This window comes from Deltaproteobacteria bacterium HGW-Deltaproteobacteria-18 (assembly GCA_002841885.1).
Classification (GTDB): Bacteria; Desulfobacterota; Desulfovibrionia; order Desulfovibrionales; family Desulfomicrobiaceae; genus Desulfomicrobium.
The window spans coordinates 1-55,785 of the sequence record PHBE01000022.1 but is presented as its reverse complement, the minus strand read 5'-3'; the positions used below and the strand labels follow the sequence as shown (position 1 = coordinate 55,785).

The following is a 55,785-nucleotide window of genomic DNA, read 5'->3' as shown; positions in this document are numbered from 1 at the left end:
GGGAAGAAGGGCGGCCACGCAGGGCCGCCCCTACGTATTGTGTCGTTCATGTGATGATTTGATTCCAGGATGAATGTAGGGGCGAAAAATTTTTCGCCCCTACACGGCCCCAATACCGTCCGCCCACACCGACACCGTACCAACGTAGGGGCAGACCTACGTGTCTGCCCAATCTCGGTGTAAGGCGAGACAATCACGCAGGCCGCAGGGAAGAAGGGCGGCCACGCAGGGCCGCCCCTACGTATTGTGTTGTTCATGTGATGATTTAATTCCAGGATGGATGTAGGGGCGAAAAATTTTTCGCCCCAATACCGCTACGGAGGATAGGCGTGGACAGTGTTTTTTGGCAGGTTTTTGCGGTGGGGGTGGCCGTGGCTGTGGCGCCGGGGCCGGATTTTTTCATGGTTTTGCGCAACAGCCTTTCCCGTGGCCGTCTGGCCGGGGTCATGACGGCCCTGGGCATCGGTTCCGCCCTGGTCGTGCATGTGGTCTATTCCGTGCTCGGCCTGGCGCTGGTCATCGCTTCCAGTCCGGCCGTTTTCGGGCTGATCCGCATCTGCGGCGCGCTGTACCTGATCTATATCGCCGTGCGCTGCCTGTTCGGCAAAAAGGTGGACATGCCTGACGCCTGCGCTCAGGCGGGAGTGACGGACGGCAAGGACTCGCCTCTGCGCGGCTGGCGCGAGGGATTCTGGTGCAATCTCCTGAATCCCAAGGCCGCCCTCTTTTTTCTGAGCATCTTCTCCCAGTTCATGACCCCCGCCACGCCCAGCATTTTGCGCTGGGTCTACGGAGCCGAGGTCATCGTCATTGTCACGGCCTGGTTCGTGCTCCTTGCGCTCTTTTTGTCCACGGGCCGCATGCGCGGCATGTACGCGGGCCTTGCACGCTGGATCGATGGCGGCGTGGGCGTGATTTTCGGCGCAGTCGGGTGTTCGATTCTGGTGCAGGAGGCGAGACGGGTGTTGTAACGACACGATTGTTCAAAGGGAAAAAAATGGGCCCGCCAGGATGCTGATATCCTGGCGGGCCCATTTGCATTGCCTTGTGCTCGGGATGCCGGTGTCATCCTCTTTGTTTCTTGAGCTGCCTCCTCCTGGCGTGCAGGATCGGTTCCGTATAGCCGTTTGGCTGCTCGCGGCCCTTGAAGATCAGGTCGCAGGCGGCCTGAAAGGCCACGCTCGCATCGAAATTCGGAGCCATGGGCCGATAGAGGGGATCGCCTTCGTTCTGGCGATCCACCACCGCAGCCATGCGCTCCAGGGTGGTTCGGACCTGTTCCAGGCTGCACAGCCCGTGATGCAGCCAGTTGGCGATGTACTGGCTCGAGATGCGCAGGGTGGCGCGGTCTTCCATCAGGCCCACGTCGGTTATGTCAGGCACCTTGGAGCAGCCGATGCCCTGGTCGACCCAGCGCACCACGTAGCCCAGGATGCCCTGGCAGTTGTTGTCCAGTTCGCGCTGGATCTCATCCCCGGAGAGCGTGTGGTCCAGCAGGGGCAGGGTCAAAAGTTCGTGCAGGCTGGCCCTCTTCTTTCCCTGTAGTTCGGCCTGGCGGGCAAAGACATCCACTTCATGGTAATGCATGGCGTGCAGGGTCGCGGCAGTGGGGGATGGCACCCAGGCGCAGTTAGCCCCGGCCAGGGGGTGCCCCTGCTTGGTCTCGACCATCTGCTTCATGCGGTCCGGCATGGCCCACATGCCCTTGCCGATCTGGGCCTTGCCGGAGAATCCGCAGGCCAGGCCCGTGTCCACGTTCCAGTCTTCATAGGACAGAATCCAGCTGGAGTTCTTCATGGCCGCCTTGGGGACCATGGGCCCGGCTTCCATGCTAGTGTGAATTTCATCGCCCGTGCGATCGAGGAAACCGGTGTTGATGAAGATGACCCGGTCCTTGGCCGCGCGGATGCATTCGGCCAGATTGACCGACGTCCTGCGTTCCTCGTCCATTATTCCGATCTTCATGGTGTGGCGGGGCATGTGCAGCGCGTCCTCCACACGGTCGAACAGGTCGCAGGCGAAGGCGACTTCTTCGGGGCCATGCATCTTGGGCTTGACGATGTAGACGCTGTCCGCGCGGCTGTTGCGCAGGGAGCCGAGTCCCTTGAGGTCGTGCAGCGCGACAAGGCCGGTGACCATGGCGTCGAGGATGCCTTCCTGGACTTCGTCGGAACCGAGCAGGACCGCGTCCGTAGTCATGAGGTGCCCCACGTTGCGCACCAGCAGAAGGCTGCGTCCGGGCAGGGTCAGGGGCTTGCCGTCGGGCGCGGTGTACGTGCGATCAGGGTTCAGGTTGCGGCTTACGGTTTTGCCGCCCTTGGGAAAGGAGGCTTGCAGGTCGCCGCGCAGCAGGCCCAGCCAGTTGGCGTATGTCTGGGCTTTGTCCTCCCCGTCGACGGCGGCGATGGAGTCCTCGAAATCGACGATGGTGGTCATGGCCGCTTCCAGAACCACATCCTTGAGGCCCGCGGGATGGGCCTTGCCCACCGGATGATCGCGGTCGAAATGCAGCTCGATGTGCAGGCCGTTGTTACTGAAGAGCAGGACTCCGGGTGAAAATCCGGCGAAAGCCTGTGGAGTCCGGAGCGATGTCTTGCCATCCGGCAGCGTCATCTCGACTTCCCAGGCGGAGTTTTTTTGCGTGAGCCGGTATTCCTGAACATCGGCGTGACTACCTTCGCTCAGGGGCAGTGCCTTGTCCAGGAAGCGGCTCGCAAATTCGACGACCCTGGCTCCGCGCACGGGATTGTATGCTCCGGAGCGTGTCGCTCCATCGTCCTCGCTGAGTACGTCCGTGCCGTACAGGGCATCGTAGAGGCTCCCCCAGCGGGCGTTGGCCGCGTTCAGGGCGTAGCGGGCATTGGTGGCCGGCACAACCAGCTGCGGTCCGGCGATGGAGGATATTTCGGGATCGACGCCGCAGGTCCCGATGGAAAAGGGCAGACCCTCCGGCACTATGTAGCCGATCTCGCGCAGGAGCTGCTCGTAAGCGACGGCGTCGTGGGTTTCGTCCTTGTGCCGCTTGTGCCACGAGTCGATGGTGTCCTGCAGATACTGGCGTTTGGCCAGCAGCTCGCGGTTGCGAGGGGACAGGTCGTGCAGGATGCTCTCCAGGGCGGCCCAGAATTCAGTGTCCGTCACGCCGGTTCCGGGCGCGGCTTTTTTGCGTATCAGGTCATGAAGGGGCTTTGCGACGTTCAATCCGCCGACAGGAATGTAAGTCATGGGCTGCTCCTTGGTTTAATGGAAATTGGTCCTACCAATATCAGGCCACAGGCTTTGGGTCAACGTCGGACACGCCGGAGAGCTGGTCGTCAAGCCGTGAAAGTGAGGCTCATTTTTGAAAGGGCAGGTCGAAACGATGTGTGCGGAATGATGGGCGCTTCGGACTGGCGCTGTGCGGAATTTTGCATGGACCGCCCTTGAATCGGGAGCGCATGGCGACTACCTGTCGATCATGCACAGTCAAACACAACCGAAATGAACGGAGGACTCATGAAAAGCTTTCGCAAGGAACTCTGGTTCCAGGTGCCGACCCGGCGGGCCTTTATCAACATCACGGGTGATGTCGAACAATGCCTGGCTGAAAGCGGGATCAGGGAAGGGCTTGTGCTTGTCAACGCCATGCACATAACCGCCTCGGTCTTCATCAACGATGACGAGTCCGGCCTGCATCACGATTATGAAAAATGGCTGGAAAAGCTGGCTCCCCACGAACCCGTTTCCCAGTACCGTCACAACGTGGGCGAGGACAATGCCGACGCGCACATGAAAAGGCAGATCATGGGCCGCGAGGTGGTCGTGGCCGTGACCGGGGGGCGGCTCGATTTCGGGACCTGGGAGCGGATATTCTACGGGGAGTTTGATGGACGCAGGAAAAAGCGGGTGCTGGTCAAGATTATCGGCGAATAAGGCTAAAATGGAGCACGAACAGCAAAAAACGCCCTCTGCAGTCGTGATGCGGAAGGCGTTTTGCCGTTTGCGAAAGGGGAAAATCAACCCAGGTTTTTGGCCGCGAACTCCCAGTTGATCAGTTTTTCAAGCACAGCCTTGACGTAGTCGGCACGGCGGTTCTGGTAGTCCAGGTAATAGGCGTGTTCCCAGACGTCGATGGTCAGGAGGGGCTTGAAACCGCTGGTCAATGGCGTGTCCGCGTTCATGGTGTTCATGACCTTGAGCGTGTCGCCGTCTGCCACCAGCCAGGCCCACCCGCTGGCGAAACGTCCGACTGCCGCAGCGCTGAGTTCCTTCATGCATGTGTCCAGATCTCCGAAGGAATCGTTGATCCTGTTTTTCAGATCGGCGGGCGGGGTCCCTCCGCCCTTGGGGGTGAGGCTCTGCCAGTAAAAGGTGTGGTTCCAGGTCTGGGCGGCATTGTTGAAGATGGCGGTCTTGTCCGCCTTGCCGCTGGTTTCGAGAACTATTTTCTCCAGGGGCATGTCGGCAAATTCGCTGCCCGCAATGAGCTTGTTCAGGTTGTTGAAGTAACCCTGGTGGTGCTTGCCGTAATGAAAGCCGATGGTCTTGGCCGAAATGACGGGTTCCAGGGCATTGTCCGCGTAGGGCAGGGCCGGGAGTTCGAGGGGGGCGGCCCAGGCGAGGCCGCGCAGGCCTCCAAGGGCGAAAAGGAGTGCGGCGCTGGAAGTGGCTGCCAGAAATTTTCGGCGGCTCAGACCGCACGATGGTGTCGGAAGGTTTTTGTTCATGGCTGTACCTCGGATGTGGTGACGTTTTCGGACAAATTGCGTGAACCTCGGATGCCGCGGGAAGCAATGCCGTCATCTCTGCCGGCGTCTCTTCCGGGTGTGAATTTACGGGAGACCTGTCATTGTCCGTATCGCGTTTTGTCGGCTCAAGGCAAGCGTGATTGAAATTCTTGTCCGCAAGAAACCGGCGGGATGGGTCTTGAAATGCCAATGGCCGCGTGAGGCGGCCATTGAGGAGGGATGACAGGGGCGCGGAGGCTAGAAGAAAATCAGACCCTGTATAAGTCCGATCATGGCGCCCAGCACTGCGCCCACCACTTCGATGAACCTGAATTCCTTGGACATGATGGACATGAGCAGGGCTTCGAGCCGATCCATGGAGAGGTTTTCGATCTTGTCCTGGATGAGTTTTCTGACATCGAGGGAAGTCTCCAGCTCGCTGGTTGCGGTCTCGAGCAGGCCCGGCACGATGCGGTCCAGTTCCTTGTCCAACAGTTCCTTGATCTTTTCCATCATGGGGCCGTCCAGAAACATGGCGATCATGGGATTCAGTGTCCCCAGACGCTTGGACAGAAACTCGGCGAATCCGTCCTGGATCCTGTCTTTGAGCTTGGCCGCGAATTCGGGGCGGCGCATGACGTTCTGGATGTCGTCGTGGGAGAGGAGCTCGCCTTCGATGACGGCGGCCAGGTTCATGGCCAGCGCTTTTTGTCTCTTGGGGAAGATGCCCTGCACCGTCAGACTGCCGATCTGCACCGGACGGCGAGGGTGGAAGAGCATCTTGATGGCGATGAAGTTGGTGATCCAGCCGATAAAGGCGCAGATCAGGGTCGAAAAGCACAGTTTCAAAAGCATGGAAATCTCCGGATCGCGAATTCAGGCCCAGGCGGGACGGGTGATGTTTCTATTCGGCGCTGGGCGGGACTTGCTGATCCATGGTGCGGGGGATGTCGTTTCTCAGCGTACTCTTGATCTGGGCGGTGAAGGCCGCAAGGCCCTGGATCTGGATGCCATCGAGCATCTGCTCCTCGGATTCGATTTCGGAGCAGGCCTTGGCGCTGGACCAGATCAGGTGGATGCCCGCAGTCTGTTTCACGCCTTTGGCGTTGGCCAGTTCGATGACTGCCATGGCGTTGGAGCGGCGAACCTGCTTCTTGACCTGGGCGGGCAGGGCCGGGACCTTGAGCAGATCGTTCTTGGTCAGGAACATGTAGGTCAGGCTCATGCTTGGGCTGGACATGGCCTGGTTGCGAAAGCCCGCGTCCACTCCCACGCCCTGTTCCTGGGCTGATTTGATCATGTGGAACAGGTCGCCTGCGATGCTCTGGGCATAGTTTTTTTCTGTCATGGTAACCTCGTGTTGATGGTGCCGGGACTTCATCCGTCCCGGCCCCGGCTCCTTTACACGAGGCTTCGGCGTCAGGCAAGATGCCGGGTCAGGCGAAGGTGCGTCCGTCCCAGGCCCATTTGCCGGGGTCCGCATCTCTGAAGACGATGTAGATTCGCTGGCTTTCAACGCCCGCCTGCGTCTGTATCAACTCCGTCAATTCCCCGGCCAGCTTGCGGATCAGGTCGTCTTTGAGCCCGAGTGCGCTCAGGGACACATGCGCCACGGGTTCCTCGTTGCCTCCGAAAAACATGGGCACTTCATCGTTGATGATGACCATCATGTAGGTTTCGGCCTTGCAGAGCCCAGTGCAGACACAGTCGGAAAGAGAGCGCATGAGCGAGCTCTTGTCCTGAACGCGGATATTTGTGGTGAGTTCAAGGCAGGGCATGTTTCCTTCTCCTTAAGAAATTATTGTACCACCCATACGGTGCAGTCCTTGGCGAGATGCGTGACTTTTGTGGTCACACTGCCGAACAGAAATTCCTCGGCGCGGGACACTCCCCGGCGGCCGATGACCAGAGTGCCGAAATCACCTTGTTGCTGGACCTGCAGGATGTCGCGGGCAATGGACGTTCCAATGCTGCACTGCTGTGCGGTGGGGTTCACCGGTGACTGGCAATGCGGAACATAGGAGATGGTCACCGCGTCCGGCGATATGCCCCTGCCGGTCAGGTTGGACTTGGCCTGTTGCAGGAATGTGCGGATGCGCAGCTCCTGGGCCTGGCTGGCTTCGACCCAGGTTGCATCGTCCTCATACAGGTCGCGATTGGGCGGTCGTTCAATATAAAGGACCGTGATCAAAAAGCCCGTGCTGCCTCCGAGCAGTTCGGCAACATAGGTCACGGCGCGGGCCGCGTTGTCCGAAGTGTCTACGGCAATGAGAATTTTCTTGGGGTCCATGTTCCCTCCTTAACGGTTGATTCCCCCGCGGCGGATTTCTTCGATGCAGGGCTCAAGGTCTTCAAGCATTTCGCCAATGTTGAAATAGAACACTTCGGAGGCTGAGGAAAAGTGCATGAGCACGTTGTTCAGGGCATGGGGCACGTAGGGATAGACCTTGCGCAGGTTGGCCAGGCGGTTCTTGAAAAGCAGGGAAAAGTCCGCCGCTTCGAGCGAGATGTCCGTCTTGCCGTCAAAATCCGGGCGAGGGATGTTGAAGGTGGTGCAGAATTTCTTGCCGACCAGAAACAGGAGCAGATTGCCCAGGCCGAAGATGTCCAGACCGAAGGGGTTTTCCTGGAATTCGTAGGTGTAGTCGAAATCAATCCACACATAGTTGCCCGTGCCGTACTCCAGCCACAGGTGGTCGCGGCGGATGTCGCCATGGTTCTCGCCGTGCTTGTGCAGGAATTCGATGGCCCGGCAGGCTTCGACGAACTTGGCAAGAATGTCGGGCAGCAGCTCGAAGAAGTAGGTCTTGTGATCAGCTTCCAGGCGGTCGATGTGCAGGGCAAGAAGCTCCCCCTTGACCACATCAAGGACGCGCACGTTGTTTCCGGCCGTGTCGTCGTGGGAGTAGCCCTGCATGAAGCGCATGTCTCCCTTGACCAGATCGAGGATGCGCGCTTCCTTGCGGGGGCTGCGAAAGCATTCGATCTGCATGCTGCCCATGGACACGGGAAAGCGCTCGTAAAAGACCAGCTTCAGGATTTTTCGTTCTCCCGTGGATAACTCCCGGCAACGCTTGACCCAGTATTTGGGGTCTTCCACGCCGAAACTGCGTTCCTTTTCGTCTCGTAGCACCAGAAAATATTTTCCATTAAGATCGATCACGTCACCGTAGCCGATGTTCATGAATTCCGAGGTGTCGGTGAGCAGTTGCCCGGCCCGCTTGCGTGGGAATTCCGGGTCGAAACGGCTGATAATCTCGTAGGCATTGGTCATGCGCGTCTCCTGCGTCTCGCTCTAGGCGTGGTTGCGCAACTTGAGTTCGAGGGGGTGGGGTCGCAGATATGTCTGGTCCTGAAGATAGAACTCCTCGTATTTGAGCACATAGTGATTGAGCAGGGTCACGGGCACGATGAGAGGCAGGAAGCCGCGGGCGTACTGGTTGATCAGTTCGAGCAGTTCCTGCTTTTCATCCGGCAGCAGCTCGTTCTTGAAGTAGCCCATGATGTGCTGCAGCACGTTTCTGTGCTTGGGCGGCGTGGCCTTCATGCGCATGGCGGTCATGAGGTGCTCGTGATAGCTCTTGAAGAGTTGCTCCTTGGGCATGGATTTGCCCCCTGCCACGAGTCTGCCCATGGCCCGGTAGATTTCAGGGCTGTGTGCCAGAAGCTGGAGCTTGTGTCGCGTGTGAAAGGTGATCAGATTGTTCAAGGTCTGGCCGGATTTGATCATGTCGCGGTAGCGGCGCAGAACGAAGATGCGGTCGATGAAGTTTTCGCGCAGGTGCACGTCGTGCAGGCGTCCCTCCTCTTCGACCGGGAGCAGCGGAAAATGCTGCATTAACATGCGCGCGAAGATGCCTACGGACTGCCCGGCGAGATTGCCCGATTCCGAATAGACCTTGACCCGCTCCATGCCGCTGGACGGGGATTTGCTCTTGAAGATGAAGCCGCACAGGTTTTCGGATTCCAGTTCGGCCAGACGGCCGGTGGCCCATTCCTGCATGCGCCCGGTGTGGTCGATGCGGGTCTTCTGGGTCAGAAGGCGCGGGGATTCCGGGTCGCCCACCAGGCGCATGGCCTCACGCGGAATGGGCAGGCCGCATTCCACCTCCGGGCAGACCGGAACGTATTCCACATATTCACCCAGGGTCTTGGTCAAAAAAGGGTCAAGCTTGTGCCCCCCGTCGTAGCGGACCTTCTCCCCGAGCAGGCATCGGCTGACACCCAGCCGGATGGGTCGGTTCATGATATTCTCCTTGCCGGCCGGCAAATCCGCATCGGCATGCCTCGGCTCCGGTTTGTTTTTTTGAAATATTCCCCAATTGTCACCTTGCTGTCCAGGATCACGGAGTGGTTTTCATAATCGTCATCCAAGACCGATGCGAGTCTGCTTTTGAAAGTTGTTGACCAGGGAGTAGCTGTCCACCTTGAGTTCCATGACCGCGCTGTCGGACGCGGCCGCGAAGGCACTCAGTTCCGGATGCCTTTTTGAAAAGAGTGTCACCGCCCTGTGCCTGCGTTCTCCGTCGAGTTCGGTGGCAAAGGCCGTCACCGTCACGGCCTGGGCGCTGGCGGGATCGGACGGATCGTTGCGGGCCGTGCTGATCAGGAAAGAGACGTTGGGATTTGCGCTCATGTTGTCGTATTTTGCGGTTTGCCGCGGCGTGACGAGGATCAGGGTCCGCAGGTCATGTGCCGCCACGAAGGCCATCTGGCTGCACAGCGGTATGTCCATGAAGGAGGTCGCCAGAACTCCGGAGCGTTGTTGGCCAAGGATGCTCTCCAGGGTTTCGCGGATCCCCGGTTCGGCGATGGTGGTCTCCACAAAGTTCGGTTGTGTCATCAGAGTCGGCATTGCGAGCCCTCCTTGGGTGGGGTGATGGGGCCGAAAAGAATTTTTCCTCCGGTCTTGCGGGCCAGCGCCGTGAGCATGCCCCGAAAGAGCGGTCCATGTACGGGCATGAGCAGGTACCAGTAGAGGATGCCCATCAAGCCTCTGGGCAGGAAGCGGGCGCGCAGGGTTACTCTGGTGCGGCCTGAACCTTCTTCATCGATATCGAACTGGAGCAGGGCTTCGCCCGGCAGTTTCATTTCGGCCAGCAGGCGCAGGCGCCGATTTTCGTCGACCACCAGCACCCGCCAGAAGTCCAGGGCGTCACCGACGCGCAGCGTATCCGGGTCACGCCGTCCGCGACGCAGGCCCGGACCGCCGATAAGTTTGTCGCTGATGCCCCGGAGTTTCCACATCCAGTCCCCATACAGCCAGCCCTCGTTCCCGCCGAGGCGGACGATGGCCTTCCAGACCTGGGACGGGGTGGCGGCCAGGGTCAGGGTATGCGCCGACTCCAGTACCGTCCCCCCGGCGTAGGGCGCATCGCCGCAGTCAATCCATTCCGGCACGCGCTGCATGCCCGCGTCGGACCAGCAGGTTTCCACCTCGTGCCGGACCGTGCGGTCGAGGGCTCGTCTGATGGCCTCTTCGCATGTGAGCAGGCGGGCCGGAACAAGCTCCCTGATGCTGTTTTCCCGGCACACGACCTTGTTGCGCAGTCCTTCGGCCAGGGGGCGCGAAAGGCTGGACGGGACCGGCGTCACCATCTGAATCCAGTAGGAGGAGAGTTTCGGGGTCAGGACGGGGATCGGTATGATGAGGCGCGGCCGCAGCCCGGCCACGCGTGCGTAAATGTCGAAAAGGTCGCGGTAGCTCAGGATGTCAGGCCCGCCGATGTCCATGGTGCGCCCGGCCGTCTCGGGATGTTCGAGACAGCCTGCCAGATATTCGAGCACGTTGCTCACGGCGATGGGCTGGCACAGGGACTTGACCCAGGCCGGAGTGATCATGACCGGCAGGCGGTCCACCAGATAGCGCAGAATCTCGAAGGATGCGCTGCCCGAACCAATGATCATGGCCGCCCGCAGCCAGGTCAGGGGGACCGGCCCGCTGCCCAGAATCTCACCTACCTCCATACGCGATTTGAGATGCTCGCTCAAATCCTTGTCCATGTCGCCGAGGCCCCCCAGATAAATGATCCTTTCAAGACCGGCCTCTTTGGCCGCGTCGCGCATGATGATGGCAGCGCGCTTGTCGCGGTCCTCGAAATTCTTCACTCCCGGATACATGGAATGGACCAGGTAGTAGGCCGCGTGACATCCGCGCAGTGCCTCGGTCAGCGCAGATTGATCCAGGGCGTCGGCCTGGGCCAGTTCCACGTTCTCGTGGGTGGCGAAGGGCCTGCATCGCAGCTTCTCCGGATTGCGCCCCACTGCGCGCACTTTCCAGCCTCGTTCGAGCAGGGCAGCGACCAGGCGGCCTCCGATGTAGCCCGTGGCGCCAAGCACGGCGACGGTCCGGTTGTTTTCCATTCCTCAACTCCTGATAATGTTTGAGGTTACAGATAGTTCCTGCGCGGCATCTGGCAACCGTCTTTACTCTCGTTCTCAAGCAATCTATTGTTTTTGAATGTCCTTGAATATTTACCACTGACGAGGTTACCATGAATATAGATGTATTTCTGGATGGTGGCGAGTTGAAAGATGCCGTGCTGCTTATGTTTCGATCCGAAGGAGCGGATTGGAGCGAGGCGGACCTGGAGCTTGCACGGCCTTTCGGCCTTGACCCGTCCATATCTTTTTCAGGCAAGGCCGGGCGGACCCGCCTTTGCTCCACGCCTGGCGGATCCTGTCTGCTGGTGGGCCTCGGCAAGGCCAGCGATCTAGATCTGGACGGATTTCGCGCTGCAGTGGGCACGGCTGTGCGCGTCGCCGCCAGCCAGGAGCTTTCCTCCCTGGCCGTGGCTTCCGAGCATCTGGACCGGTTGGAACTGATCGACGACCTGACCCTTGAGTGCGTCGTGGCTACGCGCCTGGCCGGGTATCGCTTTGTCGCCTTCAAGTCCGACCCCGGCGACGAGGATTGCCCCGCTTCCCTTGCCGTCTTGAGTCAGGACACGGATATGCAGGAAAAAGTGGCCCGGGCGCTGGCCGTGGCGGAGGGCGTGATTCTGGCCCGCGATCTGGTCAATACACCGGCCAACGTGGCCACGCCCGAACATCTGGCCGGGGTTGCCCGCGATCTGGGCGCCCGGTTCGGGTTTGGCGTGCAGGTTTTTGGCCCTGAGGAAATAGTGGGGATGGGCATGGGCTCCTTTGCCTCGGTTTTTCGCGGCAGCGACACTCCGGCCAGGTTCATAGTGCTCGATTCGGCGCCGGGCAGCGACGCGCACCCCCTAGTCTTCGTGGGCAAGGGCGTGACCTTCGACACCGGCGGCATCTCGCTCAAACCGTCCGCGAAGATGCATGAGATGAAAGGGGATATGGCCGGAGCCGCAGCCATTCTGGGATTGTTCAGGGCCCTGGGACAGGCGGGAGGCAGCGTGCGGCGAGTGGTGGGGCTTTTGCCCTGCACGGAAAACGTGCCCGGCAGCAAGGCCACCAAGCCCGGCGACGTGGTCACGGCCATGAACGGCAAGACCATCGAAATCCTGAACACCGATGCCGAGGGCCGCCTCATCCTGGCCGATGCCCTGGCCTACAGCGCACGCTTCAAGCCCGAGATCCTGGTCGATCTGGCGACCTTGACCGGAGCCTGCCTCGTGGCGCTGGGCACCAAGGTTGCGGCAGTCTTCGCCACGACCGCGGAGCTCGACCAGCGCATTCGCGAGGGCGGCAGCCGTGTGGGCGAGAGATTCTGGCCCATGCCGCTTTGGAAGGAGTACGGAGAGCCTCTGAAGGGCGATGTGGCGGATCTGAAGAATATCGCCACACGGGAAGGGGGGGCGATCTACGCGGCCATGTTCCTGAAGAACTTCGTGCCCGAAGGCGTCGACTGGGCCCATCTGGACATTGCGGGACCGGCCTGGACCGACGAGAACGCGTCCATCTTCAGGCCCGGCGGGACCGGGTTCGGCGTGCGGACGTTGTGGGAGCTGGTTGGTGCGTATGATGGGCGCGAGGGGGAGATGGCGCTGTAGGTGTAGGTAGGCGGATTGGAAGGAGCTTGGTCGGGAGTCGCGTGGGAGAGGATCTGACCGGGAGATGGAGCTTGGACAGTGGACGCGTGAACGGGTCGGGCCGGGAGATTGTGCTTGATCGGTGAACGCGTGAGCGGGCCTGGTCGGAGTCGGAGCGTCGAAACTCCCTCCGCCGGCCTCGTAATGTTTCCCCGCTGCGTGCAGGCCCCCTCGGCTTGCGCCGGAGACGATAGAGCAGCGGGGAAACAAACGATGCCAGGCTCGGTCAGACAGTCGACGCCCCGACTCCGGCCAGGCCCACTCACGCTTGGCGACAGGGCGGTAAGGAGCATGAAAGAGAGTGGTCATGTCCTCCGTTTGCGGGTTCCTGAAGCCCTGTCGCCGCTCTGCCGCCCCCGTCATTGCGAGGAGTCTTCGCGCATAGCCCGACTTTCGACGCGGCAATCCATGCCTTTTCGGCGAAATTACCACAACCAGACAAGGTGGAAAGACATGCGTCTCTTCATAGGCATTCCCCTTCCCGGCGAGTACGCGCAAATCATTCGCAAGATTCAGGACGACTGGAAAAAACGGCTGACCTCGAAGGTGTCCTGGGTGCGTCCGGAACTGGTTCATGTGACGCTCAAGTTTCTTGGAGAGGTGGAAGATGACAGGATTGAAGCCATTGCCCAGGCGATGCGGGTGGCGGCTCGGGGAAGTTTCGCCGCGCAGGGGGGACCGGGCGGTCTGTTTCCTGCCAGAGGCGCGCCGCGCGTGGTCTGGATTGGCTTGCGCCAGGGGGGTGAAGACTGCGCGGCGAATTTTGAGATGCTTGAGAGGCAACTGGATAAAGCCGGATTTCCGGCCGAATCGAAACCCTTCTCCCCGCACCTGACCGTGGCGCGGGTCAAGGCAGCTGCCCGAAACGACGACTGGTCCGGCCTGCTCGCGGACCTGGACAGGGATTGGCCCGTGTTCACGGTGGATCGCTTCGTGCTCTGGCAAAGCATCCTCAAATCCTCCGGGCCGGAGTATCGCAGGGTGGCGGAAGCGGAACTGGCAGGCAAGAGTTAGCGCCGCTTAAAGATCACCACTCCCACCCGGTCGATATGTTCGAGCAGTTGGGCTTCCGTGATGGCATCGTAATTAATGACATCAAAAAAATAGGGCATGGGCGATTCTTCATTAAGAAGGCTGGCCAGCCGGATTGCGGATTCGTAAGCAAGGTTGTTTCCCTTGATGGCCAGGTCAACATCCGAACCGTGTTTGTGAGTTCCTTTGGCCCTTGAACCAAAAAGAATGACTTTGTCTATTTCGGGGATTTGTCCCGCAGCCTTGGCGATCAGCGCCAGGTCGCCCTCCAGCAGTCCAATGCCGGAATATGCGTTCACGGCTGCTGTCCGATCCTGTCACGGAAAATTGCATGCAGGGCTTTGAGCAGGGGAAAGTAGGCGTTGCGGATTTTTTGTTCTACGAGGTTGGCCGTCTGCTCGTTGTACGTGTGCGTGGTCAGGTTGCGGTCTTCCAGGGCGCTTATCCAGGCATGGCCGTCGGTGACAAGGCCGGATTGAAAGCCCTGCTTGATGGCCTGGCGCGGGCTCGTGATCGTAAATCCTTCAGCCTCCTGGTAATCCTTGAGCAGCTTCCAGCTTTGCTCGAAAGCCATTTCAAAGAACTGGATGAGTCCCGCCCGTTCGATGACGGTCATTTTTTCGATAGTCATTGCCGATTCAAGTAATGCGAATGATTTATCGAACTGGTCGAATCTTTGCCGCCAGCGTACATCGTGGGTATCCATGCACTGACCCTCGTTCAGGGGCCGGAGCGTTTGCTCCGGCCGGGTAATTGTTTCTAATCCTTTTGCTCTGAACGCCCCATCCCGTTTATGGCCCTGGCATAGGCCAGACGCAACTCCTCGAGATACTTTGGATCGGCTTGGCCTTTCCAGGTGCTGACTTCCAGAAAGCGTTTGGGAATCTTTACGCCAAGGGGGTCGAAGCCGCCCGCAATCCTGGCCTGCCAGCGCAACTTCTGGATGGAGCCTCCCGCTTCGTCGAGGTTGTCGGCCAGGTTCCTGCCTCCGAGCACGGTCAGACACTGGCGCAGGGTTTCGGGGTCATAGACCTTGCGGGCAAAGAGACAGGCCACCATGGAGGTCAGGATCGCTCGCTCGCGTTCATCCTCCAGCAGGAAGGCCAGGGCCTTGTCCACGTCCTTGGGCGCGTTCGACTGGTCGTAGCTGTAGGCCCCGGTGTCCAGGTGCGAATGCCGAAGGCCCAGGGACTGGGCCACGTAGAAGACCTCGCCCGTGGCGTACCCGGCCATCTCCTGGCCCAGCACGCAGGCGAAATCTTCGCCCCCGTAATGCTTGGCCGCGACCATGGTCCCGGCAGCGAGGAGTTTCCAGAACTCGTTTGCCGCTCCGGCCAGCAGGTGCACGGCTTTGAGATACCCCTGGACTTCGCCGAAGCGCAGTTCGATCCCGGTCTGCTCCGCCGTGACCACGCCCTTTTCCAGCGCCTCCGTAGCCCAGGCCAGGGCCACTCCTCCGCTCATGACGTCAAGGCCTGCCTTTTCAACCTCATCCATGACCGTGAGGACGTCCGGGGCGTGGGTCAGGCCGAGCATGGATCCCGTTGCGAAGATGGGCTCGTAGTCGTATCCTACCTGTCGGTAGAGGTACTGGTTGTCCTTGTCGAATTTCTCGCGCACGAAGCCGATATGGATGCAGCCCACCGGGCAACCCGAGCAGGCGGCATTGCGCAGCAGGGTGTCGTCGGCAAAACGTTCGCCCGTGATGCCCTCGATGCCCGGGTCCGAGGTGGCCTGCAGGTTGCGCCAGGGCAGGGCTTTGAGTTCATTGAGCGCCTCCAGGTTCGAGGCGGTGCCCAGATTATGGTACTTGCGCATCATGTCCGTGTCCGTGAGCTTGCGGAAGATGTCGGCGTACAGCGCTCCGTATTCCTTGCCCTCGGGCAGGTCCTGGGAGCCGTTGCCCTCGATGGCGATGGCCTTGACGTTCTTGGCGCCCATGACCGCCCCTCCGCCGAGGCGCCCGAAGTGGCGATAGGTGTCGACATTTATGCAGGCCATGGCCGACTTGTTCTCTCCGGCCGGTCCGATGCGCATGATGGTCCGGTGTCCCGAGCCCTTGAGAATGCGGCGCAGGAGTTTGCCGGTGGTCAGGGCGTCCTTGCCCCACAGGTAGCCCGCATCCATGAGTTCAATGATGTTGGCGCCCAGATGAAGGACCGTGGGCCGCTCGGCGCGGCCGATGACGACCAGGGCGTCCAGTCCTGCGAAACGCAGGGCCAGGGCGCTGCGGCCGCCTGCATGGGATTCGGCGTACTGGCCGTGCAGGGGCGAGGTGAAGGCGCAGACGGTCTTGCTCATGAGCGGAAAAAATCCGGTCAGGGGGCCGATGCAGAAAATCAGGGGTTGTTGTGGATCATCCCAGGCCATGCCGGGCTTTGCGTAATCGAGGTGAAGTTTTGCGGCCAGACCCGATCCGCCGATGTAGGTATCCACGCCGGACATGGCGCGGATGGTGGACCGGCCTGTGGACAGGTTGACTTCCAGGATCTTGAAGGTTTCAGCTATCATGATTCCACCTCCTGCATTTCCAGACAGTCATGCGGGCAGAACTCCACGCAGTTGCCGCAGTGGATGCAGACATAGGGCCTGCCCTGGCGATCCTGGGCGATGGCGTCCACCGGGCAGGCGGCGACGCATTTGCCGCACTGGATGCAGAGTTTTTTCTGCTGGGTGACTCCGCCGCCCTTGCGCTGCTTCAGGCTGCCCGTGGGACAGGCCTTCGCGCAGGGGGCAGGGTTGCAGGCCAGGCAGACCTTGGCCAGAAAGCCTGTGGACAGGCCGCCGGATGACAGGATGCGGATGCCGGCGTTTTCCCAGGACAGACATTTGTGGACCACGCGGGCGCATGCCAGAGAGCATGAATGGCAGCCGATGCATCGGTCCATGCGGGTCGCGACGAGTTGTTTCATGAGTGCTTTCCTGTGGATTTGATTCTAAAAGGTAAGGGTATGTGTCTTTGGCCCGATTGTGAAGGGGCGAGCGAGTGGTTTACAAGCCGGGGCAAACGTGAAAGCGAGAAACGGCACAGGAGGTGAACGTGGCGGAACGTGTTTTTTCCATCGTGACCAGACCGGATACGGGACTGGAACTTTTCGAGATCATTGAGGATCATGTCCGCGAGCTGCATGGACGCGGCATGGCCAGGACAGTGGGCTACGAGGTCATGAGCAACGGCCGGGTCATCCTCTTGAAGGTCCGGGGCCCGGAGGAAGATGTCATGCCTTCTGACGAAACCCTTGAGTCCGTTTTGGACGACACTTTCGTGGCCCGGCTCGAAGCCCTGGCCCAGGAGCTGGTTGACGGGTTTTATGTGCCGTCTTTTGCCCATTGCGCTTCGGAATTGGGTGAGGATTGAAGGCGGGGGTGAGCCCCCCAGGTCTTGAAGAAAAAGATGATTTTTCGAACAGATTTGGACGGCTCTGATTAGAGCCGTCCAATTTTTTTGAGTTGAATTTCAAGGCAGGACAAGGCTGCGGGCGTGATTCCGGAAATGCGTCCGGCCTGTCCGAGGGTGCGTGGCTGGATGCGGGTCAGCTTTTCCGTGACCTCGCGCGAGAGACCGGGAATCCCGGTGTAGTTCATATCCTCGGGCAGCGTCGTCTGTTCCATCTTCTCAAAGCGGTCCACCAGCTCCTGCTGACGGCGCAGATAGCCTTCGTATTTGGTCTTGATCTCGGCTTCTTCCAGCGCTTCCTCATCATACTCGTCAAGCTTCGGCCACAACGGTGCAATGCTCGCGATGGTCAATTCCGGCTGGCGCAGCAGTTCCTTGAGGCTGACCGCCTTTTGCGGGATCTTTCCGCCCATGGCCTCGACCATGTCTTTGGTTGCGGCATCGGGCCGGATGCGGATGCCTTCCAGTCCGGCCATGATTTCGTTTACGGCCGCATGCTTGAGGGTGAAGCGCTGCCAGCGGCTGTCGTCGACGAGGCCCAGATCGCGCCCGATGGCGGTCAGACGCTCGTCGGCATTGTCCTCGCGCAGCAGGAGCCTGTGCTCGGCCCGGGAGGTGAACATGCGGTAGGGCTCAAGCGTGCCCTTGGTGACCAGGTCGTCCACGAGCACGGCGATGTAGGCTTGGCTGCGGGTCAGGATCAGTTCGGATTCGCCGCGCAAGGAGAGGACCGCGTTGATGGCCGCCCACAGCCCCTGTCCGGCCGCTTCCTCGTAGCCCGAAGTGCCGTTGATCTGCCCGGCCATGTAAAGGCCGCGCACTAGCTTGGTCTCCAGGGTGGGCTTGAGCTGGGTCGGGGGAACATAATCGTATTCGATGGCGTAGCCGGGCCGGATGATCTGGGCTTTCTCGAGTCCCGGAATGGACGCCACCAGAGCCTTCTGGATGTCCAGCGGCAGACTCGTGGGGATGCCGTTGGGGTAGACCTCGTGACTGGTCAGGCCTTCGGGTTCGACAAATATCTGGTGCCGGTCCTTCTCGGGAAAACGGGCGATCTTGTCCTCGATGGATGGGCAGTAGCGCGCTCCGGTGCCCTTGATGACCCCGGTGAACATGGGCGAGCGGTCGAATCCGGTGCGGATTATTTCGTGGGTGCGTTCCGTGGTGTAGGTCACGTAGCAGGGCAGCTGCCTGAGCCTTATGCCGGGACTGTCAAAGCTGAAGGGCCTGGGCGGGTTGTCTCCGGCCTGTTCCTCCATGACGGAATAATCGATGGACGATTTGAGCAGTCGGGGCACGGTGCCGGTTTTCAGGCGTCCAAGCTCAAAGCCCAGTTCGTTCAAGCGGGGCGAGAGGCCGTGGCTTGCCGGGTCGCCCTGGCGGCCGCCGCTGAAATTGTCGAGACCGACATGAATGAGGCCCTGCAGGAAAGTGCCCGTGGTCAAAAGCGCCGCACGGCAGGCAATGGCCTCGCCAAGGGTGGTGACGACGCCTGTGACGCGTCCTTCCTCCACGGTCAGTGATGCGACCGTCTCTTGGCGGACGAAGAGGTTCGGGCAGGTGAAAATGTCCTGTTGCACGACCCGCACGTATTCGGTGCGGTCGATCTGGGCGCGGCTGGAGCGTACGGCAGGCCCCTTGCGGGTGTTCAGGATGCGGAACTGGATTCCGGCCTGATCGGCCCATTTGCCCATCATTCCACCCAGCGCGTCGATCTCCTTGACCATGTGCCCTTTGGCCAGGCCGCCGATGGCCGGATTGCAGGACAGGTGTCCGATGCGGTCGGCGTTGATGGTCAAAAGGAGTGTCTGCATGCCCATGTGCGCCGCCGCCATGGCCGCTTCGCAACCGGCATGGCCTGCGCCCACGACAATGACGTCAAAGATGTCGGGCACGGTCGGGATGGTCATGTGCTTATGCCTGATCATCGAAAAGGAGATGGGCAAACACCCGGGCGTCGGCGATGGTTGCCGTCATGGAGGAGTGCTCGTTGGGCTGGTGCGCAGTGTGCATGAGGGTGGACCAGCAGATGGCGGGAAGACCTCGCTTGCGGAACGCTGCCGCCACTGTGCCGCCGCCAATTCCGATGACACGCGCTTCAAGTCCGCGGGCCTTCTGCAGTGCTGCAGTCACCCGCGAGACGGTCTCGCAGTCGACCGGCGTCGCCGGCGCCGCCTGTTCTCTGACCACGGGCGTAAAGGTGATGCCCACGCCCCGCTCAAGCTCCACCGTGTCGCAAATGGCCCGCACTTCCCGCTCGATATCTTCCAGAGGGTAGGTGGGCAGCACGCGGCAGTCGAGATGAAAGACGTCCTGGCCGGGGATGGTGTTCACGTTGGGGACGTTGGCTTCCATCTTCGTCGGCGCAAAGGTCGATACGGGCGGATCAAAAAGGGGGTCGCAAGCGTCAAAGACCGTGTGCAGGCGGTCAAGAGCCAGGATCAGCGCCGAGGCCCCGACCAGGGAATTCACACCGGCTTCCGGGGTGGAAGCGTGGCACTGTTTGCCGCGGATCGTGAACCTGAGCCAGAGCACGCTTTTTTCGGCGACCTCGATGGCCTGTCCGTCAGGAGTGCCGAAATCCGGGATTACTATCAGGTCGTCCGGGGCAAAGACATGCGGGTGATGGCGCATGATGTATTCGATGCCGTAGGTGTTGCCCGTCTCCTCGTCGGCCGCGAGCAGAATGCCAAGGGAGAGATCCGTGTGCGCGTCCGCGAGTTCCAGGGCACGCAGCAGGAGAAGCGCGCTGACCATGCCCTGATGGTTGTCTTCCACCCCCCGGCCGTAGATGAGGTCTCCCTCCTGGCGCAGGACGAAAGGATCACCCTGCCACAGGGAAAGGTCCCCTGTTGGCACCACGTCGGTGTGCGCGATGAGCCACAGCGTGCGCGGGTTCCTGCCTGGCCGCTTGATGATCAGGTTCGGGCGGTAGCCGCAGTCGACGCTTTCGTCGGGGGCCTTGATCATTTCCGCCTGCACGCCTGCAAACCGGGCAACATGGCTTGCCAGGTACTCGGCTTTCATTTTCTCACCCTGCCCCCCGTTGGTCGGGCCAAGGGCAGGGATGGCCACAAGGTCCGCCTGCAGTCGCAGCAATTCAGCGCGGCTGTTTTCCAGGAGTTCAAGCACGGTGCTCAGCATGGTGGCTTCCTCTGGGGTTGTGGATGACTTCAAGAGTCACCTTTGCCCGGAATTTTGAAGAAAAAAAAGGCAGGAAAAACCTGCCTTGTACGAAGTCCGTGATGAAAGGCTTAACGACCTTTGGCTGCGCGCTTGGATGCCTTGAGCGGGTTGACCTTGGCCTTGCCCTTGCCGGGTGCGGTCTTGGTGTGGGTCGAGAAATTGCAGGTGCCCAGTCTCCACTTCGCTGCAGGCTGGGGATATGTACCGCAAAATTTGGCGCTTTCGAATTCTCTGATCCGCTCGCAGCCTTCACACTGTTCCACAATCGGGTGCATTACAACGCCGTTGACCTGAACGCCTTCGTCGGTCTTGACGGCATTACTGAAATCTACTGCCATGAGGCTCCTCCATAATTTTGTCCTGAAATGCTGCCGCGTCTTCGGCCGGTGAAAATAGCGGCTTTACGCTGATCACCGGAAACTCGCTTTATTTTTCGAATCAAACATAAAAGTCAAGCTTTTTTTCCTCCGCCAGGAGGCGCTTTTCTTCTCCAGCCCAGGCTTCAAGCCCCTTTTCAGGTCTGGAGGATTATTTGTGCTCTCATTTTAAGGCGAGCATCCGACAGGCTTCTGAAATCAGGCATAAAGAAACCAGGGCCTGCAGGAGACCCTGGTTCTTGAATTCGTGTGGCTGCTCCCGGGCCGTGAGTCAGCTAGGGCTTTTTGGGATCTTCAAGGCTCAGGAAGGACAACTCGTCGTCGCTTGATTTGCCGGAAGAACTTTCCGAAGAATCGTTTCCGAAATCAAGGAGAATCTCTGTCTCCTGGGAGAATGAAGGTTTTTTGGCAGCGGCGGATTTGGAGCGGGGCTCTTCGTCCAGCGGGGCGAGCATTTCTTCGAGTTCCGGGATGAAAAGGTCTTCGCGTTTGGGCTTGCTCGGGGCCGGTGTCTGCGGGGCGGCCGGAGCGTCGAAGGAGGAGCTGAAGTCAAGCTCGACAATCTCTTCGGCGGGAAGTGTTTCCAGAAACAGGTCCTCTTCCGGTTTTTGCGCCTGCGGTTTTGGCGCGGGAGCCGCTTCCCTGACCGGGGCTTCGGTCATGGTGAAGTCCAGATCCGGAAAATTCGAGACGTCGATTTCGGTATTTTTCGTGGCTGCCGTGGCGGCTGGTGCCGCGGGCGCGGACAGATAGTCGTCAGAGGAGCCGCTTGTGTCGATGGAATGCGCATGGGCCTCGGTTTTCTGCATCGCCTGGGCAGACTCGGTCGCAGGCCTTGGTGCGGCGGAGTCTTGTTGCAGCCAGTTGACCCCCGAAGCGGAAAGCCAGTTCAGATATAGGGCCTTGCGGGATTCTTCCCAGTCTGCTCCGCACTTGGGGCATGCGCTGACGTGATCGAAGGAATGGAATTTACATTTTTTACAGTACATGGGGTGTCCTGAATTGGCGTTAGTTTATGTTTTCGCATAACCCTGTACACTGAAATGCTTCTCTTATGCAAGCAGCCCGGGCATTGATGAAAAATGAAAAAGCGTCTTCTGGAACGCGCACGGCGAAGGTCTGTATTTCGTGGAGCGTGTGCACGTCGGCTGGGGCAAGGATTTCCCGTGGCGGTTTCAGAAAAAGAAGGAGGCGGGAGACTTTTGTTTCCCGCCTCGCATAAAACCGAGATGACTAAAAACCAAATGCGATGTGATTCCGGTCCGTTCGCCTGGCCTGTTCTGGGCCGGCGGTTGGCATCCATGTTGTCATTGTGACTGGAATAAACGCCTCTACAGTCTGTTACCTGTGTTACCTTGGGAGTTTCCTTCCAACGCGCCTTTCAACCAACAATTTGTTTTTGGTTTCTGACCAACGCGCCTCTTTCTTCAAATCGAAAGATGTTCCCTAGGGATGTTTACAGCCGACACGCCTGTGATAGAGGTTTTTTCCTGATTTCTTTCCAACACGCCTCTGCAGTACAGATTTGGTTGTCGGTTTCTTTTGAACGTCACCTTCAGACATTGGAACCATTTTGATCCGCATGCGGCAGGTTCTTGACTCCACTTAGTACTGCAAAGCCAACGAAAGTCAAGGTCTATTTCTTGCGCATTCTGTCGGCCATGATCTTGGTTACCGCGGCGAAGATGCCGCAGATGATGCCCATGAAAAAGGCCTTGGTCGGCTCGTAGCCGAACCAGCTGGCGATCATCCCGATGGAGCCGCCGATGATGACCCCGCGCATGACGGCATGGCTTGGGGTGTTTTCATTTGATCTGTCGCTCATTTTGCCTCGTATGCGGGCCTGTTTCAGGCCTTGTTTTTTGCATCCATCATTGCGTGAAGCTGGTTCAGGATGCGTTTTTTGTAGAATTGAACCACGTCTTCCTTGTTCATGATCATGTCCAACTGCCTGGTATGGATGAGTATGTGCCCAAGAATCTCCAGATGATTTTCGATGAATTGCTGATCGCAGTCGTCCAGTCGGGCGAAGAGCGCGTCTTCGCGTACTCTGGTCCGGAAGTTGAATTCGTCAAGTATTTCCCCGACGAATTTTGCTCTGCGAACCTTGCGCTGGTGATCCGCGGCTCCGCCCTTGAACTGGAAGCGGATGTAGTTCTCACGGGGCCTTGGCCCGGCCAGGGCCTCCACGGAGGTGAAGTGGTAGCCGAACCGCGACTGCAGGTTGCAGAAGTGTTTCGAGATCATGAAATAATTTTTTTCCGAAAACTGGGAAGCCATGGCCGGTTCCAGGTTCCTGTTGGTCGCGGACTGGAAGAGTACCGACATGAAGCCCTTGCAGTCGATGCAGGGAGGGCCTTCCCAAGGATAGGCCACTATGCCGCGCCATAGCGCGAGCATGGGAACGGAGGTGATCTTATCCAGCGGGATCATCTTGTCGCCGGTATCGCTTACAAATCCGTCCTCAAGGTTGATGATCCACCATTGCATGGGAACTATGGTCTTGAGCTGCTTGCTCGATCGGGGTGAAAAATTGTGGTCGCGGCCGAAGCTGAACATCTCCTGTACGGATTTTTCATGGCAGAAGCGGGTGATGTCGTGCAGCGTCTTGCAGTTGGCCGGAGTGAAGTCGAGCCCGTCGGGGTCGAGAAGGTTCAGGGGAATGATGTAGCGGTTCACGCGTTGCAGCGTCTGGAAGACCGGGCTTCCTGCCATCATGTTCGGCCGCTGTGGCTTACGGTCCAGGAGGCTTTCCTGAAGTCCGGCGTAGACCGCGCAGTTGTCTGCGTCGAGGGTGATTTCCTGTCCGGCTTGAAGGAGGCTTGTGGCTGAAGGGACGCCGAACAGGCCTGGGACCTTGAATTCCCGGGCCACGTTGGCCAGGTGCCCGGCGACACTGCCTTGTTCGGTGATGACGCCCTGGCAGCGGTTCAGGACGGCGGCCCACTTTGGAGCAGCTTCCACGCAGACCAGGATCGCGTTGTCAGGCAGCATGAGGATGTCCACATCCTTGCGTACGATATGCACCACGCCGTGGGCGGTGCCTGCACTGGCGGTCTGGCCTTCATGAACCAGGGGAGTCACCCCTGGGAGCAGTTCCGATGCGGACTGGTCCTGGCGAACTTCCAGCGGTCGTGTCTGCAGGAGGACGAGCCTTCCCTCCGGGGAATAGGCCCATTCGATATCCTGGGGGATGTCGTAGTGTTTTTCTATGCGGACAGCCATGGTCGCGAGGTCCATGATCTGAGGGTCGCTCAGGGTCGGTTGCTCGCAGAGCGCCGGATCGACCGAAACGCGGCAGACGCCTTCAGCGGCCGAACAGACCAGCGACGATTCCTTGCGTGGCACCTTTCTTTCAATGATTCGCGGCTGAGGTTCCTTTTCCACGATGAACTCGTCGGTGGTCGCAGTGCCGTCGACCACGCCTTTGGCAACTCCCCAGGCGGAGGTGATGCGGACATGGGTGCCCACGCCGTTCAGCGGGTTGGCCGTGTAGGCGACGCCTCCGGCCTGCGAGGTGACCATGCCCAGACACCCGACGCACATCAGCACGTCATCGTCCCGGATGCCGAGCATGTAGCGGTAGGTCATGGCGTGAGCGGAGTATTTGCTGGCAACGATTTCCTTGTAGCCGTCGACAAGGCTGTCCCGGTCAAGGTTCAGAAGGGACCTGTGCTGGCCGGCAAAGGAAGCTCCGGCGCTGTCCTCGCCCAGGGCGCTCGAGCGGAGTGCCACGCGGACATTGGATCCCTCGCGTTCACAGAGCCTGTCGTAGGCTGTGAGAATAGCGCTTTCGAGTTCGGGCGGGATTTCGGCGGCAAGGATCATGCCTCGGATCTTGGCGCACAATTCCAGCAGGGCTATGGGCTGGTCCGTCTGCGGTTCTTCGTCCGGATCTGGCGCTTGGGCGGTCCCGGCCGCGAAATGGGATGCCATGGGGTGCCCGAGTACGAGGCAGTTGATTTCGTCCCAGAGGCCTGAGTGCTGCATGAAGGTCATGTAAGCTCGGCCGGTTATGGCGAATCCGTCAGGGACCGGCACCTGCAGGGCATTGCGGAGTTCACCCAGGTTGGCCATCTTGCCGCCCACGTCGTCGATGTCGCGAGCCGTGATGCGGTCCAGGTCGAGAATCAGGTCTTTGCGGCGGGCGGTCTGGCGCAGGGAGAGTTCCTGTTGGATACTCTCCTGAATGGAACGCATGGCGTCACGCAGGCCAAGATATTTGCCTGGGGCGAGGAACAGAAGGTTTTCAACAATGGAAAAGACTTTGGCCGTGGCTCCGGTGACCCGCGACCTGAGGAAGTGCATGCCGAAATGTCGATGCCCCAGGGCCGCGCTTTCGAGGTCGGTCATGGTGTCCAGGGCCGAGTTGTTGGCCGAGAGGAGCCTTCGAAAGGCCTGATATCTGGCCTTGAACTCGTCATCCTGTCCGCTGTCTTCCTCTTGCGCGGGCGGGCCAGGGGAAAAAAAGTTTCGGACGCGCTGCATCAAACTCATTCGTGCTCCATGCCGGGGTTCCCGGTGGCTGTATACCGATTGCAGGGAACGTTCGGTCAATCCCGTTGTCTTCTGACACAAAAGAAGCCCGGCCTGCAACGTTCACGGACAGCCAGTCCCGCCGGGGAACCGGGAAGGGATGCGTTCAGCGTCGAGGGAAGGAGTGGCTGCCCTTGAAGAATTCATCGACTTTTCGGGAGACTTCCTCGTCGTCGTCGAGACGCAGGTCGAGGCTGCGGATTGAAGCCAAAAGTCGTCCAAGGGTGGTCAGCCGGTCCAGAAAACGGCTTTCGTCATATTTGCGGATTTCCGCCTTGAGCGCGTCGCCGTTCTGGCTGACTCGGAATCCGAGCCGACGCAGGATGCCGGCCAGGAGCGTGGCGCGGCGAACGCGTTGAACGTATTCGGCGGCGCCGCCCTTGAAGGAGAAGGTGATGTAGTTGTCGTTGATGAGCGGTCCGGCATAAGAGTCTATCGTGGCGAAGTGGTTGCCGAGCCGTCCGCTGAAATTCACGTAATTCCTTGATACGACGGCGTAACTCGCAGCTTCCGGGTTGGCGTCGGCCTGGTCGCCGGCCACTTCGGGATGCGTCATTCCGGTCAGGATTGCCTTCAGCGGTTCGCAGAGGAGTTCTTCCGGGCCAACTGTTGGGGCGTGTTCGCGCGACACGACTCCATCGCCCAGGTCGTACAGGAAAATCCTGAAAGGCAACCCGGTGCGCAGTTCATGGGCAGGGCTTTTTGCTGACGGGAGTTCGTCCGAAAGCCGGAACATCTCGCTCATGGCCACTTCATGGCAGAAGCGGATGATGTCGTGCAGGGTTTGGCATCCTCCGGGCGCGAAGTTCGGCATGAGCGGATCGACCAGATTCAGAGGGATGATGAACTTCAGCGCTTCCTGCAAGGACTTGTAGACGGGGCTGCCCTTCATGAGGTTGACGGGCCTGCGTTCCGAAAGGATTTCCTGGACCCGGCCTGCGTAGACCACCCCGTTGGTGGCGTCGAGGGTGATTTCCGTGCCGTGGGCAAGAAGATGGGTGGCGCGACCCACGTCCACGAGGGTCGGAATGCCGAATTCGCGAGCCACGGAGGCCATGTGTCCCGTAGTGCTGCCGATGTCCGTGATGATGCCGGCGACCTTGCCCATGGCGGCCACATAGGCCGGCGATGTCTGTCTTGCCACCAGAATGGCGCCTTTGGGGATGTCATCAAGGGCGTGGTCGGACTGGACGGAATAGACCACGCCCGAAGCTACCCCAAGGGCCGCCGGCTGGCCGCCGCACAGGAGAGGGGTTCGGCCGGGCACGAATTCGCAGCATTCGGCCCGTTCGGTTCCCTCGGCACGCACCAGCGGCCTGGACTGCAGTACGAAGAGGCGGTCTTCATGGTCGAGGGACCACTCCACGTCCTGGGGCATGCCGTAGTGTGTTTCGAGCCGCAGGCCGTATTCGACCAGGGTCCGAACTTGATCGTCCGACAGACAGGATCGTTTCCGGTCTTCGTCGGGCACGGGCCTGGAGACGATACCTCCCTGGGGCAGAATGGTGAAGGCCGAGGCTTTGTCTGCGGTCTCGGCAGTGACGGTTGTGCGGTCAGCGCGCCGGATGCGCCAGAAGTCAACATGCGAGGAGCCGTCGACCACGCTCACTCCAAGTCCCCAGGCTGCGGAGAGAAGCACATCGTCGCTGTGGGCGGAGTTTGGGTCTATGGTGTAGAGCACGCCGCTGGCCTTGGCCTGGACCATGTTCAGGACCAGAACGCTCATCATCACGTCCTGCTCCGAATAGCCCTTGGAACGGCGGTAGAAAACGGCCCGGGCGGTGAAGGCGCTGGCTACCACGGCGCTCCATGCTCGCGGAAGGGCGAAGGGGGTGGCGCCAAGAACGGTCGCGTGCTGGCCGGCGAAAGAAGCATCGGAATCCTCGCAGACTGCAGATGAGCGCACGGCAAGGCGCACGTTGGGGCCGAACCGGGACACCATGCCGCGAGCCTGCTCCTGCAGTGCCTTGTCCAGACCCGGGGGCAGGGGGGCGATCATGATCCTTTCGCTGGCTTTGGCGCAGATACGCTCAAGGGCGCCTATGTTCGTGATGTCGATTCCGGCAAGTTGGTGCCGGAAGGTTTCGAGAAGTTCGGTATGACGAAGGAAAAGGGCTGCGGCCGAAGCCGTTACGGCGAAGCCCGACGGCGTGGGCAGGCCGACACGGTTGCGGACCTCGCCGAGGTTCGCGGCCTTGCCGCCCACTTCGTCCAGGTTTTCAAGAGAGATTGCATCAAGCGGCAGGACGAGGTCCTGGCCATCGAATGTCCGTTCGCGCAGGATGGCGCTCAGGGCCGCTCCGCCTAGATGCTGCAAGCGCCCGAAGAGTGTTGTGAATCTCCCCTTGGCCAGTGCGTTCATGTCTTCAATCAGGGAACAGCCGTGCTCGAGCAGCCCGCGCATGTGCAGCAACGCATCTTCCTGGGTGAAGGAGCGGCCTTCGTAGATCATGCGCTCGAGCCCGGCCATTTCCTCCAGGATGTGGTTGTTGCTGGCCAGCAGACTTTTGAAGAAACGATACTTTCGTTTCATCTCCGGGTGGGCGTCGGGAGCTGCGAGGTTCCTGCCGGTCGTCGTCTTCACGGCAACGACCTTCGAAAGAGCCGAAGGCGCTCGGCCAACCGGATCGGTTGCAGGGGTATTTGTCTGCGCATGTTCCTGCAGCATGAGGCATGCGCCAGATTTCCAGAGCGGATTATCATTGCGTTCTCGTCAGCTGATGAGCGGTCGTGCTTCAAGGGGAAGTTCGATTGTTATGGTAGCGCCCTGCCCGGCCGTGCTGTCAACGGAAATCCTTCCGCCGATACGCTGCAGGATGCCATGGGAAATGGATAACCCGAGGCCTGCGCCCTTGCCGGGTGGCTTGGTGGTGAAGAAGGGATCGAAGATCTTGTCGAGGTTCTCCCGGGGGATGCCGAAACCCGTGTCACGAACTTGCAAACGGACGCCGCCTCCTTCCGACGGGGCGGTGGAAATGGTGATGGATCCGCCTTCGGGCATGGCGTCCATGGAGTTGTTGATCAGGTTGATAAGCAACTGGCGCAGGAGGGCGGGTTCGCTGAGAACGACGGGCAGCAGCGGGGCGAGCTCCTCCCGGATTTCAATACTCCGCTGCGACGCTTCGCGGCGTCTCAAGGTAGCGACATCAGCGACGAGAGTGTTCATTTCCACGTCGCGAATCGTGCCGTCGGTCTTGCCGCCAAAACTGAGGAGTTTGTGAGTGATTTCCCGGCTACGGGCCGTTTGAGTCACGATCTGGCGCAGGGATTCCCTGAGTTCTCCGGCGTCGGGATGGTCTTTGAAGGAGTCGCGCCGGAGCAGATCCTGCATCCAGCCCGCCTCCTCTCCGATGATGGCCAGGGGGTTGTTGACTTCGTGGGCGATGCCCACTCCCAGTTGGCTGATGGCGTCGAGCTTCTGAATCTGCAGTTCGCACTCCCGCAGACGGCCCGCGTCCGTTTCCATTTCTTCCTGGACCTTCATGAATTTTTTTGCCGCCCGCAGGGACGCCGCGCCCAGGACAAGCAGGCAGATGACGGCCAAGGCAGCGAAGCGTGTCATGGTGCTGTGCAGGGTCTCGGAAATCTCCCTGCTGTCGTGCTGGGCAACGAGCAGCCAGCCGGGAAGGTTGTTCAGTGGCAGCGCGACATAAAGAAGAGTGGTATCGGACCATTCGCGCCGGGCAATCTTCGCGATACCGGCGTCATTTGCGACCAGTGTCCCGTCGACACGGTCTAGGATACCGCCATGCAGGACGGACCTGGTCTGCAGGGTTCCCGCATCGTTTACGAGGAACGTTTCGCCAGTACGTCCGAGGCGCTCCCGATCGAGTAGGGTGCTGAAGAGATGCGCGTTGACGGAGAGTCTTGCTGTTGCCGAAGCCAGGTCCGGCCCCTCCCCGATGGCGATGAAAAAGCGCGGCGTCCCGTCATGGGCGGCCTGGACTTCGGTGACGAGAAGTCCTTCTTTGTTCCGCAAGGCCGGCGGCAGTTGCTGCGGCAAGGGCTGGCCGACTGCGTACCTGCTGCCACTGCGAGGATCCGTCACGTCCAAGCCATCAATCCAGATCATTGAACGCTTGAGGGATGTGAAGGCGAGCTGCAGTTCTCCTGTGGACATCTCACCGGGACGTTGAGACAGCATCTCCAGGAAAGCTCCGGCAGAATCCATGCTGTGCTCGACTCTGGCCCTGCCTGCTTCCGCAACGACGGCGAGTTGCGTTTCAGCGGAACGGATATGTTCGATGTCAACGCTTTTGAGCGCGTAGAACAGAACACATAAGGCGACGAGAAAGGCCGGAGCCACGGTGAACAGGACAATGGCGTTTTTGAGGCGTTTTCTATGCATTTCAAGACGTTGAGGAGTCATCTGCTCACCGTGCCGCTTGGCTGTTTGGGTTGGTGCTAAGGTGTGCCGGTCGTGTTTGAATCCATGACGCTACCGTGCTGCAGCTTTCCCAAGCAGGCGGTTTTCGCCTGCTCCATCCAGAGTCGCACTCCCGGCCAGGACCTGCGCTTCACGCAAGAGATGCGGAGCAGCCTGAGGTCCCTGGGCCATCCGAACAGCCGGAAGGCAAGGGTTCAAAGCGTTCAAAAAAACGAAAATTCGTTGCCTGCTGCCGGGGGAGCAGGCTGTAAACATGGAATTGCTGGGCACTAAACTGTCGGCCCTCTGGGCTGCGGCAGCAGAACACAAAAGCCGCTGATCAAGCTTAATTGCCAAAGAAACGGTCCCAGAGCGAGATCGCCAGATTCAAAGCGAAGAGTCCCGCCAGGCTCGCCGGCCAAAACCACCACTTTTTGAGTATCGGAGGGTTCCAGGCTTTACCCCGGGGCAGATGATGCAGCGGCTTGTGGTCGGTATTTCCGGGATTCGGGGGCGATTGCCGAGAACTGGCTTGGCTTACTTGTTCTTCTTCGTTGAAACTGAAATTTTCCTGCATTTGAACCTCTTTGCAAAGGGAACGCCGTTTTCCCGCGGTAAGCGACCCGGAGGGAAAACGACGGGTAATTCCAGCCCTGGTAGGAACTAGATACGCAGGCTCTTGTGCATCCTGTCGAGGATGGCCTTTTCCTCCGCCCTGCGCAGACGTTCGTCCCGATCTTTTTTGATCTTGAAGGCTTCCTGAATTTTCACCACGAGATACTCGTACTCGCATGGTTTCATGAGATAATCGTAGGCTCCCAACCGCATTCCTTCCACGGCCGAGGACACGTCGCCGTGACCGGTGAGCATGATGACTTCCACGCCGATGTGTCTTCCTCGAATCTCCGACAGTGTTTCAATGCCGCTCAGACCCGGCATCTGGATGTCAAGAATAACCATGTCGAACTTTTCCGCCGCCAGTCGGTCCAATGCTTCCATGCCGCTGGCCGCACCGCTGACTTCGTAGCCTGTTTCCTGCAGCCGTTTGGCAAGGGTGTCTCGAAATTTTTCTTCATCATCAACCAGAAGCAATTTGGGTAAAATATCCATTATATCCTCCTCGTGGAAGTAACACTGCATTGATTCGAGTATGCGCATTGTTTGTGAATACCGTAGCAATGTTTTCATTTCAAGAAATTCCCAACGGTTCTCTGCGAGGTTTAATTGCCTGAATTAATATGGTGAGAGTATGTAAAACGTATTGACGCGTGCAGCGATCTTCCGGTGTGCTCGACCTTCGGAAGCCTTCCTTGCACTTCTGGCTTGGAAGGGGAGCGTTGAAAAAGGTTGAGCCGGGGGGAGTCATTCCCCCCGGCATGGCTGTCTGGACCGTGTCCTTGTGCTGTCAGCATCGGGGCTCGATACAGTTCATCAAAACTAGACCCATCTTTTCTGCAGCTTGTCCAGCAGGGCCTTTTCTTCGGCCCGCCGCAACCGTTCGTCACGGTCTTTCTTGATCTTGTAGGCTTCCTGGATCTTGACCACGAGGTATTCATATTCGCAGGGTTTCATCAGATAATCGTAGGCTCCGAGGCGCATGCCTTCGACAGCCGAGGATACATCACCATGGCCTGTCAGCATGATGACCTCCACGCCGAGGTGTCTGGCGCGAATTTCGGCCAGGGTTTCGATGCCACTCAAACCGGGCATCTGGATGTCGAGTATCGCGACGTCGAATTTGTTGGTGGCCAGGCTGTCCAGAGCCTCGGTGCCGTTGGAGGCTGTGCTCACAGTGTATCCGGTCTCCGACAGGCGTTTGGACAGTGTCTCGCGAAACCTTTCCTCATCGTCGATAAGCAGCAGTTTTGGCAGATTTTCCATTCTATCCCCCTTATCCCGTCCAGGAAGTTGCGGACGGGCAGGCATTAGTCGTTGGTGAATAAATTTAATCAGTTATAATATTCATTCTGAACCGTTGGATCAAAATCATGGAGGAGGGGCAAATTCCCCTCCTCGTTGTGTGCAGTGTTATTGGAATCCGATCATCGGCCAGTAAGTCAGTGCCGCGGTTACGCAGATGGCCAGCAAGACGAGACACCAGGGGATGGCGACCTTGGAGAACTCGACCTGGCTGAAATAGCCAGTGCTGTATGCGATGATTGTCGGAGGGCAGCCGATGACGAGCATGATGAAGGAGGTGGTCATGGGGGCGAGAAGACCGACGGTCTCAACGCTCATGTTCATCATGCTGGCCATGGGCAGGGTCACGGGCAGACTCAGGGCCACGGCCGCCGAGTTGCTCATCATGCTCGACAGGGCCGAACCGAAGAGACCGATGCCGTAGTAGGTGACAAAGGGCGACTGGCCTTCCAGTAAAGGCAGGCAGACCGTAGCAAGGTATTTGCCGAGGCCGCTGGAGAGCATGGCCGCGCCGAGAGAGACGCCGGAACCGAATACGATCCAGGATTCCCAGGGAAACTTGTCACAGATGGTCTTGAAAGAGACCCAGCCCGGAGCGCAGAAGGCTGCCAGGGCCAGAGCCGCGACCACGCTGACATGCCAGCCGGTCAGGTCGCCTGCGAACCAGAGAATGAAAGCGGCGGAGAAGACTGCTGCCACACCCTTTTCAGCGTTGCTCATGGGCGGCATGGACTCGATCTTTACGGAGGCGGGGAGTTCCTTCTCCTTGGGTCGGAAGTACAGGTAACAGATGGCCCAGGTCGCCACAGCGGTGAAGATGGAGACCGGGAATTCGACCATGGCGTACTTCAGGAAGCCGATTTTAACGGCGACGCCCGTGGTCTCAAGTAGGTACTTCTGCGTGATGTCCACGGCCAGGGCGCAGCGGCCGCCGCCGAGCATGGTCCCGAAGCCACCGGCCGATGCCGCCAGGGGTATCAGAATGATGAAGAACTTGCTCAGGTTGTTGCTCTTCTTGGGCGTGATGCCCATGCTCTGGAAGAGGGGCAGGATGGCGAAGAGCATGATGATGGTGATGGTCGCGTCATGGAAAAGGGTCGAGAGCAGGGTGCTGCTAATGGCGATGAAGAAGCTTAGCTGCTTCACCTTGGTTCCCGCGAATTTGAGGATGAAGAACAGCAGGCGCTTGGCCAGTCCGACCTCGTTCAGGATGACGCCGAACATGATGATCATCATGACGAACATGACGGTGTGGTTGGCGTAGGGGGCCCAAGCCGCAGATGACTTGGTGACCTTGAAAATGATCATGAGCGCTGTGGCCAGCAGGGCGGTTACGCCAATGGGTATGGCTTCGGATACCCAGAGGAAAACGATCGGAAGCAGGATGGCGCCCAGACGATGCGCTTCCACCGGGAGAGACTCCGGACGGGGCAGAAAGAAAATGAACAGAAAAAGACCAAGCGCGATGAGCAACTTGATGATCATGGCTTTGGATGACTGAGTCGGGCCCTGTGGCTCTTCTTCGTGCATGAGGAGCTCATCTGGGGAAATATCTCGCACTTCTTGTGCACTCATGGATTTTCTCCTTTATTAATCAGTGTTAACTACGCAGTGGTAACATCGTTTGAAGATACGACGACTTAGAGGCCGCAGGATTCTTTGATTCTGCGGGCGATTTCCCGGTACACGTCGGAAAAGCGCAAAAGGCCAATGAGTTTCTTGCCGTCCATGACGAAAAGAGAGTCATGCTTGAACATGACAAAGCGGTGGAAGGCATTGTTCAGGTTCGCGTCCTGATCGATGATTTGGGAAGATTTTGGCGGCTGGATGAAGTCCTTTACCAGAATATCCTTGGCAGTGGTGCAGAGGTCGTCCAGTGGCTTGGCCCACAGGGTGGTCTGCTCTTTCATGGGCTGGATCACGTAGCTGAACTTTTCAACGTAGACGCTGCTCTGTTCGTCGACCAGCTTTTCGTAGTCTGGTTCGAGCCCGCGGACCACGTCGAGGGGAGAGAGCTTGCCGACGACCTTGTTTTCACTGTCGGTCACCAGCAGTATGCGCTGTTCGCGCTTTCCGGAGAGGTATTCTTCGTTGGCCCTCTCCAGAGCCATGACCGCTCCTGAGAAAGTTGCTGAGTCCGATATTCTGGGGAATTTGGCTATGGGGACCATGAAATCTTTTACGGATGCTTCCATTATCCATCGCTCCTTGGGGTTGGGCCGGAATTGATGATTGTGCACCATCTTCGCCTCCGACGCAGGTTTATTGCCGATTTCAAGTCGTCAAATAATCTTGCAAATACTATGAGGTGATAAACAATTCCTGTGCCAAATTTTTCTGCGCGATGCGTATTTTTTTATTTAATATTCTGTTTTTAAATGATATTATTTTGATACAAAATTCACAAAAGGTTTGTTTTTTAGTTGGTTGGCAATGTTGTTGCGTAATTTTTGCTGTATATTGCACTTTTTCTTCTTGAGCAAAGTGTCCGGTGTCTGTTATCGGGAAGGAAAATTTGCACGATTTGAGGCTGTGCCGGAAGGGGTTGGAAAAATGGAGGAAGCATGATCAAACCGAAAGCCTTTTTGGAATGGGTGTCCCGGATGCGGCCCGGTGGACCTGTTCCAGCCAGGCGCAAACTCCGGACGCGCCTGCTCGTGACGCTTATCCCCACGTCCCTCATCGTGCTCGCGCTGATGGGGTATGCAACGTATTGGGCGTCATCCGAGTTTATCTCCCTCGCCCTTGAACGCAACTCGCGGATTCATGCCGTGACCACCGCCTATGCAGTGGAAACGTTGCTGGAGCGCTGCAAGCGGCAGCTTCTTTTCGCGGCTCGAAATCCTATGAACGCGGAGGATACGGCCCGCTATCTGAGGGATATTCGGGAACTCGATGGCCTTGAGTTTGCGGAATTCGGCTTCATTCCCCTGAGTGAAGAAGATCCTGTTGTTTTTGTGAGTCGCGAGGGGAAAGAAATACGATTGACGCCGGATGAAGTGAACGCCATTCGGCCCGGTCCAGCGCTTCTGTATGCGAATGTTCGCGGTTTGAAAGCAGGTGAAGTGTGGCTGTCGGAGTTTAAAGAGGTGGAAACTCCGTATCCCATGGCTGACAATCCGCGAGAACGCATGTCTTGTGTGGCGTTGCGCATGGTGACTCCCTATGTGGGCCCTGGCGGAGAAATGGGCGGGTACGCCTATCTTTCACTTAACGCCAAGGTGATTCGCAATGTGCTCTCTCTCTATGAGTCGTCCAATTCTCCCGTTTTCGCTTTCTCGCGCAATCCAAAATTTCAGCGGTACACCTTTTTTTTCGATCTTGGGGGGTGGGTGCTTTTCCAATCCGAATCGGAACAGGATGACGATGGGCCTCTGCGTACCTTGAATATCCGGAAAACCTTGTCCGGAACTCTGGGCAGGCCCGGCATGCCAGGGGCGTTCCGTCCCGCGGAACGGAACGAAAATTATTGGCAGACCGTCGAGGATGTCCGCGAGGGGCACAAGGATATAGTCCGGCCGTTCAATCGAGTGGAGTCCGCTTCGCCCTACAGTGAACATTTTCTTGCCTACGCCCCGGTACGCCTGATTCTGGCCCCGGATCAGGACGCCAGAATCATCGGGGGAATCGCCTATGAGGACCGGAGCGTTCTGGTCGACCTCGCGGGATACCGACATATTGATGTCATGCTGATCATCAGCGCCATTTCCGTGCTGGTTCTGGTGCTGGCCATCGTGCTGGTTGCCAGGGGAACCACGCTCGGCCTGCAGGAGCTTGCCTATGCGGTGAAGACTCTCACGGAAAAGGGCGAATGGGAGGAGGTCCGTCTGATCGAAACGGGCTATGAAGCAGAGATGCTCAAGGATTCGATCAATTCAATGATAAGGACGCTGCAGGCGCAATTCGAAGAAATCAAGTCGAAAGACCTCAAGATCGAGTCCGTGGCTTTGAAAGAGCCGGTGGAGTTGAGTATGGGGCCCGCCGTATCGACGCTGGACGCCGATTTTCCCGAACTTGTCGGTTCGGGGCCATACATGAAGCAGATGAAGCGCGATATCATCAAGGCCAGTCAGGTCGAAGTGGACGTGCTTATCGAAGGCGAGACCGGTACTGGCAAGCAATTGGCTGCCGAAGCCGTGCATCGCCTGTCGTCCCGAAACGACAAGCCCTTCATTTCCATCAATTGCGGTGAACTGGACGAGAATCTCCTGCTCGATTCCCTGTTCGGTCACGTCAAAGGTGCGTTCACGGACGGCAAGGGTGACCGGCGCGGTGCTTTTCTGCAGGCCGATGGCGGGACGCTGTTTCTGGACGAGATTCAGTCCGCATCAATGAAGGTCCAGCAGGCCTTGTTGCGAGCGCTGTCCCTGCGCAAGATCAAGCCGCTCGGCAGCGACCAGGATGTGGACGTGAACGTGCGTCTTATCACGGCCACGAATGTCGATTTGAAGGCCCTGATCGGTGAAGGAAAATACCGTGAGGATCTCTATTACCGGCTCAAGGTGATAACCATCACAACTCCTCCCTTACGGGAGCAGCGGCAGAACATCCCGGTTTTGGCCATGCACTTCCTGAAAGAGGGAGAACACATGGCCGGGAGGTCTGAGCTCGCCCTTTCGCGCGGGGCCTTGAAAGCCCTTGTCTCCTATGATTGGCCAGGCAACATCCGGGAACTCAAGCATGTGATCATAACGGCGGCCGTGATGTCCGAGGGGCGCGTGATCCAGTCTGAGCAATTGGGCATAAACGGCAAGGCGAGAAATGAGGATGACGCATTCGGCGAGAGCGCGGATTCGTTTGCGCGGGAGAACGGGGACGGTTTTGAAAACACCTTACCCGTAAGATCCGATAAAACTAAACATGACATAGTGTTGCCTTTTGATCTGAACTCCCGGCAGGTCATCGCATGCGAGTATGTACGTGCGCATGGGAGCATTTCGAGCAAGGATCTGCTTGGCCTTCTCGATGGGGAGATTTCAAAGCGAACCGCGAGCTATGACCTCCAGGACCTGGTCAGTCGCGGCCTGCTGGTCAGGGTCGGCCGTGGCCCTTCGACGCGCTACGTGTGGCCCTCGGGCGGCTCATCCTGAGCGGTATCGCTGTTGCGCCCTCTTCCGGGGTCGGCTATGGATGCTCTGCCAGGTTGAATAACGGGTCGTTGGTTGTTTCAGGAAGTATTCCTCAGGAGCACGTATGTCTGTATTTGGGCTCAAGGATCTCGGGACTAAGATCGCCATCACGGCGTTGGGTTTTTCGCTGATTCCGCTTATCGTCCTGGGTGTGACCATGTACTCCATGTTCGCTTCGGCCTACCACACCAAAGTCCGCTCCAATCTGATGACCCTGGCCGAGAACAAACGTCAGGGAATCGATCTCTTTTTGCGGGAACAGGTTTCCCAGTTGCGCACCCTTGCCTATTCCCACTCCATTGAAGACCTTTCCTCCCAAGAGAAGCTTGAGCAGATTCTGAGCACCATGCAGCTGAGTTCCCGTACGTTTATCGATTTGGGACTCATCAACGAGGAGGGGGTGCATGTCAGCTACTCCGGACCGTACAATCTCTCTGATGTGAATTACAAAAACGAAGAATGGTTCAACCAGGTAATGGTCCGGAAGATCTTCGTTTCTGACGTGTTCGAGGGGTTTCGCGGCTTCCCTCACATGATCATCGCCGTAAAAAAACAGGAGAGAGGCAAGGTCTGGATTTTACGGGCCACCATCGACTCGGATATTTTTGATTCTTTGGTGCGTTGGCTGCAACTCGGAGATCTTGGTGACGCCTACCTTGTGAATCGCAACGGTGAACTGCAGACAAAACCACGGTTCGGCAACAAAAGTAAGGAAATCTACACGGCGTTTCTCGGCAGCCCGTTTTCCGGGGCCAAAGTGGATGAATTCGAGTCCGAAAGAAAGAAAGTGTTCGTCGGAGGGATTTGGCTGGAGCAGAAAAACTGGCTTCTCGTAATTGAGGAGGACATGCACGGAGAACTCCAGCCCCTTTTTGAGACCCGGACGGCGACCTGGGCCGTAGTGGGTGGGGGCATCATCTTCATCATCGTCGGCACGCTCATGATCACGCGCATGATCGTCGTACAGCAGGAGCGCAGTGACAGGCAGCAGGCGCAACTCAACGAGGAGTTGATCCAGTCCAGCAAGATGGCGGCGCTGGGAAAACTGGCCGCTGGCGTGGCGCACGAAGTCAACAATCCGCTGGCCGTTATCCGGGAAAAAGCTGGCTGGATGCGGGATCTGCTGGAAGAAGAGGATGTGAAGGCAAGTCCTAACTTTCAGGAATTCGGGGATGCAGTGGATAAAATCGAGCATCATGTCGAAAGGGCTGGGCAGGTCGTGCATCGCATGCTGGGCTTTGCACGGCGAATGGAGCCTGTCTGCAACAATCTCTACATAAATGATGTTATCAAACAGACCGCCACTTTTCTGGACAATGAAATCCGGTTCCGGAACATCCAGCTCATCTGGAATCTGGCTCAGGACCTGCCGACGATTCAATCCGACGCTGCCCAGATCCAGCAGGTGCTCCTCAACCTTCTCAACAACGCCATCGATGCCATAGACCGTAACGGCAATATCACGGTGTCCACAGATTACGAGGATGAATCGGATATGGTGCGCATCAGCATACGTGATGACGGTCCGGGTATGGACAAGGAGGTCCAGCGGCGCATTTTCGATCCGTTCTTCACGACCAAGAGAGTAGGGGAGGGAACAGGGCTGGGGCTTTCCATCAGCTACTCCATAATAAACAAACTGGGCGGCATCATCCGCTTCGACAGCGAAGCCGGTCATGGTACCGAATTTACAATCCTTTTGCCGGTGAAACATCATGACAGAAAGGAATAATTCACAGATAGCAGCTGTGCAAGCTGGCCCGTCGGTTCTTGTGGTCGATGACGAGCAGGATTTCGTTGAAACCATGGTCAAGCGCATGGAACGCAGGGGGTTCAAGGTCGCGGGAGTGGGTAGTGGCCAGGAGGCCTTGCTGCTGCTTGGCAAAGAACATTTCGATGTGGTCATCCTTGATGTGATGATGCCGGGAATTGACGGAATCGAGACCTTGCGTGAGATCAAGCTCGCGTGGCCCAAGATTCAGGTCATTCTGCTTTCGGGGCACGGGGGCGAGGAAATGGGCCTGCGCGGGATGGCGTATGGGGCCTATTCCTATCTGCTCAAGCCTGTGGCCTTGAAGACAATAGTTGAAACAACCTACACGGCGTTCGAAGAGGCTGGAGTTCGCTAGCGGGAAGCCATGCGTCAGTACACACGACAAACCATAAAGCGGAATTTTTTCGCGGCCATGCTGCTGGCGCCGTTCATTCCCGTGCTCCTGGCGCTTGGGACGGGTGGGTATCTTTTTTGGGATCATGTGCAGCAGGGGGTGCTCGGCCGGTTGACCCTGCTTTCTGCAAGCAGCGCGCGAGTCGTCGAAGTATTTCTGGATGATTTTCTGGGCGATCTGACGATGGCCCAGGTCCATCTGGCCGAGTATCCAGACTCCACCGTAATGCGTGATGTTTTTGACACGCTCTCCGTCAAGCACAAATGGCTTGTCGATGTTGCCCTGGTCAATCCGGACGGACTGGTGAAGGCATATGCGGGACCTAGCGTTTATACCGGCACTCACATTGTCCCTGGAAAGTGGCTGGATGAGGCGTTGCAAAGGGGGAGCAGTGTAAGTGCCGTCATTTCGGGGCAAATGGGGCTTCCCCACTGTATTTTGGCACTCCGGATAAATTCCGGCGATGAACCGCTCATTCTGCGCGCTTCCCTTGATTTGGAAATTTTCGCCCAGATGCTCATGGCTGTGCGCGACGGGGGCTCAGAACTTTTTCTCGTCAATCGGGAAGGAGAAGTCATTGCCGGAAGCGGCGGTCAGATTCTGACCAGAGAGCGCGGACTGGTTGAACATGTCTTTATGGAGCGGGTCGGGACGGCATTCCATGACTCGCGTTCGGACACGGCCTATTCGAGCGTTGTCTTGCGTCATGGCGGATGGATTCTGGCCGCGCGCAAACAGATGGGCGCGGTTTTCAGCGCGACTGGCTCGACCGCGCTTTTTTTGGGAATGTCCCTGCTTTCCGCGGGTATTGTTGTCTTCCTCTCGTCGCTTTATCTGACCGGCTACGTTGAAAAAATGTTGCGTCAGCGCGACGAGGAGCGTGAGGCTTTGCGAGAGCAGCTGTACCGTGCCGGACGGCTGGCAGAACTTGGCGAGATGGCTGCGGGATTTGCACACGAGATCAACAACCCCCTGCAGATAATGAAAAGTGATCAGGCCTACATGGAGATGCTTTTGCAGGATTTTCGGGAAAGGGCCGCATCAGACGCCGCTTTTCTTGGTGACGTGGAAGAGATGGCTGCAAGCATCAATCAGCTCAAGCTTCAGATCGACCGTTGTGCGCGGATCACCCATTCGATCTTGAGTTTCGGCCGGGCGGGAAACTCCGAGGCGCAAAACATCGACCTGGGCAAGTTCATCCCTGAAGTCTTGACCATGATCCAAAAGAAGGTCCAGCTGAGCAATATTGCCCTGCAGGTCGATATGCCTCCTTCGCGTCTGCTTGTGCATGTTGATCCTGGCCGCTTGCAGCAGGTGCTTCTCAATCTGCTCAACAATGCCATGTACGCCGTCAGCGAGGTCGCACATGTCAGGCCCGGAGAGATCGTGCTCTCATGCTCGGCCGAAGGGAGCGACCAGGTGCGTGTCGAGATCAGGGATAACGGAAGCGGGATCGGCGCGGATCAGCAGAAGCTCATTTTTACGCCCTTTTATACCACCAAGCCCGCCGGGAGCGGCACTGGTCTTGGACTGTCACTGTGCCATGGCATAGTGGAGAGCATGAAGGGGGTTCTTGATTTTACCAGTATCAGGGGACAGGGCTCGACATTTTTTCTCCTCTTGCCCAGGGTTTCATCTTCCGCGGATTGAGGGGGAAGAGCCGCCTCGCCTTGCCGGTCTCTCTCGCAAGGCCCGGCCTGTCAGTGTATATGCGAGTTTACGAAGAGGTGATTATGGATGATGCATTGCGGGTTCTGCTGGTCGATGACGAGGAAAGCTATCTGGAAACCGCTGCCAAGATATTCAAGCGCAAGGGTATTAACGTTGAGCTGTGTTCCATTGGCAGGGATGTGGTGGGCATTCTCAAGGAAAAGAAATGCCAGGTGGTGGTGCTTGACTTGAAGATGCCCGGAATGACGGGACAGGAAGTGCTGCGGGAAATCAAGGGCAGCCTGCCGGCCGTGCAGGTGATCATTCTCACCGGACATGCCACTTCGGACGATGCCGCGGTCTGTCTGACCGGCGGCGCTTTTGATTTTTTGATCAAACCTGTAGAAATGAGCCACCTTCTTGACAGGATCAAGACGGCCTATGAGATGTGGAAACTTTCTTCTGATAACTGATTTTTTTACAGGAAGATACAAGGAGAGTCGCCGTGGGCAGACCGCATGTGGTGATCGCTGATGATGAAGCTCGTTTTCGGGATACGATGGCAAAGATTCTGGAACACAAGGGCTTTGTGGTCAGTCTGGTCGAAAATGGCGAGCAGGCTTTGGAATTTCTGGAAACCGCCAATCCCGACGTTTTCCTGCTTGACGTGCGGATGCCGGGGCTGACCGGAGACGACGCCTTGCCGCGTATTTTGGCCATGAAGCCAAAGACCAAGGTCATCATCCTTACCGGCCACGGCGAAGAGAGGGCTGCGCGAAGGGCTTTCGAGGTCGGAGCGTTTGATTATCTGTGCAAGCCCTGTGATGTGGAAGTCCTTGTGGCCCGTATTCATGACGCCGTTCGTTCTCTGCCTGAACCCCGGGAGCGTGAGAGGACCATTGCCGAGCTCATGATCCCCATCGACGAATATACCTGCGTGCAGGCATCAAGCACGGTCAAGGAAGGCATAGAACGCCTCAAGATCGCGGCGGAGAATTTCATTTCCACGGGGCTGATCATGGAATGCGGCCACCGCGCGGTGTTGGTGTTCGAGGGGGAAGATCTGGTGGGCGTGCTGAACATGCGCAACCTCATCGAGGCGCTTCTGCCGGACTATATCTCGGCGACGCACGGCGCGACGAACCATGGCGTAAAATATTCGGGAATTTTCTGGCAGGGACTTTTCAATACGCGGGTTCGCGACCTTGAGTCCAAATGCGTGCGCGACATCATGAACCCAAGACCCCCGGTGGTGGATAGTGAAGCCAATCTGATGCAGGTGGCCGACCTTTTGTGTGCGGAAAACCGCCGCCGCGTGGCCGTCAGTCGGGATGGCAGGATTGTGGGCGTCGTGCGCGAGCAGGAGCTCTTTCACGAAATAGCCCGCTTGGTCCTGCAGCGTCGCTAGACCTTCGCTTTAGCCCGATTGCCCTCAAGCCTTGCAGGTTTCAATAATGGCACGCATGAAGGCAGGGAGATCGTCGGGCGTACGGCTGGTGATCATGTTGCTGTCGATGACGACCTCGTGATCCCGCCATTTGGCCCCGGCGTTGACCAGATCGTCCTTGATGGCGAAAAAGGAGGTCACCGTGCGCCCCTTGAGGATGCCTGCCGAGACGAGAACCCATCCCGCGTGGCAGATGGCCGCCACGATCTTGCCCTGCTGGTCGAAGGCCTTGACCAGGCTGACCGTGTTCTGATCCCTGCGCATGTGATCGGGGGCGTATCCGCCAGGAACAATGATCCCCGCGAAGTCAGCCACCGTGATGTCTGCCGGAGTCTTTTCGGATTTGGCGGGCGTTCCGTATTTGCCCTCATAGCTCTGACCGGCCTTGCCCGAGACCACCACGACCTGCGCTCCGGCTTCCTTGAGTCTGAAATAGGGGTACCAGAATTCATGATCATTGAACTGCGTTTCAACCAACAACACGAATTTCTTTCCTTTAAGTTCCATCATATTCTCCGCGAAGTTATGATTGTCATTCCTTGCATCTAGACCACTTCAAGCTTGATCAGGGCGGAATGCAAAGTCAGTTTGCCCGCCTTTTCAAGGCAGGCTTTTCGCCCTGACGCAGTTCCGGCCATCGTGTTTTGCCAGGTAGAGCAGCTTGTCGGCCTCTTCCAGAAGCTGGACGCGGTTGCTCTGCGCGACATCGTTGCAGGTTACCGCGCCAATGGACACGGTGAGGTAATCCGCGACCGACGAGTCCTGGTGGTCGATATGCAGCAACTTCAGAGCGGTACGAATGTTCTCCGCCAGATGAAGGCAACCGGTCTCGCTTGTGTCGGGGAGCAGGATGATGAACTCCTCTCCTCCGAATCGGGCCAGAAAGTCGGCCGGGCGGCCAAGCGAGGACTGAAGAACCCGGGTCACGGTCTTGAGGCAGTTGTCGCCAGTTACATGGCCGTAGAGGTCGTTGTAGTTCTTGAAATGGTCGATATCGATGAAGAGCAGGGACAGCGGAGATTTCGTGCGCAGAGCCCTGGTCCATTCGTGGACGAATATCTCATCGAACCTGCGCCGGTTGGGGATGTTGGTCAGACTATCCAGGGTGGAGAGGTTTTGGAGCAGGTCGCGGTTTCTCTTGAGTTCCAGATGATTTCGTATCCGTGCACGAATGATCGGAGGGCTGAAAGGTTTGCGTATGTAGTCCACGGCCCCAAGCTCAAGACCCTTGGCCTCTTCGCAGGTCTCCCATTTGGCGGTCAGAAAAACCACTGGGATGTTGCGGGTCCTTTCGTCCTTCTTGAGTTCGGCGCAAACCTCAAAACCATCCAGGCCGGGCATGACGATGTCCATGAGGATGAGGTCCGGCTGTTGTTCCTTGCGGGCCATTTCCAGGGCCATTTCTCCCGTGGTGGCGTAGACGAGATCGTGCTCGTCTCCCAGGACGATTTCGAGTGCCTTGATGTTGACGGGTTCGTCATCAACGATCAAGATCGTGTTTTTGATCGGAAAAGGGGATATGATAATGGCTGCTCCTCCGGATTTTACGCGTGACAAAAGCACATGAACTCATGGGATCTCGTTTTTGATCTAACTGCATTCCTAAGCATCTTTGGTCGATCATGCAACTGAGGTCCTTGGGCGTTGCGAAAAAAAACATGAAGTCCACATCCCCGGCCGAGTGCGTGAGGCCATTCTGCAGATTTGATGTGACCTCCAAAAAAACGCCAGTTAATAAAAAATAGGGATATTTGATCGATATGAATGAAGAAATGATTTTTGAGCAAAACAGGAAGATTCAGCTTTGCCACTCCGATGCAACCGGGAGGATAACGTTTGCGGCCCTGTGCCGTTTTGCCCAGGAGAGCGCTGGATGGCACGCCGAGCGCCTCGGGTTTGGCATGGAGCGGCTGGCCGAAAGGAACCTGGCGTGGGTGCTGCGCGAACAGGCCATGCACGTGTCGCGTCGTCCCGGCCTGGGGGAATCATTGCGGATCTTGACCTGGCCCACACGGGCCGAAAGGATTCTCTGCCATCGCGATTACCGCATTCTTGACGAGAGCGGCCATCTGGTCGCCCTTGGAACCAGCGCCTGGCTCGGACTGGATCTGGCGAGCAGACGTCCGTGCAAGGCCGATTCCTTTTTCCACCTGTCGGCCGGGGTCATGCCGGCATCCGTCTTCGGGCAGCCACAGCCGGCATTGCAGACACCACAGGACGGTTGCCTCTCGGACATCCGCACTGTCCGTGCGAGCGATATGGACGCCCTGGGGCACATGAACAACTTGCGTTATCTGGACTGGATTGCGGATCATCTGGGTCTGTTCGGCATGAAAACCCCCTTTAGCCGCGTGCGCATTCGCCATTCGCGAGAGGTCAGGGACGGGGACAAGGTCGAGGTTCGGCACGCCGTGACGGAGGACGGCGCGGTACTTTTGCAGATGCGTCATCCTGAAGGAGGACGGGAGGTTTGTCTTGCGCGCCTGGATCCGGAAACGCCGGAGCAGGTCACGGCGCTGTGATTCAGGCGGGCCAGAACATGGCCCGGGATGATGGCGGAATGCGTTGTCCGGGAGCGACGTGCCGGAGCACAAGCCCGGCGAGCCGGGCTATGGATTGGATGCGGGAGCCGGTTCCAGGCTGGCGGATTTGACGGGCTCTTCGAGCTGCGCCCTGTATGCGGCCACGGCTTCATTGAACGCCGGCATTTCCTTCTTGGCTATGGGATCGGCCGGCATGGTCTTGAGCTTCAGCGGGTTGATGAGCTTGCCGTTTTGCCTCATGCGGAAGTCAAGGTGCGGACCCGTAGCGTAGCCGGTGCTGCCGACATAGCCGATGGTCTGGCCCTGCTTAACCTTGGCGCCTTTCTTGGAGACCTTGGCGAATTTGCTCATATGATTGTAGATGGTCTCATAGCCGTTGCTGTGGATCACGCGCACGAAACGACCCTGGGATTTGTTGGAGCCCGCCTGCGCCACGATTCCGTCGGCGACCGTGCTGATCGGGGTTCCGGAGGGTGCGGCGTAATCGATGCCCTGGTGCGGACGTCTGTATTTCAGGATGGGATGCATGCGGCTCATGGAGAAGCCGGAGGAAATGCGCGTGAAAGGAAGCGGGGATTTGAGGAACGCCTTGCGCAGCGGTCGCCCTTTTTCGTCATAGTAGGCGGTGTTGCCTTTTTTGTCCGTGTACTGGTAGGCGTGGTAGGTCTGCCCCTGGTTGGTGAAGCTGGCCGCCATGAGCTGTCCGTATCCGACGAATTTGCCTTCCCTGAATTTTTTTTCGACGATGATCTTGAACGAGTCTCCGGTGCGCAGATCCCGCGTAAAGTCGACGTCATACGCGAAAACGTTGCCCAGCCTGAGAGCCAGTTCCTCGCTTTCGCCGCTGGCGGTCACCGCGCCGAACAGGCTGCTTTCAATCACTCCCGATACGGTCTTTGTCTCCATCTCGTAGGGGATGGCTTCGCGCTTGAATTCATATCCGGAATCGCTCAGGGACACCACCAACCGCTCGTTGGAATCGATTTCATACTCCAGGCCGATGAGGGCCTTGTTGGAGTAGATCATGGTCCATGGCTGGCCGGCCCTGAGATTGTCCAGGGGATAGAATTCCCTGCTTTCGTTGCACAGGGAATAAATCTCGGAAAGCCCGAGGTGGCCTTCCAGGAGCGTCGAGGGAGTATCTCCGCTCTTGATGGTGTCGCTCATGCGGGTGATTTCCGGTTCCCGCGGGGCGCATGCTTCAGGCAGTTCCTCTTCTTGCTGCTGGTCGGCGAAAGCTCCGTCGTCTTCAATGTCCTGGTGCTGGTATTCGTGGCGGGTGGTTATGCCTTGAGCACTCCAGTCGATGCTGGACTGGGTTTCGTTGGGAGCGAGGAAGTTGAAAAAAATGGCAGCCCCGATGACCAGCGCCCCCATGAATGCAAAGAAAGGCATGGTGAGACGAGACAACCCGGGTTTGCGCTTCAGGGAGAGATTGGCCGGCCGGTGGATTTTATGTCGATTCTTTTTTGTCATACGTCCATATGCGGTTTAGGCGATGGCCCAGATGATGCTTCAATCGGCGGTGCATGGCCATGCCCGGGCTTTGCGTTGAATTGATGGTGGTCTCATAGCTGTGTAGGACGTCAAGCTCAAGCACTTGTTTCTCCGAAGAGGGCTTCAAAGATTCGTGAGCGCTTTGACTGAAGATTGCAGCAACCGTGGAGCCGTTCTGGCTGCCTTCCTGCGAGTCGTCTAGCGGGGTGTTTTCCAGCTGAAGACTTCGTCGCTGACGCCGCCGAGCATCTCGATGCCCATCTCGAAGAAGCCTGAAAATTCTTCGGGCCGGGTCGTACACCAGCGCACTCGCCCGACGCGTTTTCCCATCCCGGTGAGGACGTTGTCGATGTCGTTGCACATCGACCTTGACGTATTGCCCTGCTCCGAGCGGCATGTCCGTTTCGAGCAGAAGCCCGTTGTAGCTGTAGTTGAGTACCCGCGAGGGGCGCGTCATGGCGTTGTCCGTACCGGGATGCATGTGGCAGGATTCCAGACATGCGAATCGTGGCCATTTTCTTTTTTCAAACATGGTCGGCTCCTGCACCGTCCGCGGGGGCGCTAAAATAAAGTGTCTGGGAGATTTGTTCCCACTACACCGTGCCAGAGCAAAAGGCCAATTGGAAAAATCAGGTCAAAGAGTCCGTCTAGCGGGCCTTTAGGCCATAAATGACAAATTCAACGATGTCTTCGAACAGACCTTCGTCTCCGTAAGGAGTCAGCAGGCCGTGCCGGATGCCGCCGACCAGGTTGCAGAAAACGACGACAGATGTTTCGTGAGGGTCGAGATCGCGTATGCTGCCGTCCCGAACCCCGCGTTCCACACATTCTTCCAGGATTTCGTAAAGTTCCGAGAAGTTGCGGATCATCACGTCCTTGTCCTCGACGGTCTTCAGGTCGCTGAAGGGTGAACAGCGCACCAGAACCATAAAGTCCTGACGCGGATTGCGGGCGAAGTCGAAATAGGTCTTGGCGAAGGTGCGGACCGCCTCAAGGCCATTGGGAACGCCTTGCAGGTTGGTGCGCATGGTCAGCACGAGTTCGTGCACGACATCGAGGCCGGCGGTGAGGAAGAGTTTTTCCTTGTTGCCGAAGTGATGAGTCAGAAGTCCAAGAGCCACGCCGGCCCGTTCCGAGATTTTCTTGAACGTCGTTTCCGAATAACCGTGTTCGCTGAACAGTTCCTTGGCAGCCTTGAGTAGCAGTTCTTTTTTTGTCGGTCCCGTGGCCATGATGGTTTTACTCGTGCGTCTGATGGTGGGTAACGAAAAAGGGCGAGCCGAAGCGTTGAAAAATGTGCGCCCGGCGGTCATTCAGGAACGCGCAGGCGGAAAAAACAAGCTAACTCTTTAAATTGAATACCCAATCAATATGCGTCGTCTTGTTTTTTGTCAACGCGGCGCGGTGGTTCGCATAAATTGACAAACAACGCCCTGATCTTGAATAAGAAGCGTCCATCGTCGGCAAGGAGCAATGAATGAATACCTTGAAATACTGGTCCGGATACATTCTGTCAGCCCTGCGCGCCCGTCTTTACGGACTGCGCCCGGGCAAGAGGGCCCTGGTCAAGAATGACCGGGTTCGCAACAGTCCACTTTATGACGATGTCTGCGCTTGGCAAAAGGCACAGATTGAGTCCATGACATTTGAAAACGACCGCCCGGTCAAAGAGATCAAGGGCGCGGTGGATCTGCCTCTCATGCGCCGCATTCACCGACGGACCCTGCTTGAGATCCGGCACGAGCTTGGAGATCTGTGGCGTCCCTCGTCGGTGACCATGAACGAGGGTCGGGGGATCAGCCTGGATCAGTCCATAGCCATCATGCACCGGTTGCGTGATGCCGGTTTTCCCGACGACTCCCTGGGCGTGGTTTCGGTCGAGTTTGCTGGCAGAAGGCATTCCTTTGCCATTGTTCAGGATCTTGCGGACGATTTTTGGATGCTGGACAATGGAAAGTTTTCCTTCTGTCCGGTGCGTGGAAGCGTTTTTCTGTCCGTGCGCAAGGATGTGCATGTTCTCATAGGGTTCAATTTCTTTGATGTCTGGAATTATTGATCCGGCCTTGCACCGCGCCGGAAGGGAAGGATAAAGTGAAAATCATGCCAACAACGGCCGCACAGGCCGTGCATTTTGATTCCGAGGTCGCTCGGGGGGTGACGGGCAGGGTGGTTATTGGCCGCGTCGACGGCGCAAACAATTTCTGCATGCGCCGTTTTGATCTTGCCCCAGGAGGACATACACCGCGTCATACCCATGCCTGGGAGCACGAGATTTTTTTTCACGCAGGCGAAGGCGAGGTTTTTCACGACGACCAATGGGTCCGTGTCACCTCCGGAGACGCGGTCTTTGTTCCTGGTGACGAAGAGCATCAAATCCGCAACGCCGGAGACTCGGCGCTGACATTCATATGTCTGGTTCCCTCCGGAGCGCCTGAAATCTAAGAGGTCCGCGATGTTGGCCCAAGCCCGAAAATATGCCTACCTCTCCATAGGCGCTTCACTGTTGACCATGGCCCTCAAGTTCGGGGCGTTTTTCCTGACCGGGTCGGTGGGCCTGTTTTCCGATGCCGTGGAGTCCGTGGTCAATCTGACCGCAGGAATCATCGCGCTCATGGCCATTGTTCTGGCCCACCGTCCTGCTGATCAGAGCCATGCCTACGGGCATGGCAAGGTCGAATATTTTTCCAGCGGGATGGAAGGCATATTGATCTGTATCGCGGCTCTGGGTATCGCCTATGCCTCGGTGCAGCGCTTTTTGCACCCACAGGAATTGCATTTTCTGGGTGCTGGCATCGTGGTGGCCACCCTGGCGGGAGCCGTCAATTTTGCAGTGGCCAGGATAATGCTCCGGGCGGCCCGGGAATACGACAGCATCGTGCTTGAGGCCGACGCCAAGCATCTCTTGACCGACGTCTGGACCTCGGCCGGGCTGGTGGCTGCCTTGTCGGTCATGCATTTCGCGCCGCCGTCCTGGCAGGTGCTCGATCCGATCCTGGCTCTGATCATGTCCGGCAACATCATCTGGACCGGGGCGGGGCTGGTTCGCCGCTCCGCCTCGGGACTCATGGACGTCGGCCTGCCCTCTGATGAAGTGGCCCTGATCACGGATGCCATAAGGCGCATCGGCGGAAGCGAATCGGGATTTCACGCCCTGCGCACGCGCAAGTCAGGAGTCGTCCGCTTCGTGGATTTTCACTTGCTCGTTCCCGGAGCCATGACGGTGCAGGAGTCGCACGACCTGTGCTGCGAGATCGAGGAAGCCATCAAGACCGGCCTGCCGGGAAGCCAGATCACCATTCATGTGGAGCCACGCGAGGATTATGCCTCGTTCGACGGCTGGAAGGTGGGAGGTCTTTGCGACAGGTCCGCCTGCCAAAAAGGCAGGCAGAATTGAACAAAGTGCGCTGCGGGGTTTTGCTGTACCGTTGCGTATCCGCGATGGAGGTTTCAATGTGGAAAAAATGGGTAGTGTTGATCTGCCTGGCAGCTTTTTTGGGTGCCGGCTGTTCGACCGTGGGTGAAGTTACCGGCAAAACCGTCAAGGGCGTCGAGAACGCGGCCGACGATTTCAAGGAAGGATACCGCAAGGGCAAGAATGATTGAGGGCCAGGTGGCGTGCTGCGGCTTCGGGCCAAAGCAACGCCCGGGCGGTCTGAAAGACGAGCTTTGTGATCCATTTAATGAATGATCCAGGTCTGTTGTCTTGGTTGGTGGAGGCTGGCATGTCCTGCGATTTCCGGCTTTATGTGAGGGCCCGCTGCTCCCTGGAATCCATTTGGCCGGGACCCGGCAAAGAGTTTGCCAAATTGGGGAGAGCCGTATATTTTTATGCTCCTTTATTGGAGACCATTTTCTGGAGGGAAGAATGAGCAATCCGGTGGTCCTGGTGGACACGACCAAAGGAGAATTTCTGGTCGAGCTGTTCGCGGACAAGGCGCCGCTGAGCGTGGCCAATTTTTTGGGTTATGTGGACGATGATTTCTATGTAGGCACCCTGATCCACAGGGTCGTCAAGGGCTTCATGGTTCAGGGCGGCGGACTCGACAACATGATGCGTGAAAAGCCCACCCGGCCGCCTGTCGTCAATGAGGCCGCAAACGGCCTCAAGAATCTCGAAGGCACCGTGGCCATGGCTCGCACCGCCGATCCGCACAGCGCCTGCGCCCAGTTTTTTGTCAACACGGTCGATAACCCGGACCTTGATCATCAGGGAGAGGACGAGTTCGGCTATTGCGTTTTCGGTCAGGTCATTGACGGGATGGATGTGGTCAAGAAAATTGAAAAAGTCCGGGTCAAAGCCCAGGGCGATCACGAACACGCACCCGCCGATCAGGTGTCCATTAACTCCATTACCCGTTTCGAATGACGGTTTACGGTGAAGTAAGGTAGTCAATCATGAGTGAAGATTTTGCCGAGCTGTTCGCATCCTATGAATCCCAGCGCAAGACAGCCCTCAAGGCAGGGGACAAGATTTCCGGAACAGTGATTTCCATTGGTCAGAAGGCGGCTTTCGTGGATTGCGGAACAGCCGTGGACGGCATCGTTGACCGCGAGGAATTGCTGAACGACGACGGAGAGCTGAGTGTTGCCGAAGGCGACACGCTGGAACTTTACGTGGTGGGCGTGACTGACGACAGCGTGCGTCTGTCCAAGGCCATGACCGGCATCGGCGGCCTCAATATGCTTGAAGACGCCTATAACAGCGGTGTGCCGGTGGAAGGGAAGGTGCGCGAGCAGATCAAGGGCGGCTTTCATGTCGAGGTACTGAAGCATCGTGCCTTCTGCCCGGTTTCCCAGATCGACGCGCGCTATGTCGCGACCCCCGAGGATTATGTCGGGCAGACCCTGCAGTTTAGGATCACCAAGGTCTCCGAGAATGGGCGCAACATTGTCGTGTCCCGCCGGGCCCTGCTCGAAGAAGAGCAGAAGCAGGCCAGCGCCAGCTTTTTCGAGACTGTCAGCAACGGTGATATCGTTGAAGGCACGGTCACCCGACTGGCCGCTTTCGGCGCCTTCGTGGAGCTGGTTCCGGGCGTTGAAGGGCTGGTGCACATTTCCGAAATTTCCTGGGCCAGAATTCAGAGCCCCGAAGAGATCCTGAGCGTTGGCGACAAGGTGCGGGTCAAATATCTGGGTACAAGCGCCGGTAAGAAACCCGGCGAGACACGTCTGTCCCTGTCGATCAAGCAGGCGCAGGACGATCCCTGGAAGACCGTGGGCGAGCGCTTCAAGGACGGCGACAAGGTCACGGGCAAGGTAGTCAAGCTCATGGATTTTGGCGCCTTCGTGGAGATTGCACCCGGCATCGAAGGTCTGGTTCACGTCAGTGAGATGAGCTACGCCAAGCGTATCAACAAGCCGGGCGATGTGGTCCAGGTCGGCGACGTGGTTGCGGCCGTGATCAAGCAGATCGATGTGGAGAAGCAGCGCATTTCACTCAGCATGCGTGACGCCGAAGGCGATCCGTGGCTCAATGTGGCCGAGAAATATCCCGTGGGCCAGACCGTGCAGGGCACTGTGGAAAAACGCCAGCAGTTCGGCCTCTTCATTTCCCTGGAGCCGGGCGTGACCGGACTTCTGCCTCAGTCGGTCATGTCCAGGGCAGAGGGCGAGGTCAAATTCGACAAGCTGGCTCCCGGTGATACCGTGGTGGTCAGCATCGAGAGCGTGAATACCCGTGAGCGCAAGATCAGCCTGGGCACCGGCAAGAAAGAGGAAGTGTCGGACTGGAAAGGCTACAAGCCCCAGTCTTCCGGTACTGACATGGGTTCTCTGGGCAGCGCCCTGGCCGAGGCCCTGAAGAAAAAAAGCTAAACTGTTCAAGAGATTTAACCTTAAATCCAATGGAGGCTTCTATGGCCATGGAAAGATGGGAATGTCCGTGTGGCTATGTCTACGATCCGGCTGAAGGCGATGCGGAGAATAACATCCCCGCTGGCACGGCTTTCGAGGATCTGCCCGAAGATTGGGTTTGCCCCAAGTGCGGCGCGGAAAAAGAGTTTTTCGACAAGATGGATTGATGCCGGATTGTCCTTTGTTTCGTGGGGAGCAGGAAGTGATTCCGCTCCCTTTTTCATTTCCGGGTAAATTGTCCGGGCTGTACGTGGAGGTTGATCATGGACGAGGTGCTGAAGCACAAGGCGGCGAGTTGCTGGGAACGCTACGGGACCGGTTCTGACAGGGACGCCATGGATGTGCTGGCGGGAGAATTTCTTGATTTTCTGACCCGCTGCAAGACCGAGCGCGAAACCGTTGCCTGGGTGGCCGAGCAGGCCGAGGCCTGCGGGTTCTCGGCTGACCTCGGTCAGGAATTGGTCATCCTGCCCTTTCGCGCCAAGGCCGTTCTGCTGGCCCGGAGGGGGAACAAGCCTTTGTCAGAGGGCCTGCGCCTGATCACGGCTCATGTCGACACCCCGCACCTGGATCTCAAGCAGCATCCGCTGCACGAGGAATGTCAGGTCGCGCTGATGAAAACCCACTACTACGGCGGCCTCAAGAAATACCAGTGGCTGGCCCGGCCCCTGGCTCTGCACGGCACCATTGTCGGCATGGACGGCCGTGTCATTACGGTCTGCATCGGCGAGGACGAGAATGATCCCGTCTTTACGGTTCTTGACCTGTTGCCGCATCTGGCCCGCAAGCAGCGCGAGGAAACGGTGGAGAAGGCTTTCGTGGCCGAGAAGCTCAATATTGCCATCGGCCATGAACCGGCCGACACCGACGAGGACGCCAAGGTTCGCCAGCGGGTGCTGGAGCTTCTTTTCGAGCGTTACGCCATCCGTGAGGAGGACCTCTACAGCGCCGAACTGCAGATCGTGCCTGCGGGCAAGGCCCGCTTCGTGGGCCTGGACCGCGCCCTGCTCGGCGGATACGGTCAGGACGACCGTCTGTGCGTGTTCGCTGCTTTCAGGGCCTTCATGGACGCGTCAAAAGGGGATCACACCCAGATTCTCCTGCTGTGGGACAAGGAGGAGATCGGTTCCGACGGTGCGACCGGCGCCAAATCCCGCTTCATGGAATACGCCCTGGACGACATCCTCGATGCCTGGGAGCCTGACACCCGGTTGCGCCACGTGCTGGGCCGGACCAAGGCCGTGTCCGCCGACGTGCACTGTCCCATGGACCCGGACTATCAGGACGTGCACGACAAATACAACGCCTCGCTGCTTGGCTTTGGCCCCGTCTTTTCAAAGTTCACCGGACACGGCGGCAAGTACGGCGCCAGCGAGGCCGACTGCGAATACGTGGCCTGGTTCAGGAAACTGCTGACCGCAGAAAACATCCCCTGGCAGATGGCCGAAATGGGCAAGGTGGATGAGGGCGGGGGCGGCACGGTAGCCAAGGAACTGGCGATCTACGGCATGGAGATCATAGATTTCGGGCCCGGAGTGTTGTCCATGCATAGCCCCTTCGAGATCAGTTCCAAGGTCGATCTTTTGGCCACGGTGCAGGCCTACAACGCTTTTTATCGCAGCTAGCAGGCCGCTGAAAAACGGCAATCTGCAGCGTCAGCGAAAAAATCCAGACCGCTTATGTATGCGCAATACACTGCGCGCCCTGGATTTTTTCGCTTCCTTGCACCTCGCCATTTTTGAGCGGCCTGCGGATTTTGCATTTCTCAACAGTCAGCCAGGAGTTTCAGATGCCTGTCATCATGGGTACGGCCGGACATATCGACCACGGCAAGACGAGCCTCATCAAGGCCCTGACCGGCATCAACTGCGACCGGCTGGCCGAAGAGCAGAAGCGCGGCATCACCATCGAGCTGGGCTTCGCCTACCTGGATCTGACCCCCGAAGTTCGCCTCGGCATCATCGACGTGCCCGGTCACGAGCGTTTCGTGAAGAACATGGTCTCCGGGGCGGCGGGCATCGATTTCGTGCTCCTGGTCATTGCCGCCGACGAAGGCATCATGCCCCAGACCCGGGAGCACCTTGAAATCTGCTCGTTGCTCGGCATCCGGGCCGGGCTTGTGGCCCTGACCAAGACGGACATGGTCGAGGCGGATTGGCTTGATCTGGTGCACGAGGAAGTGGAGGCGTATCTGGCCGGATCGTTTCTGGAAGGTGCGCCCATCGTTCCGGTTTCGGCCCACACCGGCGCGGGACTGGAAGAACTCAAGGGACATATCGCCGAACTGTCTTCGACTTTTGCCCCGGACCGGCGTTCGGATCTGTTCCGCCTGCCGGTGGACCGCGTCTTCACCATGAAGGGCCACGGCACGGTCGTGACCGGAACTTCCATTTCCGGAGCCCTGCGCCTGGGCGATGAGATTGAGATCGTCCCGTCCGGGCATCGTTCAAAGGTGCGCGGCCTGCAGGTGCATGGCACTGCCGCGGAAACGGCTCACGCCGGCGAGCGCACCGCCGTCAACCTGTATGGCCTGGAAGTGGCGGAACTCGAACGCGGCGAAGTGCTGGCTCATCCCCAGACTCTTTTTCCATCCATGGTTTGGGACGTGGAAATGACCTGCCTGTCGTCTTCGCCCAACCCCCTGAAGCACCGCACGGAAGTCCATTTTCATCACGGCTCGCGTGAGGTCCTGGCCAAGCTCTTTTTTCTCGATCGCGACAAGCTCGAACCCGGCGAGACAGCGATCTGCCAGGTCCGCTTCCCTCGCCCGCTGCCCGGCGTATACGGGGATCGCTGCATCGTGCGTTCGTTCTCTCCCCTGCAGACCGTGGCCGGTGGGCGGATCATCAATCCTTTGGGTCGCAAGGTGCGCCGTCATTCCAAGGATATGGAAACTCTGTCCAGCCTTGGCGCCGCAACGGGCGAAGAGCTGCTCCTGGCCCAGCTGCGGCTGGCCGGACGCGGAGGTCTGACCGTGGCCGAGCTGCGCATCATGACCGACATGGAGTCCAGGCTTCTCGACAAGACCTTGCAGATCCTGGGCGGAAAACAGCTGGCCTTCCAGTTCGACCGCGACGACAAGCGCTTCGTGGGCGCGGATGTGCTCGATGGTCTGGCCGGGAACTGCCTCGAATATCTGGGCGAATACCATCGGCGCGAGCCCATGCGTCAGGGCTTGTCGCGGGCCGAGCTGATTTCTGGATTCGGGCGGGGCATGCATCCCAAACTGGTGCATTTCCTGGTCGAAAGACTGGTCAAATCAGGGCAGGTACTGCTCGAAGCAGACATCCTGCGCCTGCCCGGGCATGTGGTCTCCCTGGCTTCGGATCAGTCGGGCCTGCGAACGCTGATGGAAACGGCCTACATGCAGGCGGGATTCATGCCGCCGACCACCAAGGCGTTTCTGGAGGAGAACGGGCTGGCCGCCAAGGACGTTGCGCAGATGTACCGGCTGCTCATGGAAGAGGGCGTGCTCATCAAGGTCAGCGAGGAGTTCTACTACGCCAAGACGGCCATGGACGAAATCATCGCCCGCGTGCGGGGGTTCTTCGAATCCAACCAGGAAATGGGCCCCCAGGATTTCCGCGATCTGACGGAACTGACCCGAAAGTTCGCCATTCCGGTGCTCGAATACCTGGACAAGGAAAAGATCACCATGCGTATTGGGGACAAGAGGCAGATTCGCAAGAGGTAACTGATTTTTTGTCGACGGTTCAGGTAGAGGCACGAATTTTCGGAAAAACGGAAATTCGTGCCTTTTTTATTGAGGGGTTTCGGACTTCGTTGCTGCAAAGCGTTGCGGGAAAAAGAGTACTGCAAGGGGTGCAGGGGATGAGTCCCCTGCCCGCCGGAGGCATACTTTTCACGGTGGGTCGCGTTCCGTCGCGTGCCGGGCAAGGTCTGCCGGAACTCCCTCGCGGGCCTCGTAATGCTTCCCGGCCTTGAGTTTTGGGCGGGAGCAGCGCGTTG

At 58.3% G+C, this 55,785-nt stretch carries 51 protein-coding genes; 20 read left to right on the top strand and 31 right to left on the bottom strand.

Translation table 11 applies throughout. The features are described from left to right. The first annotated feature begins 308 nt into the window (after nt 1-308). Nucleotides 309-971 (top strand): lysine transporter LysE, encoded by a 663-nt coding sequence (locus CVU60_16660; protein ID PKN40323.1) that lies wholly within the window; start codon nt 309-311, stop codon nt 969-971. Nucleotides 972-1,065: 94 nt separating this feature from the next. Here the strand turns inward: CVU60_16660 and CVU60_16655 are convergent, their stop codons facing one another. Continuing rightward, nucleotides 1,066-3,225 (bottom strand): malate synthase G, encoded by a 2,160-nt coding sequence (locus CVU60_16655; GenBank protein ID PKN40322.1) that lies wholly within the window; start codon nt 3,223-3,225, stop codon nt 1,066-1,068. A gap of 270 nt (nt 3,226-3,495) precedes the next feature. On the opposite strand from CVU60_16655, the gene CVU60_16650 reads away from it, so the two are divergent. After that, complete coding sequence (locus tag CVU60_16650) at nt 3,496-3,912, top strand: secondary thiamine-phosphate synthase enzyme (protein PKN40321.1); 417 nt, start codon at nt 3,496-3,498, stop codon at nt 3,910-3,912. An 83-nt stretch (nt 3,913-3,995) separates the two neighbouring features. Here CVU60_16650 and CVU60_16645 read toward each other — a convergent pair whose 3' ends face one another. From CVU60_16645 to CVU60_16605, 9 genes are all read right to left on the bottom strand, one after another. After that, the gene (locus CVU60_16645) at nt 3,996-4,706 is read right to left on the bottom strand and encodes a superoxide dismutase (GenBank protein ID PKN40320.1); all 711 of its coding nucleotides are present in this window, start codon (nt 4,704-4,706) and stop codon (nt 3,996-3,998) included. A 258-nt stretch (nt 4,707-4,964) separates the two neighbouring features. After that, a complete protein-coding gene (locus CVU60_16640) occupies nt 4,965-5,561 on the bottom strand; it encodes a DUF445 domain-containing protein (protein PKN40319.1) in 597 nt (198 codons plus the stop codon). A gap of 49 nt (nt 5,562-5,610) precedes the next feature. After that, nucleotides 5,611-6,087, bottom strand: coding sequence for a hypothetical protein (locus CVU60_16635; protein PKN40318.1), 477 nt, complete (start codon nt 6,085-6,087; stop codon nt 5,611-5,613). Between the two features lie 55 nt (nt 6,088-6,142). Next, on the bottom strand, nt 6,143-6,484 hold the full coding sequence (locus CVU60_16630) for a hypothetical protein (protein ID PKN40317.1): 342 nt from the start codon (nt 6,482-6,484) through the stop codon (nt 6,143-6,145). A 20-nt stretch (nt 6,485-6,504) separates the two neighbouring features. Further along, on the bottom strand, nt 6,505-6,996 hold the full coding sequence (locus CVU60_16625) for a universal stress protein (protein ID PKN40316.1): 492 nt from the start codon (nt 6,994-6,996) through the stop codon (nt 6,505-6,507). A 9-nt stretch (nt 6,997-7,005) separates the two neighbouring features. After that, on the bottom strand, nt 7,006-7,980 hold the full coding sequence (locus CVU60_16620; GenBank protein ID PKN40315.1) for a serine/threonine protein kinase: 975 nt from the start codon (nt 7,978-7,980) through the stop codon (nt 7,006-7,008). A gap of 21 nt (nt 7,981-8,001) precedes the next feature. Beyond that, nucleotides 8,002-8,952 carry a DUF1722 domain-containing protein gene (locus tag CVU60_16615; GenBank protein PKN40314.1) on the bottom strand — a complete coding sequence of 317 codons (951 nt, stop codon included), beginning with the start codon at nt 8,950-8,952 and terminating at the stop codon, nt 8,002-8,004. Nucleotides 8,953-9,072: 120 nt separating this feature from the next. Then, nucleotides 9,073-9,561 (bottom strand): hypothetical protein, encoded by a 489-nt coding sequence (locus CVU60_16610; GenBank protein ID PKN40313.1) that lies wholly within the window; start codon nt 9,559-9,561, stop codon nt 9,073-9,075. Beyond that, the gene (locus tag CVU60_16605) at nt 9,549-11,069 is read right to left on the bottom strand and encodes a DUF2867 domain-containing protein (GenBank protein PKN40312.1); all 1,521 of its coding nucleotides are present in this window, start codon (nt 11,067-11,069) and stop codon (nt 9,549-9,551) included. Before CVU60_16605 ends, CVU60_16610 begins: the two co-directional genes overlap by 13 nt. Before the next feature lie 131 nt (nt 11,070-11,200). On the opposite strand from CVU60_16605, the gene CVU60_16600 reads away from it, so the two are divergent. Both CVU60_16600 and CVU60_16595 read left to right on the top strand, forming a co-directional pair. Next, nucleotides 11,201-12,676: a leucyl aminopeptidase gene (locus CVU60_16600; GenBank protein PKN40311.1), complete on the top strand. Its 1,476-nt coding sequence runs from the start codon at nt 11,201-11,203 to the stop codon at nt 12,674-12,676. Nucleotides 12,677-12,859: 183 nt separating this feature from the next. Then, nucleotides 12,860-13,729, top strand: coding sequence for an RNA 2',3'-cyclic phosphodiesterase (locus CVU60_16595; GenBank protein PKN40310.1), 870 nt, complete (start codon nt 12,860-12,862; stop codon nt 13,727-13,729). Here the strand turns inward: CVU60_16595 and CVU60_16590 are convergent. From CVU60_16590 to CVU60_16575, 4 genes are read right to left on the bottom strand one after another with little or no spacing between them, the layout of a single operon-like run. Then, the gene (locus CVU60_16590) at nt 13,726-14,028 is read right to left on the bottom strand and encodes a DNA polymerase III subunit beta (protein ID PKN40328.1); all 303 of its coding nucleotides are present in this window, start codon (nt 14,026-14,028) and stop codon (nt 13,726-13,728) included. The two genes, CVU60_16595 and CVU60_16590, sit on opposite strands and share 4 nt — an antisense overlap. 14 nt (nt 14,029-14,042) lie before the next feature. Then, a complete protein-coding gene (locus CVU60_16585; GenBank protein PKN40309.1) occupies nt 14,043-14,453 on the bottom strand; it encodes a nucleotidyltransferase in 411 nt (136 codons plus the stop codon). A gap of 53 nt (nt 14,454-14,506) precedes the next feature. Beyond that, nucleotides 14,507-16,258, bottom strand: a complete 1,752-nt coding sequence (locus tag CVU60_16580; GenBank protein PKN40308.1) for an aldehyde ferredoxin oxidoreductase — start codon at nt 16,256-16,258, stop codon at nt 14,507-14,509. After that, on the bottom strand, nt 16,255-16,659 hold the full coding sequence (locus CVU60_16575; protein PKN40307.1) for a (Fe-S)-binding protein: 405 nt from the start codon (nt 16,657-16,659) through the stop codon (nt 16,255-16,257). Before CVU60_16575 ends, CVU60_16580 begins: the two co-directional genes overlap by 4 nt. A 128-nt stretch (nt 16,660-16,787) precedes the next feature. On the opposite strand from CVU60_16575, the gene CVU60_16570 reads away from it, so the two are divergent. Next, entirely contained in the window at nt 16,788-17,105 is a 318-nt protein-coding gene (locus CVU60_16570; protein PKN40306.1) for a hypothetical protein, read from the top strand. Nucleotides 17,106-17,173: 68 nt separating this feature from the next. Here the strand turns inward: CVU60_16570 and CVU60_16565 are convergent, their stop codons facing one another. From CVU60_16565 to CVU60_16505, 13 genes are all read right to left on the bottom strand, one after another. Beyond that, nucleotides 17,174-19,054, bottom strand: a complete 1,881-nt coding sequence (locus CVU60_16565; GenBank protein PKN40305.1) for a tRNA uridine-5-carboxymethylaminomethyl(34) synthesis enzyme MnmG — start codon at nt 19,052-19,054, stop codon at nt 17,174-17,176. A gap of 4 nt (nt 19,055-19,058) precedes the next feature. Beyond that, nucleotides 19,059-20,288 carry a diaminopimelate aminotransferase gene (locus CVU60_16560; protein PKN40304.1) on the bottom strand — a complete coding sequence of 410 codons (1,230 nt, stop codon included), beginning with the start codon at nt 20,286-20,288 and terminating at the stop codon, nt 19,059-19,061. 110 nt (nt 20,289-20,398) lie between these two features. Then, a complete protein-coding gene (locus CVU60_16555; protein PKN40303.1) occupies nt 20,399-20,668 on the bottom strand; it encodes a hypothetical protein in 270 nt (89 codons plus the stop codon). Nucleotides 20,669-20,982: 314 nt separating this feature from the next. After that, on the bottom strand, nt 20,983-21,696 hold the full coding sequence (locus CVU60_16550) for a hypothetical protein (protein ID PKN40302.1): 714 nt from the start codon (nt 21,694-21,696) through the stop codon (nt 20,983-20,985). A gap of 647 nt (nt 21,697-22,343) precedes the next feature. Then, nucleotides 22,344-22,532, bottom strand: a complete 189-nt coding sequence (locus CVU60_16545) for a hypothetical protein (GenBank protein PKN40301.1) — start codon at nt 22,530-22,532, stop codon at nt 22,344-22,346. 23 nt (nt 22,533-22,555) lie between these two features. Continuing rightward, a complete protein-coding gene (locus CVU60_16540; GenBank protein ID PKN40300.1) occupies nt 22,556-25,204 on the bottom strand; it encodes a pyruvate, water dikinase in 2,649 nt (882 codons plus the stop codon). 145 nt (nt 25,205-25,349) lie between these two features. After that, on the bottom strand, nt 25,350-27,911 hold the full coding sequence (locus CVU60_16535) for a pyruvate, phosphate dikinase (GenBank protein PKN40299.1): 2,562 nt from the start codon (nt 27,909-27,911) through the stop codon (nt 25,350-25,352). 45 nt (nt 27,912-27,956) lie between these two features. After that, nucleotides 27,957-29,612 carry a hypothetical protein gene (locus CVU60_16530; GenBank protein ID PKN40298.1) on the bottom strand — a complete coding sequence of 552 codons (1,656 nt, stop codon included), beginning with the start codon at nt 29,610-29,612 and terminating at the stop codon, nt 27,957-27,959. 343 nt (nt 29,613-29,955) lie between these two features. Beyond that, entirely contained in the window at nt 29,956-30,186 is a 231-nt protein-coding gene (locus CVU60_16525; GenBank protein ID PKN40297.1) for a hypothetical protein, read from the bottom strand. Between the two features lie 86 nt (nt 30,187-30,272). Then, nucleotides 30,273-30,719, bottom strand: a complete 447-nt coding sequence (locus tag CVU60_16520) for a two-component system response regulator (GenBank protein ID PKN40296.1) — start codon at nt 30,717-30,719, stop codon at nt 30,273-30,275. Between the two features lie 327 nt (nt 30,720-31,046). After that, nucleotides 31,047-31,490: a two-component system response regulator gene (locus CVU60_16515; GenBank protein ID PKN40295.1), complete on the bottom strand. Its 444-nt coding sequence runs from the start codon at nt 31,488-31,490 to the stop codon at nt 31,047-31,049. A 147-nt stretch (nt 31,491-31,637) separates the two neighbouring features. Next, nucleotides 31,638-33,104, bottom strand: coding sequence for a sodium/sulfate symporter (locus CVU60_16510; protein ID PKN40294.1), 1,467 nt, complete (start codon nt 33,102-33,104; stop codon nt 31,638-31,640). A 65-nt stretch (nt 33,105-33,169) separates the two neighbouring features. Beyond that, complete coding sequence (locus CVU60_16505; GenBank protein PKN40293.1) at nt 33,170-33,724, bottom strand: hypothetical protein; 555 nt, start codon at nt 33,722-33,724, stop codon at nt 33,170-33,172. A gap of 369 nt (nt 33,725-34,093) precedes the next feature. Between CVU60_16505 and CVU60_16500 the strand changes: the two genes are divergently transcribed. The 6 genes from CVU60_16500 (at nt 34,094) to CVU60_16475 (ending at nt 41,884) form a co-directional block, all read left to right on the top strand. Next, nucleotides 34,094-36,619 (top strand): Fis family transcriptional regulator, encoded by a 2,526-nt coding sequence (locus CVU60_16500; protein PKN40292.1) that lies wholly within the window; start codon nt 34,094-34,096, stop codon nt 36,617-36,619. Between the two features lie 103 nt (nt 36,620-36,722). Next, nucleotides 36,723-38,390 (top strand): two-component sensor histidine kinase, encoded by a 1,668-nt coding sequence (locus tag CVU60_16495; protein ID PKN40291.1) that lies wholly within the window; start codon nt 36,723-36,725, stop codon nt 38,388-38,390. Beyond that, nucleotides 38,374-38,787: a response regulator gene (locus CVU60_16490; protein ID PKN40290.1), complete on the top strand. Its 414-nt coding sequence runs from the start codon at nt 38,374-38,376 to the stop codon at nt 38,785-38,787. Before CVU60_16495 ends, CVU60_16490 begins: the two co-directional genes overlap by 17 nt. A 9-nt stretch (nt 38,788-38,796) precedes the next feature. Then, nucleotides 38,797-40,476 (top strand): hypothetical protein, encoded by a 1,680-nt coding sequence (locus CVU60_16485; GenBank protein ID PKN40289.1) that lies wholly within the window; start codon nt 38,797-38,799, stop codon nt 40,474-40,476. Nucleotides 40,477-40,535: 59 nt separating this feature from the next. After that, on the top strand, nt 40,536-40,949 hold the full coding sequence (locus CVU60_16480; GenBank protein ID PKN40288.1) for a two-component system response regulator: 414 nt from the start codon (nt 40,536-40,538) through the stop codon (nt 40,947-40,949). A gap of 32 nt (nt 40,950-40,981) precedes the next feature. Next, entirely contained in the window at nt 40,982-41,884 is a 903-nt protein-coding gene (locus tag CVU60_16475; protein PKN40287.1) for a response regulator, read from the top strand. A 24-nt stretch (nt 41,885-41,908) separates the two neighbouring features. Here the strand turns inward: CVU60_16475 and CVU60_16470 are convergent, their stop codons facing one another. Both CVU60_16470 and CVU60_16465 read right to left on the bottom strand, forming a co-directional pair. After that, entirely contained in the window at nt 41,909-42,433 is a 525-nt protein-coding gene (locus CVU60_16470) for a protease (GenBank protein PKN40286.1), read from the bottom strand. A 90-nt stretch (nt 42,434-42,523) separates the two neighbouring features. Further along, nucleotides 42,524-43,444 carry a diguanylate cyclase response regulator gene (locus tag CVU60_16465; GenBank protein PKN40327.1) on the bottom strand — a complete coding sequence of 307 codons (921 nt, stop codon included), beginning with the start codon at nt 43,442-43,444 and terminating at the stop codon, nt 42,524-42,526. 239 nt (nt 43,445-43,683) lie between these two features. Here CVU60_16465 and CVU60_16460 point away from each other — a divergent pair, with 239 nt between their 5' ends. Continuing rightward, on the top strand, nt 43,684-44,445 hold the full coding sequence (locus CVU60_16460) for a hypothetical protein (GenBank protein PKN40285.1): 762 nt from the start codon (nt 43,684-43,686) through the stop codon (nt 44,443-44,445). A gap of 87 nt (nt 44,446-44,532) precedes the next feature. Here CVU60_16460 and CVU60_16455 read toward each other — a convergent pair whose 3' ends face one another. Next, nucleotides 44,533-45,942 carry a peptidase M23 gene (locus tag CVU60_16455; GenBank protein PKN40284.1) on the bottom strand — a complete coding sequence of 470 codons (1,410 nt, stop codon included), beginning with the start codon at nt 45,940-45,942 and terminating at the stop codon, nt 44,533-44,535. Between the two features lie 668 nt (nt 45,943-46,610). Continuing rightward, on the bottom strand, nt 46,611-47,195 hold the full coding sequence (locus tag CVU60_16450) for a TetR/AcrR family transcriptional regulator (protein PKN40326.1): 585 nt from the start codon (nt 47,193-47,195) through the stop codon (nt 46,611-46,613). A 245-nt stretch (nt 47,196-47,440) separates the two neighbouring features. On the opposite strand from CVU60_16450, the gene CVU60_16445 reads away from it, so the two are divergent. From CVU60_16445 to selB, 8 genes are all read left to right on the top strand, one after another. Then, on the top strand, nt 47,441-48,019 hold the full coding sequence (locus tag CVU60_16445) for a hypothetical protein (GenBank protein ID PKN40283.1): 579 nt from the start codon (nt 47,441-47,443) through the stop codon (nt 48,017-48,019). A 44-nt stretch (nt 48,020-48,063) separates the two neighbouring features. After that, nucleotides 48,064-48,405: a cupin domain-containing protein gene (locus tag CVU60_16440; protein ID PKN40325.1), complete on the top strand. Its 342-nt coding sequence runs from the start codon at nt 48,064-48,066 to the stop codon at nt 48,403-48,405. A gap of 10 nt (nt 48,406-48,415) precedes the next feature. Next, the gene (locus CVU60_16435) at nt 48,416-49,357 is read left to right on the top strand and encodes a cation-efflux pump (protein ID PKN40282.1); all 942 of its coding nucleotides are present in this window, start codon (nt 48,416-48,418) and stop codon (nt 49,355-49,357) included. A gap of 471 nt (nt 49,358-49,828) precedes the next feature. Continuing rightward, nucleotides 49,829-50,329 carry a peptidyl-prolyl cis-trans isomerase A gene (locus CVU60_16430; protein ID PKN40281.1) on the top strand — a complete coding sequence of 167 codons (501 nt, stop codon included), beginning with the start codon at nt 49,829-49,831 and terminating at the stop codon, nt 50,327-50,329. A 29-nt stretch (nt 50,330-50,358) separates the two neighbouring features. After that, the gene (locus CVU60_16425; GenBank protein PKN40280.1) at nt 50,359-51,777 is read left to right on the top strand and encodes a 30S ribosomal protein S1; all 1,419 of its coding nucleotides are present in this window, start codon (nt 50,359-50,361) and stop codon (nt 51,775-51,777) included. 47 nt (nt 51,778-51,824) lie between these two features. Next, complete coding sequence (locus CVU60_16420) at nt 51,825-51,983, top strand: rubredoxin (GenBank protein ID PKN40324.1); 159 nt, start codon at nt 51,825-51,827, stop codon at nt 51,981-51,983. 96 nt (nt 51,984-52,079) lie between these two features. After that, entirely contained in the window at nt 52,080-53,441 is a 1,362-nt protein-coding gene (locus tag CVU60_16415; protein PKN40279.1) for an aminopeptidase, read from the top strand. Nucleotides 53,442-53,605: 164 nt separating this feature from the next. Continuing rightward, nucleotides 53,606-55,510 (top strand): selenocysteine-specific translation elongation factor, encoded by a 1,905-nt coding sequence (gene selB, locus CVU60_16410; GenBank protein PKN40278.1) that lies wholly within the window; start codon nt 53,606-53,608, stop codon nt 55,508-55,510. Nucleotides 55,511-55,785 lie beyond the last annotated feature (275 nt).

Coding starts and splice junctions, on each gene's coding strand:
- CVU60_16655 (PKN40322.1), bottom strand. CDS start 3,225: ATGACTTACATTCCTGTCGGCGGATTGAACGTCGCAAAGCCCCTTCAT.
- CVU60_16650 (PKN40321.1), top strand. CDS start 3,496: ATGAAAAGCTTTCGCAAGGAACTCTGGTTCCAGGTGCCGACCCGGCGG.
- CVU60_16645 (PKN40320.1), bottom strand. CDS start 4,706: ATGAACAAAAACCTTCCGACACCATCGTGCGGTCTGAGCCGCCGAAAA.
- CVU60_16640 (PKN40319.1), bottom strand. CDS start 5,561: ATGCTTTTGAAACTGTGCTTTTCGACCCTGATCTGCGCCTTTATCGGC.
- CVU60_16635 (PKN40318.1), bottom strand. CDS start 6,087: ATGAAGTCCCGGCACCATCAACACGAGGTTACCATGACAGAAAAAAAC.
- CVU60_16630 (PKN40317.1), bottom strand. CDS start 6,484: ATGCCCTGCCTTGAACTCACCACAAATATCCGCGTTCAGGACAAGAGC.
- CVU60_16625 (PKN40316.1), bottom strand. CDS start 6,996: ATGGACCCCAAGAAAATTCTCATTGCCGTAGACACTTCGGACAACGCG.
- CVU60_16620 (PKN40315.1), bottom strand. CDS start 7,980: ATGACCAATGCCTACGAGATTATCAGCCGTTTCGACCCGGAATTCCCA.
- CVU60_16615 (PKN40314.1), bottom strand. CDS start 8,952: ATGAACCGACCCATCCGGCTGGGTGTCAGCCGATGCCTGCTCGGGGAG.
- CVU60_16610 (PKN40313.1), bottom strand. CDS start 9,561: ATGCCGACTCTGATGACACAACCGAACTTTGTGGAGACCACCATCGCC.
- CVU60_16605 (PKN40312.1), bottom strand. CDS start 11,069: ATGGAAAACAACCGGACCGTCGCCGTGCTTGGCGCCACGGGCTACATC.
- CVU60_16600 (PKN40311.1), top strand. CDS start 11,201: ATGAATATAGATGTATTTCTGGATGGTGGCGAGTTGAAAGATGCCGTG.
- CVU60_16595 (PKN40310.1), top strand. CDS start 12,860: ATGTTTCCCCGCTGCGTGCAGGCCCCCTCGGCTTGCGCCGGAGACGAT.
- CVU60_16585 (PKN40309.1), bottom strand. CDS start 14,453: ATGGATACCCACGATGTACGCTGGCGGCAAAGATTCGACCAGTTCGAT.
- CVU60_16580 (PKN40308.1), bottom strand. CDS start 16,258: ATGATAGCTGAAACCTTCAAGATCCTGGAAGTCAACCTGTCCACAGGC.
- CVU60_16575 (PKN40307.1), bottom strand. CDS start 16,659: ATGAAACAACTCGTCGCGACCCGCATGGACCGATGCATCGGCTGCCAT.
- CVU60_16565 (PKN40305.1), bottom strand. CDS start 19,054: ATGACCATCCCGACCGTGCCCGACATCTTTGACGTCATTGTCGTGGGC.
- CVU60_16560 (PKN40304.1), bottom strand. CDS start 20,288: ATGCTGAGCACCGTGCTTGAACTCCTGGAAAACAGCCGCGCTGAATTG.
- CVU60_16555 (PKN40303.1), bottom strand. CDS start 20,668: ATGGCAGTAGATTTCAGTAATGCCGTCAAGACCGACGAAGGCGTTCAG.
- CVU60_16550 (PKN40302.1), bottom strand. CDS start 21,696: ATGTACTGTAAAAAATGTAAATTCCATTCCTTCGATCACGTCAGCGCA.
- CVU60_16545 (PKN40301.1), bottom strand. CDS start 22,532: ATGAGCGACAGATCAAATGAAAACACCCCAAGCCATGCCGTCATGCGC.
- CVU60_16540 (PKN40300.1), bottom strand. CDS start 25,204: ATGAGTTTGATGCAGCGCGTCCGAAACTTTTTTTCCCCTGGCCCGCCC.
- CVU60_16535 (PKN40299.1), bottom strand. CDS start 27,911: ATGCTGCAGGAACATGCGCAGACAAATACCCCTGCAACCGATCCGGTT.
- CVU60_16530 (PKN40298.1), bottom strand. CDS start 29,612: ATGACTCCTCAACGTCTTGAAATGCATAGAAAACGCCTCAAAAACGCC.
- CVU60_16525 (PKN40297.1), bottom strand. CDS start 30,186: ATGCAGGAAAATTTCAGTTTCAACGAAGAAGAACAAGTAAGCCAAGCC.
- CVU60_16520 (PKN40296.1), bottom strand. CDS start 30,719: ATGGATATTTTACCCAAATTGCTTCTGGTTGATGATGAAGAAAAATTT.
- CVU60_16515 (PKN40295.1), bottom strand. CDS start 31,490: ATGGAAAATCTGCCAAAACTGCTGCTTATCGACGATGAGGAAAGGTTT.
- CVU60_16510 (PKN40294.1), bottom strand. CDS start 33,104: ATGAGTGCACAAGAAGTGCGAGATATTTCCCCAGATGAGCTCCTCATG.
- CVU60_16505 (PKN40293.1), bottom strand. CDS start 33,724: ATGGAAGCATCCGTAAAAGATTTCATGGTCCCCATAGCCAAATTCCCC.
- CVU60_16500 (PKN40292.1), top strand. CDS start 34,094: ATGATCAAACCGAAAGCCTTTTTGGAATGGGTGTCCCGGATGCGGCCC.
- CVU60_16495 (PKN40291.1), top strand. CDS start 36,723: ATGTCTGTATTTGGGCTCAAGGATCTCGGGACTAAGATCGCCATCACG.
- CVU60_16490 (PKN40290.1), top strand. CDS start 38,374: ATGACAGAAAGGAATAATTCACAGATAGCAGCTGTGCAAGCTGGCCCG.
- CVU60_16485 (PKN40289.1), top strand. CDS start 38,797: ATGCGTCAGTACACACGACAAACCATAAAGCGGAATTTTTTCGCGGCC.
- CVU60_16480 (PKN40288.1), top strand. CDS start 40,536: ATGCGAGTTTACGAAGAGGTGATTATGGATGATGCATTGCGGGTTCTG.
- CVU60_16470 (PKN40286.1), bottom strand. CDS start 42,433: ATGATGGAACTTAAAGGAAAGAAATTCGTGTTGTTGGTTGAAACGCAG.
- CVU60_16460 (PKN40285.1), top strand. CDS start 43,684: ATGAATGAAGAAATGATTTTTGAGCAAAACAGGAAGATTCAGCTTTGC.
- CVU60_16455 (PKN40284.1), bottom strand. CDS start 45,942: ATGACAAAAAAGAATCGACATAAAATCCACCGGCCGGCCAATCTCTCC.
- CVU60_16450 (PKN40326.1), bottom strand. CDS start 47,195: ATGGCCACGGGACCGACAAAAAAAGAACTGCTACTCAAGGCTGCCAAG.
- CVU60_16445 (PKN40283.1), top strand. CDS start 47,441: ATGAATACCTTGAAATACTGGTCCGGATACATTCTGTCAGCCCTGCGC.
- CVU60_16440 (PKN40325.1), top strand. CDS start 48,064: ATGCCAACAACGGCCGCACAGGCCGTGCATTTTGATTCCGAGGTCGCT.
- CVU60_16435 (PKN40282.1), top strand. CDS start 48,416: ATGTTGGCCCAAGCCCGAAAATATGCCTACCTCTCCATAGGCGCTTCA.
- CVU60_16430 (PKN40281.1), top strand. CDS start 49,829: ATGAGCAATCCGGTGGTCCTGGTGGACACGACCAAAGGAGAATTTCTG.
- CVU60_16425 (PKN40280.1), top strand. CDS start 50,359: ATGAGTGAAGATTTTGCCGAGCTGTTCGCATCCTATGAATCCCAGCGC.
- CVU60_16420 (PKN40324.1), top strand. CDS start 51,825: ATGGAAAGATGGGAATGTCCGTGTGGCTATGTCTACGATCCGGCTGAA.
- CVU60_16415 (PKN40279.1), top strand. CDS start 52,080: ATGGACGAGGTGCTGAAGCACAAGGCGGCGAGTTGCTGGGAACGCTAC.
- selB (PKN40278.1), top strand. CDS start 53,606: ATGCCTGTCATCATGGGTACGGCCGGACATATCGACCACGGCAAGACG.